The 57,047-nt window shown below is 57.2% G+C and carries 57 protein-coding genes, 1 pseudogene and 1 riboswitch (1 of these 59 running past the window's edge); of the genes and pseudogenes, 35 read left to right on the forward strand and 23 right to left on the reverse strand.

What is annotated here, in order from left to right; genetic code table 11:
- Positions 1–88: 88 nt before the first annotated feature.
- The 15 genes from AB2L51_RS10525 to AB2L51_RS10595 all read left to right on the forward strand — a co-directional run bounded on the left by AB2L51_RS10525 (position 89) and on the right by AB2L51_RS10595 (position 10,085).
- Positions 89–739 carry a hypothetical protein gene (locus AB2L51_RS10525; RefSeq protein WP_395582453.1) on the forward strand — a complete coding sequence of 217 codons (651 nt, stop codon included), beginning with the start codon at positions 89–91 and terminating at the stop codon, positions 737–739.
- Positions 739–996, forward strand: coding sequence for a hypothetical protein (locus tag AB2L51_RS10530; RefSeq protein WP_395582455.1), 258 nt, complete (start codon positions 739–741; stop codon positions 994–996). Before AB2L51_RS10525 ends, AB2L51_RS10530 begins: the two co-directional genes overlap by 1 nt.
- 78 nt (positions 997–1,074) lie before the next feature.
- On the forward strand, positions 1,075–1,395 hold the full coding sequence (locus AB2L51_RS10535) for a hypothetical protein (protein WP_395582456.1): 321 nt from the start codon (positions 1,075–1,077) through the stop codon (positions 1,393–1,395).
- Positions 1,392–1,640, forward strand: coding sequence for a hypothetical protein (locus AB2L51_RS10540; RefSeq protein WP_395582457.1), 249 nt, complete (start codon positions 1,392–1,394; stop codon positions 1,638–1,640). The genes AB2L51_RS10535 and AB2L51_RS10540 overlap by 4 nt, the downstream gene beginning before the upstream one ends.
- Positions 1,637–2,098: a hypothetical protein gene (locus AB2L51_RS10545; RefSeq protein WP_395582458.1), complete on the forward strand. Its 462-nt coding sequence runs from the start codon at positions 1,637–1,639 to the stop codon at positions 2,096–2,098. Before AB2L51_RS10540 ends, AB2L51_RS10545 begins: the two co-directional genes overlap by 4 nt.
- A gap of 2 nt (positions 2,099–2,100) precedes the next feature.
- Complete coding sequence (locus AB2L51_RS10550) at positions 2,101–2,913, forward strand: recombinase RecT (protein WP_395582459.1); 813 nt, start codon at positions 2,101–2,103, stop codon at positions 2,911–2,913.
- Complete coding sequence (locus AB2L51_RS10555; RefSeq protein ID WP_395582460.1) at positions 2,910–3,497, forward strand: 3'-5' exonuclease; 588 nt, start codon at positions 2,910–2,912, stop codon at positions 3,495–3,497. The genes AB2L51_RS10550 and AB2L51_RS10555 overlap by 4 nt, the downstream gene beginning before the upstream one ends.
- Entirely contained in the window at positions 3,494–3,850 is a 357-nt protein-coding gene (locus AB2L51_RS10560) for a hypothetical protein (protein ID WP_395582461.1), read from the forward strand. Before AB2L51_RS10555 ends, AB2L51_RS10560 begins: the two co-directional genes overlap by 4 nt.
- Positions 3,847–4,287, forward strand: coding sequence for a hypothetical protein (locus AB2L51_RS10565; protein WP_395582462.1), 441 nt, complete (start codon positions 3,847–3,849; stop codon positions 4,285–4,287). The genes AB2L51_RS10560 and AB2L51_RS10565 overlap by 4 nt, the downstream gene beginning before the upstream one ends.
- Entirely contained in the window at positions 4,284–4,760 is a 477-nt protein-coding gene (locus AB2L51_RS10570) for a hypothetical protein (RefSeq protein ID WP_395582463.1), read from the forward strand. The genes AB2L51_RS10565 and AB2L51_RS10570 overlap by 4 nt, the downstream gene beginning before the upstream one ends.
- Positions 4,753–4,980 (forward strand): helix-turn-helix transcriptional regulator, encoded by a 228-nt coding sequence (locus AB2L51_RS10575; protein WP_395582464.1) that lies wholly within the window; start codon positions 4,753–4,755, stop codon positions 4,978–4,980. The genes AB2L51_RS10570 and AB2L51_RS10575 overlap by 8 nt, the downstream gene beginning before the upstream one ends.
- Before the next feature lie 284 nt (positions 4,981–5,264).
- Complete coding sequence (locus tag AB2L51_RS10580) at positions 5,265–6,017, forward strand: site-specific integrase (RefSeq protein ID WP_395582465.1); 753 nt, start codon at positions 5,265–5,267, stop codon at positions 6,015–6,017.
- A gap of 582 nt (positions 6,018–6,599) precedes the next feature.
- Entirely contained in the window at positions 6,600–7,802 is a 1,203-nt protein-coding gene (locus AB2L51_RS10585; RefSeq protein WP_395582467.1) for a histidine-type phosphatase, read from the forward strand.
- Between the two features lie 78 nt (positions 7,803–7,880).
- Positions 7,881–8,300, forward strand: a complete 420-nt coding sequence (locus AB2L51_RS10590; RefSeq protein ID WP_395582468.1) for a hypothetical protein — start codon at positions 7,881–7,883, stop codon at positions 8,298–8,300.
- A 408-nt stretch (positions 8,301–8,708) separates the two neighbouring features.
- Entirely contained in the window at positions 8,709–10,085 is a 1,377-nt protein-coding gene (locus AB2L51_RS10595) for a GGDEF domain-containing protein (RefSeq protein WP_395582469.1), read from the forward strand.
- Here AB2L51_RS10595 and AB2L51_RS10600 read toward each other — a convergent pair whose 3' ends face one another.
- Positions 10,086–10,427: a hypothetical protein gene (locus tag AB2L51_RS10600; protein WP_395582470.1), complete on the reverse strand. Its 342-nt coding sequence runs from the start codon at positions 10,425–10,427 to the stop codon at positions 10,086–10,088.
- 58 nt (positions 10,428–10,485) lie between these two features.
- Between AB2L51_RS10600 and AB2L51_RS10605 the strand changes: the two genes are divergently transcribed.
- Positions 10,486–11,070, forward strand: a complete 585-nt coding sequence (locus AB2L51_RS10605) for an HD-GYP domain-containing protein (protein WP_395582471.1) — start codon at positions 10,486–10,488, stop codon at positions 11,068–11,070.
- A gap of 31 nt (positions 11,071–11,101) precedes the next feature.
- On the opposite strand, the gene hmuQ is transcribed toward AB2L51_RS10605, so the two are convergent.
- The 3 genes from hmuQ to AB2L51_RS10620 all read right to left on the reverse strand — a co-directional run bounded on the left by hmuQ (position 11,102) and on the right by AB2L51_RS10620 (position 13,000).
- Entirely contained in the window at positions 11,102–11,422 is a 321-nt protein-coding gene (hmuQ, locus tag AB2L51_RS10610) for a heme-degrading protein HmuQ (protein ID WP_395582519.1), read from the reverse strand.
- Positions 11,423–11,577: 155 nt separating this feature from the next.
- Positions 11,578–12,360, reverse strand: coding sequence for a siderophore-interacting protein (locus tag AB2L51_RS10615; protein WP_395582472.1), 783 nt, complete (start codon positions 12,358–12,360; stop codon positions 11,578–11,580).
- Positions 12,361–12,406: 46 nt separating this feature from the next.
- Entirely contained in the window at positions 12,407–13,000 is a 594-nt protein-coding gene (locus AB2L51_RS10620; protein WP_395582473.1) for a PadR family transcriptional regulator, read from the reverse strand.
- Between the two features lie 152 nt (positions 13,001–13,152).
- A riboswitch (Fluoride riboswitch) is annotated at positions 13,153–13,232 on the forward strand.
- A 105-nt stretch (positions 13,233–13,337) separates the two neighbouring features.
- Between AB2L51_RS10620 and AB2L51_RS10625 the strand changes: the two genes are divergently transcribed.
- Together AB2L51_RS10625 and AB2L51_RS10630 are read left to right on the forward strand one after the other, a co-directional pair.
- Positions 13,338–14,156: a universal stress protein gene (locus AB2L51_RS10625; protein ID WP_395582475.1), complete on the forward strand. Its 819-nt coding sequence runs from the start codon at positions 13,338–13,340 to the stop codon at positions 14,154–14,156.
- Between the two features lie 31 nt (positions 14,157–14,187).
- The gene (locus tag AB2L51_RS10630; protein ID WP_395582476.1) at positions 14,188–14,601 is read left to right on the forward strand and encodes a CrcB family protein; all 414 of its coding nucleotides are present in this window, start codon (positions 14,188–14,190) and stop codon (positions 14,599–14,601) included.
- Positions 14,602–14,783: 182 nt separating this feature from the next.
- Here the strand turns inward: AB2L51_RS10630 and AB2L51_RS10635 are convergent, their stop codons facing one another.
- From AB2L51_RS10635 to proP, 3 genes are all read right to left on the reverse strand, one after another.
- Positions 14,784–14,951 (reverse strand): LysR family transcriptional regulator, encoded by a 168-nt coding sequence (locus AB2L51_RS10635; protein ID WP_395582477.1) that lies wholly within the window; start codon positions 14,949–14,951, stop codon positions 14,784–14,786.
- Positions 14,952–15,121: 170 nt separating this feature from the next.
- Positions 15,122–16,561 carry a methyl-accepting chemotaxis protein gene (locus AB2L51_RS10640; protein WP_395582478.1) on the reverse strand — a complete coding sequence of 480 codons (1,440 nt, stop codon included), beginning with the start codon at positions 16,559–16,561 and terminating at the stop codon, positions 15,122–15,124.
- 383 nt (positions 16,562–16,944) lie between these two features.
- A complete protein-coding gene (gene proP, locus AB2L51_RS10645) occupies positions 16,945–18,414 on the reverse strand; it encodes a glycine betaine/L-proline transporter ProP (RefSeq protein ID WP_395582479.1) in 1,470 nt (489 codons plus the stop codon).
- Positions 18,415–19,011: 597 nt separating this feature from the next.
- On the opposite strand from proP, the gene mgtA reads away from it, so the two are divergent.
- From mgtA to AB2L51_RS10665, 4 genes are read left to right on the forward strand one after another with little or no spacing between them, the layout of a single operon-like run.
- Positions 19,012–21,789 carry a magnesium-translocating P-type ATPase gene (mgtA, locus tag AB2L51_RS10650; RefSeq protein ID WP_395582481.1) on the forward strand — a complete coding sequence of 926 codons (2,778 nt, stop codon included), beginning with the start codon at positions 19,012–19,014 and terminating at the stop codon, positions 21,787–21,789.
- 42 nt (positions 21,790–21,831) lie between these two features.
- Complete coding sequence (locus AB2L51_RS10655) at positions 21,832–22,563, forward strand: MgtC/SapB family protein (protein WP_395582482.1); 732 nt, start codon at positions 21,832–21,834, stop codon at positions 22,561–22,563.
- 20 nt (positions 22,564–22,583) lie between these two features.
- Complete coding sequence (locus AB2L51_RS10660) at positions 22,584–23,636, forward strand: sensor histidine kinase (protein ID WP_395582483.1); 1,053 nt, start codon at positions 22,584–22,586, stop codon at positions 23,634–23,636.
- Positions 23,633–24,247, forward strand: coding sequence for a response regulator transcription factor (locus AB2L51_RS10665; protein ID WP_395582484.1), 615 nt, complete (start codon positions 23,633–23,635; stop codon positions 24,245–24,247). Before AB2L51_RS10660 ends, AB2L51_RS10665 begins: the two co-directional genes overlap by 4 nt.
- Before the next feature lie 46 nt (positions 24,248–24,293).
- Here AB2L51_RS10665 and shc read toward each other — a convergent pair whose 3' ends face one another.
- The 3 genes from shc to AB2L51_RS10680 form a co-directional block, all read right to left on the reverse strand.
- Positions 24,294–26,297, reverse strand: a complete 2,004-nt coding sequence (shc, locus tag AB2L51_RS10670; RefSeq protein ID WP_395582520.1) for a squalene--hopene cyclase — start codon at positions 26,295–26,297, stop codon at positions 24,294–24,296.
- A 148-nt stretch (positions 26,298–26,445) separates the two neighbouring features.
- On the reverse strand, positions 26,446–27,009 hold the full coding sequence (locus AB2L51_RS10675; protein ID WP_395582485.1) for a TetR/AcrR family transcriptional regulator: 564 nt from the start codon (positions 27,007–27,009) through the stop codon (positions 26,446–26,448).
- A 185-nt stretch (positions 27,010–27,194) separates the two neighbouring features.
- Positions 27,195–27,374: a hypothetical protein gene (locus AB2L51_RS10680; protein ID WP_395582486.1), complete on the reverse strand. Its 180-nt coding sequence runs from the start codon at positions 27,372–27,374 to the stop codon at positions 27,195–27,197.
- A gap of 70 nt (positions 27,375–27,444) precedes the next feature.
- Here AB2L51_RS10680 and epsC point away from each other — a divergent pair, with 70 nt between their 5' ends.
- The 5 genes from epsC (at position 27,445) to AB2L51_RS10705 (ending at position 32,374) form a co-directional block, all read left to right on the forward strand.
- Positions 27,445–28,260 (forward strand): serine O-acetyltransferase EpsC, encoded by an 816-nt coding sequence (gene epsC, locus AB2L51_RS10685; RefSeq protein ID WP_395582487.1) that lies wholly within the window; start codon positions 27,445–27,447, stop codon positions 28,258–28,260.
- Positions 28,261–28,505: 245 nt separating this feature from the next.
- A complete protein-coding gene (locus AB2L51_RS10690) occupies positions 28,506–29,879 on the forward strand; it encodes a family 2B encapsulin nanocompartment shell protein (protein ID WP_395582488.1) in 1,374 nt (457 codons plus the stop codon).
- Positions 29,866–31,500: a SufS family cysteine desulfurase gene (locus AB2L51_RS10695; RefSeq protein WP_395582489.1), complete on the forward strand. Its 1,635-nt coding sequence runs from the start codon at positions 29,866–29,868 to the stop codon at positions 31,498–31,500. Before AB2L51_RS10690 ends, AB2L51_RS10695 begins: the two co-directional genes overlap by 14 nt.
- Complete coding sequence (locus AB2L51_RS10700; protein ID WP_395582490.1) at positions 31,497–31,913, forward strand: YeeE/YedE family protein; 417 nt, start codon at positions 31,497–31,499, stop codon at positions 31,911–31,913. The genes AB2L51_RS10695 and AB2L51_RS10700 overlap by 4 nt, the downstream gene beginning before the upstream one ends.
- On the forward strand, positions 31,910–32,374 hold the full coding sequence (locus tag AB2L51_RS10705; protein ID WP_395582491.1) for a DUF6691 family protein: 465 nt from the start codon (positions 31,910–31,912) through the stop codon (positions 32,372–32,374). Before AB2L51_RS10700 ends, AB2L51_RS10705 begins: the two co-directional genes overlap by 4 nt.
- 24 nt (positions 32,375–32,398) lie before the next feature.
- Here the strand turns inward: AB2L51_RS10705 and AB2L51_RS10710 are convergent, their stop codons facing one another.
- Positions 32,399–33,328, reverse strand: coding sequence for a LysR substrate-binding domain-containing protein (locus AB2L51_RS10710; protein ID WP_395582492.1), 930 nt, complete (start codon positions 33,326–33,328; stop codon positions 32,399–32,401).
- Between the two features lie 119 nt (positions 33,329–33,447).
- On the opposite strand from AB2L51_RS10710, the gene betC reads away from it, so the two are divergent.
- The 4 genes from betC to AB2L51_RS10730 all read left to right on the forward strand — a co-directional run bounded on the left by betC (position 33,448) and on the right by AB2L51_RS10730 (position 40,041).
- Positions 33,448–34,986 carry a choline-sulfatase gene (betC, locus tag AB2L51_RS10715; protein ID WP_395582493.1) on the forward strand — a complete coding sequence of 513 codons (1,539 nt, stop codon included), beginning with the start codon at positions 33,448–33,450 and terminating at the stop codon, positions 34,984–34,986.
- Positions 34,987–34,993: 7 nt separating this feature from the next.
- Positions 34,994–37,405 carry a TonB-dependent receptor gene (locus tag AB2L51_RS10720; RefSeq protein ID WP_395582494.1) on the forward strand — a complete coding sequence of 804 codons (2,412 nt, stop codon included), beginning with the start codon at positions 34,994–34,996 and terminating at the stop codon, positions 37,403–37,405.
- Positions 37,405–38,664: an MFS transporter gene (locus AB2L51_RS10725; RefSeq protein WP_395582495.1), complete on the forward strand. Its 1,260-nt coding sequence runs from the start codon at positions 37,405–37,407 to the stop codon at positions 38,662–38,664. The genes AB2L51_RS10720 and AB2L51_RS10725 overlap by 1 nt, the downstream gene beginning before the upstream one ends.
- Positions 38,665–38,763: 99 nt before the next feature.
- A complete protein-coding gene (locus tag AB2L51_RS10730; RefSeq protein ID WP_395582496.1) occupies positions 38,764–40,041 on the forward strand; it encodes an Hsp70 family protein in 1,278 nt (425 codons plus the stop codon).
- A 29-nt stretch (positions 40,042–40,070) separates the two neighbouring features.
- Here AB2L51_RS10730 and AB2L51_RS10735 read toward each other — a convergent pair whose 3' ends face one another.
- From AB2L51_RS10735 to AB2L51_RS10760, 6 genes are all read right to left on the reverse strand, one after another.
- On the reverse strand, positions 40,071–41,108 hold the full coding sequence (locus tag AB2L51_RS10735; RefSeq protein WP_395582497.1) for a threonine aldolase family protein: 1,038 nt from the start codon (positions 41,106–41,108) through the stop codon (positions 40,071–40,073).
- 120 nt (positions 41,109–41,228) lie between these two features.
- The gene (locus AB2L51_RS10740) at positions 41,229–42,584 is read right to left on the reverse strand and encodes an NCS2 family permease (protein ID WP_395582498.1); all 1,356 of its coding nucleotides are present in this window, start codon (positions 42,582–42,584) and stop codon (positions 41,229–41,231) included.
- 66 nt (positions 42,585–42,650) lie between these two features.
- The gene (locus AB2L51_RS10745) at positions 42,651–44,531 is read right to left on the reverse strand and encodes an adenine deaminase (protein ID WP_395582499.1); all 1,881 of its coding nucleotides are present in this window, start codon (positions 44,529–44,531) and stop codon (positions 42,651–42,653) included.
- Positions 44,532–44,543: 12 nt separating this feature from the next.
- Positions 44,544–45,335, reverse strand: coding sequence for a TatD family hydrolase (locus AB2L51_RS10750; protein WP_395582500.1), 792 nt, complete (start codon positions 45,333–45,335; stop codon positions 44,544–44,546).
- Positions 45,336–45,374: 39 nt separating this feature from the next.
- Entirely contained in the window at positions 45,375–46,727 is a 1,353-nt protein-coding gene (locus tag AB2L51_RS10755; RefSeq protein ID WP_395582501.1) for an allantoate amidohydrolase, read from the reverse strand.
- Between the two features lie 73 nt (positions 46,728–46,800).
- Positions 46,801–49,092 carry a TonB-dependent receptor gene (locus tag AB2L51_RS10760; RefSeq protein WP_395582502.1) on the reverse strand — a complete coding sequence of 764 codons (2,292 nt, stop codon included), beginning with the start codon at positions 49,090–49,092 and terminating at the stop codon, positions 46,801–46,803.
- A gap of 343 nt (positions 49,093–49,435) precedes the next feature.
- Here AB2L51_RS10760 and AB2L51_RS10765 point away from each other — a divergent pair, with 343 nt between their 5' ends.
- Complete coding sequence (locus AB2L51_RS10765; RefSeq protein WP_395582503.1) at positions 49,436–50,398, forward strand: LysR family transcriptional regulator; 963 nt, start codon at positions 49,436–49,438, stop codon at positions 50,396–50,398.
- A gap of 83 nt (positions 50,399–50,481) precedes the next feature.
- Here the strand turns inward: AB2L51_RS10765 and AB2L51_RS10770 are convergent, their stop codons facing one another.
- Positions 50,482–51,087 (reverse strand): DUF488 domain-containing protein, encoded by a 606-nt coding sequence (locus tag AB2L51_RS10770; RefSeq protein WP_395582504.1) that lies wholly within the window; start codon positions 51,085–51,087, stop codon positions 50,482–50,484.
- On the opposite strand from AB2L51_RS10770, the gene AB2L51_RS10775 reads away from it, so the two are divergent.
- Entirely contained in the window at positions 51,086–51,301 is a 216-nt protein-coding gene (locus AB2L51_RS10775; protein ID WP_395582505.1) for a hypervirulence associated TUDOR domain-containing protein, read from the forward strand. The genes AB2L51_RS10770 and AB2L51_RS10775 overlap by 2 nt on opposite strands.
- A 200-nt stretch (positions 51,302–51,501) precedes the next feature.
- On the opposite strand, the gene AB2L51_RS10780 is transcribed toward AB2L51_RS10775, so the two are convergent.
- Positions 51,502–52,419, reverse strand: a complete 918-nt coding sequence (locus tag AB2L51_RS10780) for a LysR family transcriptional regulator (protein WP_395582506.1) — start codon at positions 52,417–52,419, stop codon at positions 51,502–51,504.
- A 102-nt stretch (positions 52,420–52,521) separates the two neighbouring features.
- On the opposite strand from AB2L51_RS10780, the gene AB2L51_RS10785 reads away from it, so the two are divergent.
- Together AB2L51_RS10785 and AB2L51_RS10790 are read left to right on the forward strand one after the other, a co-directional pair.
- Complete coding sequence (locus tag AB2L51_RS10785) at positions 52,522–53,316, forward strand: NAD(P)H-dependent oxidoreductase (RefSeq protein ID WP_395582507.1); 795 nt, start codon at positions 52,522–52,524, stop codon at positions 53,314–53,316.
- 45 nt (positions 53,317–53,361) lie between these two features.
- Positions 53,362–53,599, forward strand: a pseudogene (locus AB2L51_RS10790) (IS3 family transposase); the annotation flags it as partial.
- 43 nt (positions 53,600–53,642) lie between these two features.
- On the opposite strand, the gene AB2L51_RS10795 reads toward AB2L51_RS10790, so the two are convergent.
- The 4 genes from AB2L51_RS10795 to AB2L51_RS10810 form a co-directional block, all read right to left on the reverse strand.
- A complete protein-coding gene (locus AB2L51_RS10795) occupies positions 53,643–54,164 on the reverse strand; it encodes a RidA family protein (RefSeq protein WP_395582508.1) in 522 nt (173 codons plus the stop codon).
- A gap of 4 nt (positions 54,165–54,168) precedes the next feature.
- A complete protein-coding gene (locus AB2L51_RS10800) occupies positions 54,169–54,585 on the reverse strand; it encodes a c-type cytochrome (protein WP_395582509.1) in 417 nt (138 codons plus the stop codon).
- Positions 54,585–56,186 (reverse strand): flavin monoamine oxidase family protein, encoded by a 1,602-nt coding sequence (locus tag AB2L51_RS10805; protein ID WP_395582510.1) that lies wholly within the window; start codon positions 56,184–56,186, stop codon positions 54,585–54,587. Before AB2L51_RS10805 ends, AB2L51_RS10800 begins: the two co-directional genes overlap by 1 nt.
- 98 nt (positions 56,187–56,284) lie before the next feature.
- A protein-coding gene (locus AB2L51_RS10810; protein ID WP_395582511.1) for a TonB-dependent receptor plug domain-containing protein crosses the window boundary here: on the reverse strand, positions 56,285–57,047 show its end. It continues 1,877 nt past the right edge of the window; 763 of the gene's 2,640 nt are visible here — the last part of the coding sequence; its start codon lies off the right edge, out of view; it ends in the stop codon at positions 56,285–56,287.

The raw sequence follows: 57,047 nt of genomic DNA on the forward strand, positions 1-57,047 counted from the left end.
ACTGTGCCTGAAATAGCATCTGGCTGGGTCAATTCCTGATGAAAAACCCGGGTCAGTTCTCAGTGAAAATCAACATCACTCCTTAAAAGTGGGTGTTTCAAACAATGCAGAGAGACGAATTGCGCAACATGCGCGGGATGTTGGCAAGCATGGCCTCAATAGCTCCGTTCTGAAAAAATGGGTTAGTCCTCGCATTTATAACGCGCGCGCTGTGGAGGCGGCCTGCGTGCAAAAGTTCGGCGGCCCAACCGGAGAATGGCTGCGCGCTGACTTCGACCAGGTTCATGGCTTCATTATTTCACATAAAATGAAGGAGACCCTCTCTAAAGAAGAAGAGGAAGAAAAAACCGTAGCGACCCAAGGTTTGCAAAATATTCTTAAGAACCTCATTACAGGCGAGAAACTTCCATACAAAGACGCCATTAACGCAGCCTTTACTGTCGGGAAAACTTTTACCGATATCATGAAGGAGGCATTTTCTCTTTTGCACGCCAATTATGTGCGTATGGGCGAATTGCCACCCGTTGGTGAATACGAAAAATTTATTGATCTCTTTTGTGACGAACTTGAGCGCTTAAATCTAACTCATGACTTTCTTCAAAGTGCCCTCATCAACATGCGTAATTATGGGCATACATGCGAAAATATTCTTTCATTATTCCTCATTGATGCACTTGAGAAAATGGGAATGCATCCTTTCTCACCATTTTTAGAATTCCCTTATCAGGAGGCAGCATAATGCCCCTCCACACTCCACAAAAACCAATCACTCAGCAATGGGACTACATCGCCACAAGCTGGGCTCTGGCGGCTCTGTATAACCCGTTAGTGCAGCTTGCTCTTGGTGCGGCGTTCTGGACCGCGATGATTGTGTACGTCTGCTTCGCTCAGAGTGCGCCAGCCGTGACGGCAGACCTGCTGAACGTCCTGTTCACGCCGTGGAACATCCTGGCCGATCTGACCGGGCTGCCTCGCGCGCCTCACCTTTCCCCCTGATGCCCCCGCACTTCCCGGCTCGCGGGCCGGGTCTTGTGGCCGCATTGGCCGGATGTTTCCCACGAGGGAGTTTGGAAAATGGCAGAGAAAATCTTGAGCGCATATGAACGCGCTGTGGATGATGGGCTGTTCAACACCGATGGCGCTCCGGCATGGGCCGCGCGTGACGTTGGTGATCTGGAAGCCCGTTGCGCAGAACTGGAGCGCATGCGGAAGGGCTTTGAGACAAAGGCATTCCCTGATGACGCAATCCGCGAAGAGCAAGTGAAGTGGCTCAATGAGAGTGTGGAAACACTTGTCTCTTACGTCAACGACATTTGGGAGAAGGTCCAGCAGGACCACGACCTTTTGCCCTTCACGCTGGCGGATAACCAACGCGATGTGATGGAGGCTGCGTGATGGATATTGAAACCAACACTCCAGAAGACATCGAGGCCGAAAACGTACTCATGGCCAGCATCGCAGCAAGCTGGGGCGAATATACCCATCTGCACCCGCGCAGGGGTTCTCCTGATGCCCGACTCCGCACGATTGAGCGTATGGAGCGGGCCGTCAGGTCGTTAGCTGACAGTGAGCGCCAGCAGGCCGCTTTCCGTGGGCGGGTTGCTCGGGGCGAAGTGCATTTGTTGGAGGGGGTAGCGTGAGTGATCCCCTCGTCACTGTTGCCAACCGTGTCCACGCAGACGTTCTGCGCCCGGCTATAGCAGCATGGAGCCAGTTCATCACGGCCATACGTGAACAGGGCGCAAATGTTGACGCCTGCTATCTGGAACTTATCGGTGCGGCAGAGGAATTGGAGCGGAAAGGCAAGCAGGCGGCGCAACTCCTGCGGCCCGAACTGGCAACGCGTATGCAGGAAGACGGTGTGACTGGGTTCCAGTCAGAAAACTGGAAGGCCAGCCTCCGCGATAAACCGCCGGAACCGTTCATGACGGATGAAGCGGCATTGAAGGCGGCACACCCGGAACTCTGGCTACCTCAACCTGACAAGTTTCAGACTAACGAAATGAAGAAACTCGCCCGGAAGAAGAGTCTTCCCGGCGTTTCCCTAACCAATGGTGGCGCACCCGTTCTGGTTGTTAGCGCCCGTAAGGATGTTTGATTATGAGTAATGCACTTACAACCCATTCATCTGTTTTGCAGCCGACAACCTTTCAAGAATTGATGAGCTTTGCCAATATGGCGGCCGCGTCCGACCTGATGCCCAAGGATTACCGCGGCAAGCCTGAAAACATCATGATTGCTGTTCAGATGGGTTCAGAACTTGGCCTGGCTCCTATGCAGGCCATCCAGAACATTGCCGTCATTAACGGACGCCCGAGCATTTGGGGGGACGCCATGCTTGCGCTGGTGCGCGGGTCTGGGCTTTGCGGGTCTGTCAAAGAGTTTTTCGAAGGTGAAGGTGAAGGTGATAACTTCCAGGCCGTCTGCATGGTCCGGCGCAAAGATGGTGATGAAGTGCGAGGCGAGTTCAGCATAGCAGACGCCAAGAAAGCCTCGCTTTGGTCCAAACAAGGCCCATGGCAGCAATACCCGCGCCGGATGCTCCAGATGCGCGCCAGAGGATTTGCCCTGCGCGATGCGTTCCCGGACGTGCTGCGTGGCCTTATCAGCGCAGATGAGGCCGCAGACATTCCAACTGAAACCATCGACATAACACCACCCCAAGGACGCATTGCCGAGCCAAAGCCCATAGACCACCGCGCCATATTCCAAGAGCGCCTTGCTGGCTGCACTGATGCAACCTGCACAGATACACTTTGGCAGACATGGCAGCGCACTCTGGCCCGCGCAGAAGATGCAGGGAAGCCGATTTCCGAAGATGTGCAATCTGACGTGAAGGATATGATTGCCGCCAAACGCGCAGAGTTTGCGCAGGAACATGCAGCAGCTCCAGTTGATGAGGTGCCAGCATGATCCTCTTCTACGACACAGAAACAACAGGCCTCCCCGACCGGTTTGCGCCCCTTAACTCTGCACGCCAGCCCCACTGCGTGCAGCTTGCAGCGCTGCTGACTGATAATGCGGGAAACGAACAATCCTGCATCAATCTGATTGTGCATCCTGACGGTTGGACCATTCCTGCAGAAGCGGCTGCCGTTCATGGCATCGCCACTGAAAAGGCCCTGGCTATGGGAATCAGGGAGGCTGTTGTTGCCGCTGCTTTCTATGACCTGAGCCGTAAGGCTGATTTAGTGGTTGCTCACAATGAGAAGTTTGACCGCCAGATCGTCAACATCATGTTTGAGCGCCTGGGGTGTGGATGGAAGCTGGACGGCCCGGCCTTCGACACGATGGAGGAAGCCGCGCCAATCGTAAACCTTCCGCCTACGCCTCGCATGATCGCCGCAGGTATCAACAAGCCCAAAGCGCCGAAGTTGGAGGAGTGCATCCAGCACTTCTTTGGCGAGAAGCTTGAGGGCGCACACGATGCCCTTGTGGATGTAAGGGCCTGTGCACGTCTGTTTTTTCACCTTCGCGCAGAAGGAGCCGCAGCATGACCCAGAAAACGAAACTAGAAATCATCGGCCCGTACACGCCGGAGCATGAGGGGCCGTGGGTTCTGGAAACTCCAGAATTTGAAAGTGAGTGCGTTGTTCACGCAGTCGTCGAGGGAGTTGGGTTTATCACCATTTGCGGTCGATCAGGTCCGGGATTATGTGCCGGTGATGAACTTATGAACGCCCGCGAAGTTCCTATGGCGCGGGAGTTTTGGGTGAATGAGTATCAGGGAGGGTTTGAACATCCGTCTACTGCGCACCACTGTATAGAGAATGCGCAGAGGTTTTCGTCTGACCCATCCTACATCCGCACAATCCACGTCCGCGAAGTCCTGCCGGGAGAAGGCGCATGACCCAACCCACCGGCGTGTTCGTGCGGTTGCCGTTGAATGAGGAACAGGTTGAGTCCGTTCTCAACAGCTACGTAGGCGACAAGGAGAGCACAAACATCTGTATGCAGAAAACCATTCTGGAACTTGGAACGCCTGTGACGGGTGGTAAGTTGAAAATTGTTGGTTATGCCCCGTCTCATTTGGAAGGCGGCTGGTGCGCGATATTCAGAAAAAAATCGGATGCCCTTAAATCTTCTATTCCTCTCGTCCGCCAGTCCGATGCCCAAGCCCAGATCGCGGCGCTTGAAGCTGAGGTTGTGCGGTTGCGGGAGGCGCTTGAAGGTATCGAAAATGGCCTGCCGGAAGATGAATATTACTGGATCGTGGCAGAGGGTCTTTTGCGCTCCATTGATTCTGGTGAGGTCGTTCCGCTTCCTAACGTTGGAGGCCAATCATGACTGACCCAAGGATTGAGGCGGCTGCCCGGGCCATCTGCAATGAGCTCATGAAAGACGGGAAAGTTTTTGGCGTAGCAAGGCTTTGCACGCAGGATGCCTTTGTCGACTTAGCGCATGTTGCCCTCGCAGCAGCAGACGCGGCGGCTTGGAGGCCAATAAGTGAAGCGCCGAAGGATCGAACAGATATCCTTGCCAAAACGCGGCCAGATGTTTTCCCAGAAAGCGACCATCGTTCAGGGTGGAATGGACGGAATGTCGTTATTCGGCATGGCGGTATCGTTAACGATGACTTTGACATGGGATGGTCTGTCTCCGCGCCAGTTGGTTATGGCGGGATGCCGGATGAGTGGTTTTTGGGATGGCAGCCTATTTCCAATCTGCCGGCAATGCCGCAGACCGACCCCGACACCATCTCCATACCAGAGCTACGCAATGACCGGCCTATTCCGGGAAAGGATGGGGAGGATGGGTGATATAACGCCACGGCTGCTATCAGTTGAGGAGGCCGCCCGGTATGTCGGGCTTTCCCGACCAGTCTTCCAGGCCACGATTGGAAAGAAAATACCGCCTATCAAGACTGGGGTGCGTCGCCTGATATGGGACAAGCTGGCCCTTGACCGCTGGATAGATGAGCAGTCAGGCATACACACCCCCGAACAAAAAACAATTAACCCACTAGATGCATTGATGTGATCGCAGTCCGCATAAAATATGTCCAGAAACACAGGGGCAGAGATGGTAGGGTCCGATATTATTTCCGGCACCCACGCCTGCCTCGTGTTTCCCTTCCAGACCTTCATAGCAATGAGTTCTGGCCCGCATATCAGAATGCTCTAGGGCAGGATCCCGATAATAAGGCCAATTCGGAGAAATCATCTGGAACATTCTCCTCCTTATGCGATAGCTGGCTTAGGTCATCACATTTTTTAGGCTTAAGACCATCAACCCAAAGGACCTATGGAAATATCGTCCGAAGCATGCAAATGGAGGACTTCGCATCGCATCAGGTAACGCATTTTGCGTCCCCTCACATACGCGCCTTTGTCGCAAGAAAATCAAAAACCCCTGCGGCGTCTAATAGCTGGCTAAAAATGTTTGGGATGATTTTCCAGCATGGCGTGGATAGGGGAGACATTGAGAGAAACCCTGCGACCGGTATATCGCGCATGAAAGAAATGGCGATAGGCGCAAAGTCATGGGAAGATTCAGAAATAGAAAAATATGAAAGCTATTGGGCCTCGGGAACAATAGCGCGCCTTGCACTGTATTTGCTTCTGTACACCGGACAAAGGCGAAGCGATGTGGTTCGTATGGGGTGGTCAGATATTCAGAAAGACGGAACTTTATCTGTGGAGCAGATGAAGACCGGAACTCGATTGCTGATACCCATTCACCCAGTGCTAGCGCGGGAAATCGACCAGATTCCCAAATCTCAATCTACGTTTTTAGCCACAAAGAAGGGATGCCCGTTTTCGGTTCATGTATTTTCACATAGCATTACGCGGTGGGTGAAAATGTGCGGGATAAAAGAACGTCTGTCTCCGCATGGATTGCGCAAGGCCGCCGCACGAAGAATGGCCGAGGCTGGCTGCTCTCCGCATCAAATAGCATCCATCACGGGACACAAGACATTGAGCGAGATAGAGCGCTACACTAGGGCCGTTGACCAATCCCGGCTGGCGCGGGATGCGGTCCTGAAAATAGGGCGTGGAAGTTTTACAAAATCCTGAAAGTTACTGAATCTTAGAGTATATAATATTTGAGTTTTACACTCTAACCCATTGACAAATATATGCTCTAGATTCGTCCACAGATTCTGCGGATGCTCCAGTGCATAAGCCTGTGGATAATGTGTACAGTTGGTGTGAATGCCGCGCATCCACCCTACAGCCGCGCTACGCGACCGCATGCGGCCGCCTTATGCCGTGCGCGTATCTCACTTCGCAAAAGCATGCGACAATGACATATTGACCAATCAACCACACCGGCAGAACAGAGCGTTCGCGTTGTTCCCCTTTGCGGACGTAATGGTCCACCAAAACCATCTCCGCTCCCGCTTACGGGACCATGGAGCCAGATGCCACCCAGAGCCACCGGCCACAAGACATGGGCCTGCACCATGTAATACTCTCTTTATTCATCACGAACTTTCCGGAAAAATCCCGGAATGCCCCTTCCCCCGGACCAGCCGACCTTGCGCTGGGATGGCGTATCCGCAATGCTGGCGGCGTGTTCCGCGAGATTACGCCGAGTTCTAAAACTGGCAATCTGTTCCACAACCGGGCCAGCACCAACCTTGCGGTAACCATACCATGAGACATCTTGTCCTTTTCTGCACGCTGTTCATCGCAATCCCCGCCCTTGCAGCACCTGCCGCCCCCCTCCCCTCCATGCAGCATGGAGCGGTGCTGGAACGGGTGGTGCTTCTTGCCCGCCATGGCATACGCAGCCCCACCAAACCACCCCGGACCCTGCTGGCCCAGACCGGCCACGCATGGGCCCAATGGCCTGTGCCCCCCGGTGCGTTGACCGAACACGGCAAACAGGCACTGGCCCAGATGGTAGAACTGGTGCGCCAGCACTACACACAGGCAGGCCTGCTCCAGTCAGGCAGTTGCCCCACACCAGCCAGCATTGCTGTATGGGCCGATGCCAAGGACCACCGCACGCGGGAGAGTGGGGGCATATGGGCTGACAGGCTTGCCCCCGCATGCGGCTTGCGCGCCAGCGGTCTGGCCGATGGGCAGGAAGACCCCATTTTTGCAGGCTCGCCAGCACCATTCAGCACGCAGGAACAAACCGCCATCACGCAGGAATTTGACCAGCGGGCACGTACCCTGCCCCCCAGCATGGAAACCAGCATGGCCACGTTACAGGCTGCTCTGGCCCCCACCGCCTGCACAACCGATACCCCCCACTGCCTGCGCGCCCACAAAACCATTCTGGTATGGAAAAAAGGCAAGCCCCACCTTGAAGGCGGCATTGCCACTGGCGGCACAGCGGCCGAAAATCTGCTGCTGGACTATACACAGGGTATGCCCGCACAGGGCGAACCGTTTGATGGGCATGACCCCGCAACCCTGATCGGGCAGGTCTTCCCCCTCCATACGGAGGAAAGCTGGCTGACCCGCCGCCTGCCCACGCTGGCCATACACAAGGGCACGCCCATGGCCACAGCCGTGCAGAATGTACTGGCGGGTAAACCTGTGAACGGTGTGCCCGCGGTAACGGAGCAGGCAAAACTGTTCGTGCTGGCAGGGCATGACACCAATCTGGACGCACTGGCCACCCTGTATGGGCTGGACTGGTCCTTTGCCGACCAGCCCGACCCCACCGCCCCCAACACAACGCTGGCCTTTGAGCGATGGCGCACGGCACATGGCCCCTACATTGTTATCCGCCTGTTCCATCAGGGGCTGGAAGCCCTACGCACACTGGCCCCACCCACTCCGGCGCTGAACATACAGGTTATTGCCGCTGGCCCGTCCCTCCAGACCCTGCGACCTGTCCGATAGGCACCGCCGCGCATGGAATGGGCCGGGCGCGGATGGGGCATCTTTGCAAACATCCGGCCTGCACCCCATATCTGTCCCATGACCGATGCATGGACTTCTGCCGGGGCGACCCATCCCACCGAACTCCTGCGCCAGCGCCGTATGGCGCTGCTGCTTGTCCGGCTGCCGGACAAAACACGGGGCTGGCTGTTCTGGCTGCGCGAACCGGGGCAGAAATGGCTCCGCCTGCCTGCTGGCTCATTCCTTGTCGCAGGGGGGCTGCTTTCCTTCCTGCCCGTGCTGGGATTATGGATGCTCCCCTTGGGCGTAGCTTTGCTGGCGGAGGATTTTGTCCTGTGCCGCAAGGTCTGCGCGCATATGCTGGACTGGATGATCCGGCGCAAGCCCCACTGGCTGGGCATAGCACCAGACGAAACGGAGGAGGACGCTTACCTCCGCATTCTTCCACACATTCCCCCACACCACCGTATGGACAGGAGAGAACAGGCAGACACGTAAACGCCCTGCCGGTCTGGCACTCCCGGCATTCAGGGGAAGCACGGCGGACCGGCAGGCCGGGCCGGATACAGGAGCGGAGCATGTGTTTGCATATACGCCACGCCCCGCGCCCCCCCCTTGCATCCATGCGGCGAGAGTATAAAGTCCGCCTTCTCACACAGTATACCGCATGCCCCGGACCACTCAGCCCAAAAAGTATAAAACTATGTTATAGATGCCACAGCGCAACAGCCACACAGGCGGATGGGTTGTCATCTGCACCAATCCCGCAGACTGTGCCCTGGTTTTATACAGGCACTTCGTATTATGCGATGTCGTTCCTGATCTGATATGATTGTCATGCCGTGGTATGAATACTCCGCACCGAATCATATTTTATAAAGTGCAATCAAAGGGTTCCGTTAACATATGTCTCCCGCGTTCATGACCCTGTCCCCCCTCGATCAGATGAAGGAGACAATAAACGAGACCCCGATCCATATCCGCGAAATTTTGCGCGACGTTGTCACGACTTCCGGGCAGACCTGCGTCGGCCTATTTTACTCCGCACTTTTCCAGCACGAACGGGCCGCCATTTTTTTGGAAAAGGAAACTGTCGAGGTCAAAATGCGACCCCAGTTGCTGGCTTGGATCCGGAGCCTGTTTTTTACCGATGCCGACCACGTTGAGGAGCTGAGTGAACTCCAGTGTCGTATTGGTACGATCCATGCCCAGCTTGAAATTCCCACCGATATTGTGGTGTACGGACTTTACATTATCAAACAGGCACTTATTGACGGCATAAAGGCTTCCACATCAGATAAGGACGACATTATTGCCGCCATTATCTACCTGAGCACCATGATGGATTTTGCCTTCAAGTTCATGATCAAGGCTTATGACATCAACTTCCGCAAAAAAGTGGAAAGTGACGAGGCCTTTCGCCTTGTCTCTCTGGGGCATAATATTTCCTACGAAAAAGAAACACAGATCAGCACCTTTTCAGGGTGGAGCACGCAGGCTTTCTACTGTCTGTGCAAGGACCACCCTGAAGACCTGCCCACCATTGCGGAATCCGAATTTGGCCTGTGGCTGACCCATAAGGGCATGAGCCTGTTCAAAGGCACGCATGAAGCCAGTCAAATCCAGACCAAGGTGCGTGAGTTAGACACCAAAATTGCGGCCATTCGCAAAACCGGTCTTATTCCGCCCGAATTCCCCACCGAACTCCACAAGGGCATTACCAGCCTGACCTTTTTGATCGGGCGCGTATTCCGGCATCTGGAGGAAGTGGAAAACGGGCGTGACCCACTGACCAAAGTGTTCAACCGCCGCTTTCTGGATGTGGTTATCCAGAACGAAATCACCTTTGCCCTGACGCATGAAAAACCGTTCAGTCTGGTTATTCTGGACATTGATCATTTCAAAAAAATCAATGACCAGTTCGGTCATCTGGTGGGTGATGAGGTACTGTGCTTTGTGGCCGAAATTATTGCCGCCAACGTACGCGCCAATGACTTTATCTTCCGCTACGGCGGCGAAGAATTTCTGATTGTCCTGACCGAAATCCCACTGGAGGACGGGCTGATCTGTGCGGAGCGCATTCGGACCGCGCTGGCCGAGCATCCTCTTACACTCTCTTCCAGCGATCAGGTTCAGGTCACCCTTTCGGGCGGGATCACCACGTTTGCAGGCGAAACCAACGCACGCCTGCTGATCCATCAGGCGGATGAGGCCCTCTACAAAGCCAAAAGCAACGGCCGCAACTGCATCGTCGCCATGCACCACACCCCTGAAAAAGCCTGATTATATTACGAATATATCAGCATTGCCGCGCATATTTCTTTTAACCGACACAGAAAACAGAAGCAGGTAGCTGCGTCCCATCATGGTGGAATTACGCTCAACATATTGAATGGAAACGATTTTATAAATTTCGCTCCACTCTTTTCTGGCACGATGGGATGCAATTCCCTTCTGGCATTGCAACAGTTGCAGTGCAGAAGCTCCATGTTTTCTTGGTAATAATTTTTTTTCTGAGTTTACTGCGTATTTTATTGATTCTAAAATCTCCAAACGGAAATCGAATAAATTATACTTAATATCTACGAGTAAAGTATGTATGCCTGACTGTACCACCGCCTCCATGTGGGATGCTGAAACGCTTCCCCCTCCCTCACTCCCCCATAAAGACTTTATTCAGGGTGTGAGCAATATCCAGGACGGGCATGGTCGTCGCGTTGGGTTACTGGCTGCACGGATCAACGAGTTGGCAGGGCTGGGGCTGGAGCAGAAGACAATCCGGCTGGCCGGAGAACTGCATGATACCGGCAAGGTGCTGACAGGGCAGGACATCCTGCACGCGCCACGCCCGCTGACACCGGACGAAAAAGGCGTTATTCGCAAACATCCGCTTCTGGGCCTTGGCGTGCTGCAATGGTACGGGCACGACTTCCCGCGTGAAGTCATGGATGCAACCCTGCTCCACCACGAACGGTGGGATGGCACAGGCTACCCGCTCGGGCTTAAAGGTCGGCATATTCCGCTATGGGTGCAGGTCATATCCGTGGCGGACACTATTGACGCCTGTCTGTCCAAGCGCAACTACAAGCACTCATGGACTCCCGAAGCGGTCAAAAAAATTCTGCAACAGGAAGCCGGACGCGCGTTTGAACCCAAGCTCTCCCTTTTATGCGCCACACATCTGGATGACCTGCTGGAAGTCTGGAACGCCGATTATGCATGGGAAAAACTGGGGGACAGACTCCCCGACGGCCAGCATTCGAACTAACCTCCACCACCGGGCAGCGGCTGGCCCCTGCTCAGGCCGTTACGTTCTGTAGCACCGTAAAACCTTCAAAGACCGGTGGGCCTGCGGTCAGGGCACGTCCCTGCCCCGCCCCGGCATGCGCTTGCCGAAACTGCTCGGACTGGGTCCAGCCCACAAATGCATCGTATGACGCCCATACGGTATGGGAAGCATAAAGCCTGCCGCCTTCCTTTTCCGGTCCTTGCAGAAACTGGAAGCTGACAAAACCGGGAACGCTTTGCAACAGCACCTCGCGTTCCAGCCAGCGCTGGCAAAAGGCTTCCTCGTTTTCTGGCGTGACCAGAAAACGGTTCATGGCAATATAGTAAGGCATGGTCTGTCTGTTCCCTTGCATACCCGTGGCGGAGCGGCCTGCCTGTACACAGGGCTGGCGCATGCAGGAACCAGCCCCTTACCACACTACCTGACCCTGCGCCCAAACCCGCCCTCCAGCAATACAAATCTGGCCTGTCAAAAACGGCTCCAGCCTTAAAAATCCGCCATATCCCGCACCGAAGCATTCTCCTGCCCCATAATCCAGTACCCCGCGACCTTCATCCACTGGACTGGCACGCAGCGTTCTTTCAACAGGTATTGCCGTACGGTGCGGGCGACATGAGCCTCTGCCCCAACCCAGACAAAAGTGCCCGGCGGAATACTGACTTCCCCCAGTGCGGCCACAAGAGCCTGCGCCTGATCCGCCTGCGCCATAGGCCGGTGGACCCAGTGCGCATCATGCCTGGCAGCCGATGCAAAGCTCTGCTCATCTTCCAGCCCAGGCACAGCCACAAGGGTTGTTACTGTTGCTTGGGCAGGCAGTTCCTCCACCCTGCGGGCAATGGCGGGCAAAGCCGTCTCATCCCCTACAAGAAGCCACTGCGCCACAGTGCCTGCAATAATACGCGAACCTTTTGGCCCACCAATATCCAGTCGCATACCCACACGGGCCGCACGCGCCCACGTTATGGCAGGGCCTGTCTGATGGTTTACAAAATCCAGCACCAGCGTTGTCGCCTCCCGGCTGTAGCGGCGCGGCGTATAGTCCCTGCGCACCTCCATCCCATCGGCTCCGGGCAGAAAGATTTTTATATGGTCATCGGGGGACGCGCTGGTAAAATCAGCCAGATCCGGCCCGGTCAGGGTTATGCGGAGCATATGGGGGGTCAGGCGCTCCACAGCCGCCACACTCAGGCTACGCCTGCGCATGGGATGACGTACGATCTCGTGTACCGGGGCTGGCGGCCACACCTGCTCCTTTAGCGGGTTTTGCATAGCGGTCTGATCTCTGGGTTAGCTATGGATGGGGCTCCAGAGGAGCTTATGTCTGATCAATGGCGCGAGCAGCCCCGTCCAGAAGGGCCGCTATCTGCTCCGCTTCCTGCGGAGTAAGACCGCCATTACGTAGTTTCAGGCGCAGAGCGGTTTTCAGGTTTTCCATCGCGCGCACCACGGGCACCGGCGTAGAACAGCGCCCGCCCTGTTCTGGCGTATCGGCACTGGCGGCGCGGGCAAGAATTGCCTGCAGGTCAGCGCTGTTGGCCGTCAGATATGCCGCCCCTTCGGGCGTGATATGGTACGTCTTGCGCCCGCCCTGCTCTGAGGGACGGATATGACCAGCCTCCTCCAGCCATGTGAGTGTAGGATAAATCACGCCGGGGCTGGGCGTATAACTGCCTGCAAACTTGTCCTCTATGGTTTTGATAAGCTCGTACCCGTAAGTCGGATTTTGTCCGATCAGGCTCAGTACGAGCAGCCGCATCTCCCCGTAATCGAACAGCCTGTGGCGGCCACCGCGCCGCCCGCCTCCACCCGGCCCGTGGTGGCGACCATGCCCGGCCGGGCCGGACCGACCTTCGGGGGCAAAAAACTGATGGCAGTAGCGACCGCCTGCATGTCTGTTTTTGTGTTTCATGACTCCGATATACATCCCGATATATCGTATGTAAAGATATATCGGGATGTATTTTTAAAACACCCGCCAGCCCACGCAAATCCGCCAGAGACTCCCCACTGCCCCCCCACGCCAGCAGGCGGGATTGACTTGAAGGACGTGTTTTATTCATACTCCGACACGGCAATGGACTCTGCCGGATTTTGGCCCCCAAAATCGAACCGCCGTACTGGCTGATGATTCCTACCCCGCAAAACCATGCGTGAGGGAGGAGTGCGTCCAAAACCATGCCCCGCATACACAACCAGACCGGGCTTTGCCCCACCCCCACCAACCGCACAGGCAGGAACCCCTTGCAATGCGCCTGATCGCTGTTCTGGACGATGCCCGGACCGCAGCCTTGACCCTGCACACCGCAGGCCAACTGGCTGCCCGGCTGGGAGGGGCGGATATTTGCGCTTTCCACCCCATGCCTGCCACGGACCCTGATTTTCAAAGCCCGGATGAAGGGCTGCCAGACCCCGCACAACAGGCCCGCTTTGCGCAAACGGTTGCCACCCGTGCCCACGCCATCCACCAGATTTTTGAACACTGGCGCAGCACAGCGCAGGGCAGCCCCCATGCCCAATGGGTGGAACAGGCAGGCCCGCCGCGCACAACCCTGAGCCTTGCCGCCAGCAAAACCGATTTTGTTGTTCTCGGTCCGGCCAGCGCGGCCACCACACCGGTAGCCCGGCAGAGCTTTGCCGCTGCCTTGTACGATACACAGGCAACGATACTTATTGCCCCACCCACACCACAGCCGGATTTTGGCCAACACCCGGTTATAGCCTGGCAGGACACCCCCAACCTGCACCGCGCCACCGCCGCCGCCATGCCCCTGCTCCGCACGGCTGAGCACGTGAGCATTCTGTTAGGGGAACACCACCCAAACGCGGTTGCAGACCCCACATTACTGGCCACACTACGCACGCTTGGCGTGGCGGTCACGCTGGAGCGGTTTGTTCTGACAGAACAAGGCGTGGGCGAGCAGATCCGCGCACGCGCCACGCAGGCGGGGGCAGACCTGCTGGTTATGGGGGCATACGGCCGACCGCATTTTATTGAATGGCTATTTGGCGGCCCCACCGTGGACCTGTTTACCCATGCCACATGGCCAATACTGACCCACCATTGATAAACACAGAACCACAGGCACAGAGTTTTCCATGTTGACCAACTTCCTCCCCTCTCTCCTTATCGGTCTGGCCGGAGCTGCCGGTACGCTGCTGCGCTACTGGGTGGGGCTGGCAACCCTGCGATGGAGCCAGGTTCTGCCATGGGGGACCATTATCATTAATGTATCCGGTTCGTTTGCCATTGCCTTTTTTGGCACCTTGACCGCAGCAGGTGGCCGCCTGCCCGTATCTGAAACCGGAAGGCTGGTGTTTATGGTGGGGTTATGCGGGGGATACACCACGTTTTCGTCTTTCAGCCTGCAAACACTTGACCTGCTTAAAAACGGGGCACCCGGGCGGGCACTTCTCAATATTGGTCTGTCTGTGGGGTTATGCATGCTTGGCGTGAGCGCGGGCTACGTTGTGGCACAGGCCCTGAACACCACAAGTGGAAGCGAAAACTGACCGGCAGGTCAGTTTTTACGCGGCATAAATGCTGGCGTTACCGGCAGGATGGCGGATGCCAGGGATCATGGAGCAGCCATACGCACTGGCCCCGATAGACGCGGCCTGCCGCCATGGGCCTCTCACTGACACTCTGGGCTTCCCACCCCATGCGGGTGGCGCGGCAAAGCAAGGCCTGCCATTTATGTCTGGGAAGAGTGGCGGGAGTTGCTGTGGCACAACGCCACTTCCGAAGACTGCTCGGGCCTGCGGACAGCCGTGGAAACCGTAGGTTTGGAAAGTTGCATATCCTTGGCAACACGCACGAAGGAACTAAACGCCGCCACTTTGCAAAAATAGTCAAACCTCAAAATCCGGCAGCCGCATGCCTGATGTTCCGGCCCAGTTCCTTTCCACCTGCCTATACTCCGGGCCGGTGGAAAGAACCTGAAACGGCAAAAACACCCGTCCGTATTGTCGCCATGGACTGGCTCAACCCGGACAGGGCCTTGAGTGTTTTATGCCGTGCGCGGAGCGGAGGCTACGCGCTGAGCTTTTCGAGCATGCGCTTTGAATGAGATGGGGCAGTTCCATTCCATGTAAGCTGGGGTGACCTGCGTGAAGACGCATTGGAAATGACGAAACGCTGGAGCGTCTGAGACAGGGTTTTCGTCTCCCCGGTCAGATTATGGCTGGCCGCCGTCGTTTCCTCCACCATGGCCGCGTTCTGCTGGGTTACGCGATCCATATCCCCAATCGACGCTGTAATTTCCGAAAGGCTGCGCGCCTGATGCTGGGTCGCAATGGAGATTTTCTCAATTCTTTCGGCAATGCCCTGAGTGCTGCGGGCAAATTCGCTCAGATACGAACTTGTCGTCTGCACAAGCGTCACCCCTTTGGAAACCTGATCAGACGCGACGGAAACCAGTTTCTTGATCTCATTGGCCGATGTGGCAGCCTGTTCGGACAGAGAGCGGACTTCCTGCGCAACAACGGCAAAACCGCGCCCGGCATTGCCTGCTCTGGCCGCTTCGACCCCGGCATTGAGCGCCAGCACATTCGTCTGAAACGCGATATTGTCCATCACCGAGATAATTTCACCAATCGCATCGGACGATGCCTTGATACCGTCCATGGATTTCGTCGTTTCTACCATCGCCGTGGTTGCGAGGTTGACCTTTTCCAGCGTCTGGCGGGTTTCTTCCGTTGTGTCCTTGCAGGCATGCGCGGTCGTTTGCACCCCGTCAGTAATGGTCCTGACCGCTATTGCGGCCTGAGCCAGATTGGCGGCCTGCTTTTCAGTGCGCTTGGCAAGATCGTCAGAAGCGGTGGAAATCTCACTCGCGCTGCTGCCGATCAGGTCCGAGCTTTTGGCCACGGTTTTAAGCGCCTCATTCAGGCCCTGTATCGACTGGTTGAATGCCTCACGCAAAGGCGCGAATTCCCCGTCAAACGCATTGCCGGAAATCTGCTGGCTGACATCCCCCTGGGCCATGTCATTCAGTGCGACTTCCAGCATTGAAATGACTTCTCTGGTCTGCTGGTCACGCTTCTGGCTGCGTTCGAAAGAATCCCTGATCTCGTCAGACATTTTTTCCTGCTTTTCGCGCGCGGCCTTCTGCTCCTTGACGTTGCTTGCAAAGGACACCATGGTGCGTGCAAGTCTGCCGGTACAGTCCTTGTTGTCGTAATATGGAATAGTGCTGGATATAATGCCCTTACCCAGTTCCTCACCAACATTCACAAGCTGTTCTGTCGGCAGAATGACTGAACGCTCAAGAATATGCCACACAGCCAGAGCCTCCAACTGGCTGTACAGGAACAATGCCACAGTAATATACAGCATATGCATAGCGGTTGCATGCATGAAATATGCAAGAACCATCAATGCGATCTGGAGAACCGGGTAGGCTTCCTGAAACAGCATGATCGCATGGATTTTGTTGCGAACAGGCGCATCCTTATACAGATACTGTAACATTGTTATTACCATTGTGAATAAATTAAGTAACGGCTTAACTATCTACTGGAAATGGAAAAATTTGCAAGCAAATCGAATTGTGCAAATAACTCTTATTCTTATATTCGCCATATCGTATCAGCAGATACCAAGACCAAACCATCCAGATTCAGGGCGGTGCAACGTAACACGAACTAAGGCCGTTGTGCAGACTTTCTCGCCATAACCGCTGCAAAAGCCGTCTGGCGGCCTCACAGAGGGCGCGCTTGTGCGGGAGGCCCCGTTCCCGGCTCCCGCCGACCATCATGCCCCAGTTCGACCGGGGTCACCTGTCGCCTCACATCATTTCATGATGTCGGAAACCGGACTCGTGATTTTGACCTGCGATGACCCACATCTACCCGCTACGACTCCTCTATCTGGGACAGCGGCGGTAATTTTGGGTCTACCGTCAAAGGCCTGTTCCCTTTCATGAGGGCTTCAAGCTCATCTTCGGTTCCAACGGCAGGCGGGGACCCGCGCAGAGGTAAACGTGCTGTTTCCTTTACACTCAGCATGGTTAGAATCCCCACGACCGCCGCCCCCATCAGGTAGTAGGCCGGAATCATCAAATTGTCGGTTCGCCGTATAAGCCATGCTGTTATCAAAGGTGTCGTCCCGCCAAAAACTGAAACTGACAGATTAAATGCCAAAGACAATGCCGTGTATCTTACAGGTGTATAGAACAGGGCAGGTAATGTGGCAGGCATCGAACTGGTAAAACACACCAGAGATATGCCCAGAAGCATGAGCCCCAGAAAAATCAGCCAGTCATTATTGCTCTGTATCAACCACAGACTGGGTATCGCCAGAAACAGGAGAGCAAGACAGGCCCCAATAATCATGGGCCGTCGCCCCAGCCGGTCGCTGAACAGGCCGCCCACAACGTTCAGCGGCATCATGACCAGCATCACGAGGATAATGAGCAGCAGGCCCTTCGTTTCCGGGTAGCCGAGCGTCACGCTCAGGTAGCTCGGCATATATGTCAGAACCATGTAGTACGTGACATTAAAAACCAGAACCAGCCCCATGCATTTGGCGAGCTGCCTCCAATGGACGATAAACAGGTCGCGCCAGCCGGGCTTGTCATTTTCCCGCTTCTCGGCTTCCTGTGAGTAATTCTGGAATGCTGGCGTTTCTTCCAGCCTGTTGCGCATGTAAAGCCCCAGAAGCCCTAACGGACCAGCGATCATAAAGGGAATGCGCCACCCCCAAACACTCATCTGGCTATTGGTCAGTGTTAATTGCAGAACTGTTACGGCACCCGCACCGGCGACATAGCCGCCTAGCGTTCCGAACTCCATCCAGCTTCCCATAAAGCCACGTTTCTTATCGGTGGAATACTCGGCGATAAAGGTGGCTGCTCCACCATATTCTCCACCTGTTGAAAAACCCTGCACCATACGCGCAAGCAACAGGAGCACAGGCGCCCAGATGCCAATGCTGCCATAGGATGGAATAAGCCCGATACAGAACGTGCTGGACGCCATCATAATCATGGTAATGGCCAGAATTTTCTGACGTCCGTATTGATCACCCAGTGGGCCAAAAACCATACCCCCTAAGGGGCGCACCAGAAAAGCTACGGTAAATGCCGCGAAAGTTGCAATCAGTTGCACCGCGGCATCGGCAGATGGGAAAAATACCTGACCAAGTACAACAGCAATATAACCATAAACACCAAAGTCGAACCATTCCATCGCATTGCCGAGTGCGGCCGCTCCAACAGCGCGTTTGAGCATATCACCATCGACAATCGTGATCTCTTCCGCGTTGATATGTTTGCGCCGCTTGAACCAGCCAAAGTGAGCATGTTTCGAATCAGAATCCAACATAAGACTATTATCCCCTCTCAGGCATAATATCATTTATCGAAAAATTAGTATAGATCAATAATATTACGCCAAAAAATAAGGAAATGGCAACGGAATATAAGTTTACATATTTTATTCACATTCATTATATTTTTTTCTATGAATCTATATAGATAATACTGAACAGTTCATTTTCTACATCCATTTTCATGCTTTATACACACGCAAAATTCTTTCTATTCCGTAAAAATGAAAGGGGTCCGTCATGGACAGAACACAGGAGCGATAGAACCGCCGAACGCACATCAGGAAGTGCCGCGCCCTTGCAGCCCGGTCCGGGAAAGCCGCAGTACCGGAGCGGCCATTATACTTTCGTATATTTTTGATATACTCATTCCCTCCCCAAACGGGATAATAATACCTTGCGATATTGTCATTTATCAGGAAAATGACACCTGCTTCCGGATGATCCCAGTCTGGAAACTTTTTTCATATCTTCTGTGCCCAGCCCGGCGATTACGCACGGCAAGCATGGTGGTGGCCAACACCGCCCCCCTGCTTACCGCGTTTTTCTTGTCTCGCACGGCGCCCCGACACTTGCCAGGGGGAGTGTTCATCATGAACGGTTTCAAGAATTTCCTTCAGTTTTTCTTTAGCCTGTTTCTTAAACAGCGCCATACAGAGCGCTATTTTCGACGCCAGAAAATACTCGAAAGCCTGAACAGGCTGGGAACCGGCAACAGGCTGACATCGTTGCAGTACGATTCCAGAAAGATGAGCCAGATCGCAACCGACGATGTTCCGGCCGCGATCACGCGCCTGCATTCGTGTGAAGACGGGCTGACCAACGCCGAGGCGGCAAACCGCCGGGAGCGCTTTGGCCCCAACGAAGTGGAGCACGAAAAACCACTGCCAGCCTGGCGGCACCTGTGGCACTGCTACAGCAATCCGTTCAATCTGCTGCTGACAACGCTCGCTTTGATCTCCGCCCTGACGCAGGACCTGACAGCCGCCACGGTCATCGGCACGATGGTGGTGCTGAGCACCCTGCTGCGTTTTGTTCAGGAAGGACGGTCCAACCGGGCGGCCGAACGGCTGAAATCCATGGTCAGCAACACCGCGACCGTGATCCGGCGTCAGGCACTTGATACAGAAGCCCTCAACGCGCGTTATGCTGGCGAGCATCTGCACGTGGGGCGCTCGGCCGTGCCGGTTGAACTGCCGATCCGTGACCTTGTGCCGGGCGACCACGTCGTTCTGTCCGCAGGCGACATGATCCCCGCCGATTGCAGGGTGCTGACAGCCAAGGATCTATTTGTCTCCCAGAGCGCCATGACCGGCGAAGCGCTGCCGGTGGAAAAATTTGCCGAAATTGACAAGCCTTTCACATCCATTTTCGAAACGCCCAACCTCGTCTTCATGGGCACCAATGTCATTTCCGGCTCTGCGACCGCACTGGTCGTCGCAACCGGCCAGAACACCTGCTTTGGTGCGCTGTCTGCGCGTGTTTCGGAGACAGACCGTACCCCTACGGCGTTCGAGGCAGGCGTAAACGGTGTTAGCTGGCTGCTGATCCGCTTCGCCCTTGTCATGGCTCCGGTGGTCCTGTTCCTTAACGGATTGACCAAGGGGGACTGGCTCGACGCATCCCTGTTCGCGCTCTCGGTCGCGGTTGGGCTGACGCCGGAAATGTTGCCGATGATTGTCACCTCGACCCTGGCCCGGGGAGCTGTCACGCTCTCGCGCAGGAAAGTCATCGTCAAACGTCTGGACGCAATACAGAATTTTGGTGCGATGAACATTCTCTGCACCGACAAAACCGGTACAATCACACAGGACAGGATTGCACTGGCCCGGCACACCGATGCGTTTGGCACACCATCTGACGCCGTATTGCGTTACGCCTGGCTCAACAGCTTTTACCAGACCGGGCTCAAGAACCTGCTGGACCGTGCGGTACTGGAACATGTCGCACTGGGCCACGAAGCGCCTGAAGCACAGACATGGCACAAGGTTGATGAAATTCCGTTTGATTTTGAACGGCGGCGCATGTCGGTCATCGTGTCCGAAGGGGATAATCCGCCTTTGCTGATCTGCAAGGGAGCGGTTGAGGAAATACTGGCAGCCTGCACATGGATTGTGGACAATGAAAGTGCGGATGTGCGCCCCCTTGATGACAGGACGCTGGAAAGACTGCGCACCGTAACGCAGGACCTGAACCGGCAGGGACTGCGCGTGGTCGCCGTTGCAACGCGTGAAATGCCTGCTGCACAGTCTGTCTATTCGGTAAAGGATGAGACGGACCTTACACTTGTGGGCTATATCGCTTTTCTCGACCCACCGAAGGAAACAACGGCACCAGCCCTGCGGGCGCTGGCGGAGCACGGGGTAGAAGTCAAGGTTCTGACAGGCGACAGCGAACTTGTGACGGCACAGGTCTGTGCGCAGGTCGGGTTCGGGCATGCCCATTTCCTGACCGGCCCGCAGATCGACAGCATGAGCGAAACCGAACTGGCGGATGCGGCCAGCAAACATCAGATTTTTGCCCGCCTGACCCCTCAGCACAAGGAGCGGATCGTTCATGCACTGCGCAATGGCGGCCACGTTGTGGGCTTCATGGGGGACGGCATCAACGATGCGGCGGCCCTGCGCGCGGCGGATATTGGTATCTCGGTAGATACGGGTGTGGATATTGCAAAGGAAGCTGCCGACATTATCCTGCTGGAAAAAAGCCTGATGGTGCTGGAGGAAGGTGTGCTCGAAGGACGCAGGACCTTCTGCAACATGCTCAAATATATCCGCATGACGGCAAGCTCGAACTTCGGCAACGTGTTCTCGGTTCTGGTTGGAAGCGCCTTTCTGCCCTTCCTGCCGATGCTGCCGTTGCAGTTACTGGTGCAGAACCTGCTTTATGATCTCTCGCAGACCGCCATTCCATTCGATAGCGTGGACCGTGCCCTGATCGCGCAGCCACTGAAATGGAACCCGAGGGATATAGGCCGGTTCATGATTTTTTTCGGTCCTGCCAGTTCGGTTTTTGACATCGCGACATTTATCATCATGTGGCATGTCTTTGGTGCGAATAGCGATGCGCACCAGTCCCTGTTCCAGTCCGGCTGGTTTGTGGAAGGACTGCTGACACAGACACTGATCGTCCACATGATCCGCACGCCACAGCGCCCCTTCATCGACAGCCGTGCAGCATGGCCCCTGATGCTCATGACCGTAATCATCGCCGCCATTGGCATTGTTCTGCCGAACAGCCCCTTGGGCGGATACTTCGGGTTCCAGCCGCTGCCACTCAGCTATTACCCTTGGCTGGCCGCTATGATTCTGGGGTATGCATTCCTGACGTCGCTGATGAAAAAAATCTATATCCGCCAATTCGGCTGGTAAGAGGCCATATGGACGAACCCTGCCTGCATCGGGAGTCATGATGTGACCCTTGCTCTTCATTTCAGCAGCCTGCCATCGCTTGCGACCACCCTCGTCGAGCTTTTGGCAGCCTTTGCGCTCGGCGCCCTGATCGGCGTCGAGCGTCAGTTTCGCCAGCGTACCGCCGGGTTGCGGACCAATACGCTGGTTTCTGTTGGTGCGGCTATCTTTGTCATATTGGGCGCACGCCTTTTTGACATCGACCACGGATCGCAAACACCCATCACAATCGTTGCCTATGTCGTCTCGGGGATCGGTTTTCTGGGGGCCGGCGCGATCATGAAAGAAGGAGCCAGCGTTTCCGGCCTGAACACCGCCGCCACACTCTGGGGGTCGGGCGCGGTCGGAGCCTGCGCCGGTGCAGGCTTTCTGGGCGAAGCATCACTGGCCACGCTTTTCGTCCTTGCCAGCAATACGCTGCTACGTCCGCTGGTGAACCGGATCAACAGGCGTCCGTTCAGCGAGGAGAGCAGTGAGGCCCTGTATGTGGTTTATATAATCTGTGCGCGCAATCTGAATGTGGACATACGGGAAAATATTCTCGAAATCCTTGACGATACCGGCTTTCCTGTCCGCCAGATGGACACGCACCTTCTGGGTTCGGACGAAATGGAGATCGAATTGACGCTCTTCCCCACCTCGGTCAACGTCGAAGAACTCGATGCCGCGGTTGAGAAGGTGGAAAAACTGTCCGGTGTCCGGCAGGCTTTTTGGAATGCCCGCGACGAGACGTGATGCAAAAGGAGGAGGAACGCATGGCGATGCAGCTTCGTAACCGGCTCAGGCTGGTTCTTCTGGCGGGTGTCATGGCCACGCTGTTCATTGTGGACACAGTCACGAATTACGAAGTCGCAGCCGCGGTTTTCTATGCAATCATCATCCTGACTGCGGCCCCCCTCCTGACACGCCGGACACTCATCCTGCTTGCCACGCTCTGCATGGCCTTGACCACCCTGAGCTTTGTGCTGACACACAAAGGCAATCTTCCCACCGGTCTGGCCAATATGAGCGTCAGCATCATAGCCATTGTCATGACAACCTGGCTGATTCTTAAAATGGATGCGGCCCGTCAGGACGCACAGGATGCGCAGGCCAGACTGATGCGGGTGGCACGGATCAAAGGTCTTGAAGGGTTGACCACGTCCATTGCGCACGAAATCAACCAACCGCTGGCCGCAATCGTGACAAGCGGCAATGCATGCAGCCATTGGCTGGCACATGACCCTCCCAATCTTGACCGGGCCAGACAGGCACTTGAGAGGATCGTCCACGACGCAGGCCGGGCCAGCACCATTGTCGCCCGCATCCGCAGTCTGAGCAGAGGCGAAGCACCCCACAAAACCGTTTTTGCCTTCAATGACGCGGTTCAGGAGATCATTGGTGTCTCACGTGGAGAAATGGAACGGCACGGAATTACACTGGAACTGGAACTCCCACCCGACCAGCCTCCAGTCCACGCCGACCGGGTGCAGATACAGCAGGTCATCGGCAATCTTCTTCTCAACGCCATTGAAGCCATTACCTCCAGCACAAACCCTGTGCGCACGATCCATATGGCATCGGATGTGAGAGGCAACATGCTCAGGCTTTCCATCCGCGATTCCGGCGTTGGCATTCCCGCTGGGATCCGTAACCATCTTTTTGAAACATTCTGGACCACCAAGGAGGATGGCATGGGAATCGGGCTGAGCATCAGCCGTACACTTGTTGAGGCCAATGGGGGACAGATTTCGGCAGAGCCGGTGGAACCGTGGGGCGCGCTCTTCTGTTTTACGGTACCAGTGGCACAGCAGGATCAACACCAATGACCGACGACTGTGTGGTGTATGTGATTGATGATGACAGTTCCGTCCGTGCGGCGCTGGAAGACCTGCTTGCATCGGTCGGGATAAGGGTTCTGGCTTTTGATACCACCACGGCGTTCCTCACGCATGGAATGGAGGACGTACCCGGCTGTCTTGTGCTGGACGTACGTATGCCGGGTCAGAGTGGTATTGACTTCCACCGGAGTATGGCGGGGCTCGGGATCAACCTGCCGGTCATCTTCATCACCGGTCATGGTGATATTCCAATGGGCGTGGACGCGATCAAGCACGGAGCTATTGAGTTCCTGACAAAGCCGTTCAACGACCAGACCCTGCTGGATGCGATCCAGAACGGGATCAGCATGGATCAGGAGCGCCGCCGCACCAAGGCCGAGGGCCTGGCCCTGCACACTCTCTGGTCCTCACTCTCGACAGGGGAGCAGGAAGTCGCACGTCTGGTCGTGCGCGGGTTGCTGAACAAGCAGATCGCCGCTGAACTGAATGTCAGTGAAATCACCGTCAAGATCCGTCGCGCTCAGGTCATGCGCAAGATGGATGCGCAGACCCTGCCTGACCTTGTCAGGCTGACGGAAAAACTCGCACTCAGCGGCTGATTCTGCCCTGCCCGTTCCAGACGAACAGGGCAGGCCAGAACTGCCATTACTGGCCCACGGGCATAATCCGTGCCGCACGGCCGAGCGCCATAAGCGGGAAGAACTGGCGATACAGGTCATACCGCAGCATGAACGCGCGGGAGAGCTCAGCCCCCTGCTGCAGGCGTTTGGCCACTGCCGGATCATCAAGCCTGATGGTCTGCCCCACCCCGTAACCGGGGAAGCCCGTGCCGGTAAACTCTTCTTCCATCCAGCTGCCATCGGCTTCCTGCCGGTCGATCAGGTAGCGGCAGCCACGTGCAATGGCAGGGTGGTCCTGCTCACGGTTGGCGGCAATCAGCCCCATAAGCGCCCACGCGGTTTGCGACGGCGTGGTTGTGCCCCACCCGATGGAGGAAACATCCATATAGGATGCACAACTTTCGCCCCAGCCGCCATCTTCCTGCTGGTGGGCAATCAGCCAGTCACACGCACGGGTTATGTAGGGCTGGGTCATATCCTCGCCAATGGCGGCAAGCGCGGGCAGTACAGCGCCGGTGCCGTACAGGTAGTTCACACCCCAACGCCCGAACCATGCACCCGATGCTTCCTGCTCGGCACGGATATACGCAAGCCCACGCTGGAGGGCGGGGGTCTGGCGGGGTACACCCAGCAGGCCAAAGGCTTCCAGCACATGGGCGGTCACATCGACCGAAGGCGGGTCGAGAGCTTCACCAAAGTCACAGAACGGAATTTTGGAAAGCAGGCTGCGGTTATTGTCCTTGTCAAACGCACCCCAGCCGCCGCAACGGCTCTGCATGGCGATCAGCCAGTTCACGCCACGGGTTATGGCGTCTTCCACACCCTTTTTCTTCCATTCCTCCCGGTTACGGCAGGCGGAAAGGGCAATCAGAGCTACGGCGGTATCGTCCGTATCGGGGTAGCGGTCGTTGGCGTATTCAAACGCCCAGCCACCCGGTTCCACATCCGGCAGCTTGATCGACCAGTCCCCCTTGACGCGCACCTGCCGCGCAAGCAGCCAGTCCAGCGCCTTGTCCATCTGCGGGGTGTAGCGTTCCTCGGCATTGGCGTCATGCAGGGCCATAAGGGCCAGCATTGTGTCCCATACCGGGCTGTTGGTGGCCTGCACCCATGAGGCATCGCCCTGATCACGCCGCCAGCCCGGATCATCCAGTGCGGCCAGAGCCTTGGCCATGACCGGGTGGTGAAGCTGGTAGTCTTCCCCGCGCAGCGCCATCAGGCCGTAAACCCACGGGGGCTGAATCCCACCCCATCCACCATCGGCATCCTGATGGCGGATAATCCATTCCAGCATATGGCGGATAGCCGCCTCACGCACCGTATTCCGTTTGAGGAACCTGCTCTGGAGCCAGTGCAACCCCTTGTCTGTAGTGCGAAAAAAGCTTGACCACAGATCCACCCCTTCCTTTTTGGGCAGGACGTAATCAAAGTTCTCACGCCCCTGAGGGAAGAGCGCATCCAGCCGGTCCTGCGGGCGCAGGGGGCGGCTTGGCCTGCGGGCGGAAAGAATGGCCAGCGGCACCAGCGTTGCCCGCGCCCATTGCGCAAAGTTATAGATGGAAAAAACAAATTTGTTCGGGAACCAGATGACCTCGGGCGGGAGGTTGGGGGTCTGCTCCCACGGCCATTCGCCAATCAGCGCCAGCCAGTAGCGGGTAAACACACGCACGTTGCGCAAGCCCCCCATGCGCATGATCCATGCACATGCCTTGCTCAGTTCTGGTGTATCGGCTGCATAGCCGAGCGAGCGCAGGGCGGCGTAGGATTCCACCGTTGCGTTGATGTCGCCATTGCCCGCACCCCAGTATGTGCCCCATGACCCATCCTCACGCTGCATGTACAGCAGGGCTTTGCCAAGGCGGGGGCGCAGGGGGTGGTCCTCCAGCCCGAGGTACCACAGGGCCAGACACCACTCCGCCTCCATGGAGGCATTGGACGCCACAGGCCCTACCCAGTGCCCATCGGCTTTCTGTTCCCCCATCAGCCAGTCACAGGCGGCGGCCACGGTGTGGGCCAGACTGTTGCCCATGCCCGTGAACGGTGTGGAAGTGACACAGGAGGGAGTAGGAGAAACTGGAGCAGACACGGCCGCCTTCACTTTCGAGGGGTGAGAAATCGCAATCATTGGTAGTGACCCGAACACACTATACAAAGTTCAGTCATGCAAGGCCCAGCGCTTATGCGAGACTGGCTTCCACGGGTAAAGCCAGTTTTTGAATATCCGCAAAAACGCTGGTCCATTCCGTATCCTGCATATCGACAAAACCGAGACTTCTTAGAAAAAAAGCCCCTTCGGCGGCAAAAATCATTGTGCGTATCTGCCGTGCTTCCACGGTATGGCCCTCCCCCTGCCCCAGACCCAGCCAGCGCGCATACCATGCCCTGATCGGGGCCAGATGCCGGGGGGACTGGAGCAGCGTTACCAACATACCCACCATACGTGCACGGGCGGCATCATCTATACGGGCACAGGCCTGCACATAGGCGCGGGCAAGGCTGGCCGGGCCTGCGGCCGCACTGCGGCAACGCGCCACATGGGTATCAAACACCAGAATCCAGCGTTCAATCAGGGCGGCGATCAGGTCATCCTTGCTGCCGAAGCAGTATTGCAGACCGCCTTTGGTAATCCCCGCCTCGCGCGCCACGGCATCCAGCGTAAGGGCCGTTGCACCATTGCGCTGTACAAGATGCTCGGCACAGGTCAGCACTTTTTCGCGGTCTATGGTTCTGGGGCGGGCCATGCCGTGGAAATACCCTTAAATCACGCGTTTAATTCCGTCCAGATGGAATTAAACCAGAGCGCAGGCGCTTTCAACCCCCCGCCACGCAAAGCCTATGACCTCCCCGCCATATAAACTATTTTATTTCGTATATTATTGTCGCCAAAATATCTCATATGTCATCGTATTTATATTGACTCCCCATTTCATAGCGCTAAATTACCTGCACAGTCTTGGAGCACAACAACCACAGGCAAGGCGTCACCGGGGTTTTTTTCATGCTTGTTCCTCAGCACATTGACCTGACCGCCCGATGTCGGGCCACCCAACGCAGCCCTGACTGACAGGGGCTTGCCCCGCCCCATGCCCAGGCTGGCTCCCGCCACGGATACGTAGGAACCGGGATGTCTGGCCCAATAGAGTTTCCGACCCTGTTTTCGGAAAAAGGCAGGCATCATGGTTGATACGATGCTCTTTGCACAGCCCGCCAAAACCGATGGCCAAACCGAGGCGTTTGCCCACACGGTATGGCGCAAACTATGCCGTGAACTGCAAGCGGCCCCGGCCCCTTTATGGGCGGAACACAGCACGCCCCAGTCCCTTCTGGCGCGGCTTTTAGCCGAAAAACTTGCTGAACCCCTTATACCTTTTGCAAGCCTGCATCCCCTGTTCTGCCAGATTTTGCAGCAATCCCCCGCCATCATGGCGGCCGCAGCACAGGACCTGCACGCCTACGCCACCATAGACCCGGCCCATGAGGGATATGTTTCGCCGTTTTTGCACCTCAAGGGTTTTCAGGCCGTGCAGGCATACCGGATAGCGCATGTTTTGTGGCGGAACGGGCAACGCCTTTCCGCGTTACACCTGCAAAGCCGCGTTTCTGAAGTCATGGGCATAGATATTCACCCGGCCGCTGTTCTGGGGCACCGGCTTGTGCTGGCACCCGGATACGGCCTTGTAATTGGTGAAACCGCATTGGTGGAAAACGATGTTGTTCTTATGTCAGACATAACGTTGGGCGGCACGGGCAAACAGGCTGGCAGGCGGCATCCTACGCTCCGCCGTGGTGTGCTGGTTGGACCGGGCACGCAAATTCTGGGGGCAATAGAAATTGGTGAAGGGGCAAAAATTGGGGCGGGGGCTGTGGTTGTCAAACCGGTCAGCCCGTTTACCGCTGTAGCAGGAAACCCAGCGCGGTATGTAAACAGCCATACCCATTGGCCTGTTTCGACAATGGACCTTTCGCTCCCGGCCATTGACTATCTATTGTAACGTATTTTTTAGTGAATAATAATAATTAACATTTTTCTTCTGTTTAATATTGACCTTCTTTTTGTGGGTGCTAGGCTGAACGGACAAACCGAATCAGGCCATCTGATTGGTTATAAAAAAGGAGCATGACCATGTATCCTACTTTACTTTTCATCAATCGATGTTGACCGGGCCATAACGCTCGGAAACCCATTTCCAGCACAGCACATCTTCAAATAATACCTCTTTATGAAAGACTATTTGCCGTGACTGAAGCACAGTCCACCCGTGTCGTCAGTGCCTCTGCACTGGACCGCAACCTGTCTGCCCGCCAGCTTTCCACCGCCCATGTAACCCGTGTGCAAAATCTGGAGCGCAGCCCGCGCTGGCTGCACCTTCTGCTCCCCTGGGTTAATGTTGGCGGGGGCGTATTCCGCGTTAACCGCCGGCGTCTTGTTTCCTCCCCTTTTGGAGGTGTGCTCTTTACGGGTGAAGGAGACGCGGCACGCCCCGTACCTGAAAGCCTACGGGCACTTCCTGAGTTTTCGCGGATAACGGATGCACAGATCCATGAACTTGTAAGCAAGCTCCAGCACCACACTCACCCCGATGGGGCCGATTTTACCTTGCCCGAAGGCACTCTGGCCCTTGTTGCCAGCGGTGCCGTGCAGCACCATACAAACAATGGAGCAGCCCGCGCCGTACGGCACCTGTTTGCGGCGCCGGGGCAGCATTTCGTTGCGCCCGCCGGCCTGGGCAGCAAAGACCTGCGCGCCGTTGGCAAAACAACCCTGCTCACCCTCCCTCCCGAGCAGATCGCCAGCACTCCGTGGCTGAAAACCGCCCTGACCCCGCAGGACGTGACCAGCCGCTCCGACGTAAACCAGTATGGAGAGGCCGCCATTCAGGTCCTTTCCAGTGTGGACGGAGAGCCAAAACTCCCCACCACTTTTGTCGATTATCAGGACCACCCGCGCGAATACTATATCCATTCCATTCAAACCGTTCTGCGCACGCATACCCGTATTACCGACCTGTACAGCAACGAATTTGACCAGTTGCGTGAACAGGTGCGTGTGGTGATTGACGTTATCCGCGAGCGTGAGGAATGGGAACTGCTCAACAACCCCGAATTCGGGTTGCTGAACGAAACAGCCATTGCCCAGCGCGTGCCCACACGCGGCGGCCCGCCCACCCCGGATGATCTGGATGAACTGCTGACAAAGGTCTGGAAAAAACCGGGATTTTTCCTTGCCCACCCCAAAGCCATAGCGGCCTTTGGGCGCGAGGCCACGCGCCGTGGCGTACCACCGCCGACCATTAACCTGTTTGGTTCGCCTTTTATTACCTGGCGCGGTATTCCCCTTGTGCCCTCAGACAAGATCCCCGTCACACCCGATGGCCGGACCAGCATCCTGCTCCTGCGCGTGGGTGAGGAGGAACAGGGCGTTGTGGGCCTGCACAATACAGGCATTACGGGGGAAGTGGAGCCTGGCCTTTCCGTGCGGTATAGCGGCACGGACCAGCACTCCGTGGCATCGCACCTGATCACGCGCTATTTCTCCGCCGCTGTTCTGGTGGAAGACGCCATTGCCCGGCTCGATAACGTGCAGATCGGGAGCTATTATGACTACACCTGACACATTTGCAGACCCGCAGGCGCTGGCACAGCAGCATGCGGTGGAGCAGGCATTCCGCGATGTGCTGGGGCATGGGGCGGTACCTGCCGCTCCACGCACGCCCCTGCCCCCCACACAGGGGGGCAGCACTTCCCACCCGTTTGCCTCGGGGGCAGATGCCTCCATTTACGAACCTGTCTGGTCCAGACACCCGGTTTCACAAAATAAGTCGGAAGCTCGCCTCCCGTTGTGGGAGGAACCCGCAACATCGCCTTTTTTTAGCGGCACATTCGCGCTCCCACGCACCACAACACCTCCAGCCCCCGCCATAGCAGAGGCACCACACCATTCCGTGCCGTATTTTTTACGCCACGCAAAAGGTGCCGCCAACGCCGCCCCCCAGCATGCGCCCCAACCCGCACCGGGTTGGTACGATGTCGCGCGTATTCAGGCGGATTTTCCCATCCTGCACCAGCGGGTTAATGGCCATAAGCTGATATGGCTGGACAACGCCGCCACAACCCAGAAACCGCGCGCGGTGATTGACGCCACCTCCGCTTTTTATGAGCAAGACAACTCCAACATCCACCGCGCAGCCCATACGCTGGCCGCGCGTGCGACCGATGCGTTTGAAGGGGCACGCACAAAACTCCAGCACTTTATTGGCGCGCGTGAGGCAGCGGAAATTGTATTTGTGCGCGGCACAACCGAGGCCATAAATCTTGTAGCCCAGAGCTATGGCCGGGCCAACATTGGCCCGGGTGATGAAATACTGATCACCACCATAGAGCACCATGCCAATATTGTGCCCTGGCAGCTCCTTGCACGCCAGACGGGGGCCGTGCTCAAGGTTGCTCCGGTAAATGACCGGGGGGAACTGCTACTGGAACATTTTGCGGCGCTTCTTTCTGGCCGCACAAAGCTGGTTTCGGTCACGCATGTTGCCAATGCGCTGGGCACCATCAACCCGGTTGAACAGATCATAGCCCTTTCACACGCAGCCGGGGTGCCTGTGCTGGTTGATGCGGCGCAGTCCTCCCCGCATCTACCGCTCAATGTGACGGCACTGGATGCGGATTTTCTGGTTCTTTCGGGCCATAAAATATACGGGCCAACAGGCATTGGCATTCTGTATGGCAAACGCCACCTGCTGGAAGCCATGCCCCCTTGGCAGGGAGGTGGGCATATGATCCGCGACGTAACCTTTGCCCATACCGAGTTCCAGGGACTACCAGAAAAGTTTGAGGCCGGAACACCTGATATAGCCGGCGCAGTCGGGCTTGGGGCTGCGGTGGACTACCTGCAGGGCATTGGCCTGCCCGCCATTGCCGCGCACGAGCACGCTCTGCTCGAATACGCCACGCAGCAGTTTGAGCACCTGCCGGGTGTGCATATTATTGGAACGGCACAGGCCAAGGCCAGCGTGCTGTCCTTTATTGTGGATGGGCACAGCGTGGGGGATGTTGCCAGACATCTTGACCGACACGGCATTGCCGCGCGTTCAGGCCATCATTGTGCGCAACCAGCCTTGCGCAGGTTTGGTATAGAGGCCACAGTGCGGGCTTCCTTTGGCCTGTATAACAGCTTTGAAGATGTGGACGCCTTGATAACATCCCTTAGACAACTGGTGCGAGCGGCATGAGCGCAGCGTGGCTGGCAGCACTGGGCGGCGGCGTGCTGATTGGCACTGCCGCCGTCTTGCTTATGGCCTTTGAAGGCCATATTCTGGGAGTGAGTGGCATACTGGGCAATGCCCTGCGCCACCCCACCAGCCACTGGCGCTGGGCCGTACTGGCCGGGCTGGTTGCAACCGGCATACTGGCCCGCATGGCAGGAGCGGCCGTACCTGAACAGTTTGCCCAGACTGGCTGGTTACGCCTTGCTGTTTCCGGTCTGCTGATTGGTCTGGGCACCGCACTGGCCAATGGCTGCACCAGCGGACACGGTGTTTGCGGGTTGGGGAACAGGTCTGGCCGATCGCTTGTGGCAGTCACCATTTTTATGGGGGTTGCCATCGTCACGGTCTTTATATCCCGGCTGGAAGGGTGGGTATGATGCACGTGGCTATCGCATTGTTCTGCGGCCTGATGTTTGGCTGTGGCCTGTGGATTTCCGGCATGGCCAACCCGGCCAATGTTCTGGGTTTTCTGGATGTGACGGGGCATTGGAACCCCATTCTGGCAGGTGTTCTGGGGGGCGCGGTTGGCGTAACCCTGCCCGGCTTCTGGCTGTTGCGCCGCAAAGGGCGGGATGCCAGTGGGCAGGCACTCCACTGGCCATCGCGCTGGCCACCCGATAAAGGGCTGGTCATAGGTTCGGCGCTGTTTGGTGCAGGCTGGGGGCTGAGCGGGGTCTGTCCCGGCCCGGCTCTGGTCCTGCTCGGGTTGGACGGCGCTAAGGCCGTGCTCCTGATCACCTGCATTGCACTCGGCTGGCTTGTGGGAAAGCTGGGGTGGGAACGCCTTTACAGCCCGGCAGCACCCGCAGGCACGCACAGTCAAGGCACACCCTCTTAACCCCACAGCCCATTTGGCCTGCACTTATGCGGGAGCAAACGGACTGGTTTGCGCCTGCTCCAGCAGCCAGAGCTTAAAGGCAGCGGCACGATTCTGCTTATCGGGGTTGATGGTTAAAAAATATCCTCTCTCGCTACAGATCGGCACAGGCCATGCCAGCACAATCTGCCCGCTTTGCAGATAGTCATCTATTAACGGCCGCCAGCCAAGGCCAATACCCTGCCCTTGCAAAATAGCCTGTAAAAGCAGGGGGTAATTCCCAAACAGCATCGAATTTTTGGTACGGATCGCGGGCCGGGCAGACTGCCCCACAAGCCTGAACCAGTCCTCCCACGTAAACCAGTTCTGGGCTGGACTATCCAGGTCCAGCAGGCGGCCACGCGCCAGATCGGCAGTGGTGGACAACGCACCCATTTGCGCCAGATAGCGGGGGCTGCATATGGGATAGGCTTCCTCGGCAAACAAACGGAGGCTCTCCCCCCCTGCGGCCTCGGGTTTTTTACCAAACAGGATGGAAATATCCGCCTGATCAGCCCCGCCTCCCATCTGGCGGGCCTGTGTGGTTAACAGGCACAGGTCCAGTTCGGGGTGTCGGCTTTCAAAATCCGCCAGACGGGGGAGCAGCCAGTTGGCGGCAAACCCGTAATCGGTCAGCACGGTCAGGCTTTTGGGCGTATTGCGGGCATCTATGGTCTGCATGGCCGCCTGTAACCGGCTGAGCACATCTGCCGCCACAGCGTGCAGAACCTGCCCCGCATCACTGGGGGTAACCCCCCTATGAATCCGGCGGAACAGGGTCAGGCCCAGAACCCCCTCCAACTGGGCAATCTGCTGGCTTATGGCGGGCTGTGTCATGCCCAGCTCAGTTGCCGCGGCACTAAAGCTGCCGCGCCTGCCTATGGTTTCCAGAATCCGCAGGGAGCGGAGCAGATACTCGGTCTGGTTGGGGGTCATAACGTCAGCTTATACCACGGATAAGTATGAACATACATCACAAATAACATATTATATGTGCTTATATAAAAACTAACGATCGTCATAGTGTTGTTTTGTGGTTTGGGATAATTCACGTTATGAGCAAGCAGCCCGCAGCGCCTCTGAACTTTCTTGTGGTTGTGGCCGACCAGCTTACGGCCTGCGTTTTGCCTGCGCTGCTGGGTGGGCAGGGCCCCAGCGTTGTTAAGGTGCCCACGCTTAGCAAGCTGGCAAAAAACGGCACGGTTTTTGCCAATGCCTATACGGCCAGCCCCCTGTGCGGGCCTTCACGCAGCGCGTTCATGACCGGGCTGCTGCCCTCTGCCAGTGGTGTGTATGACAATGGCTGCGAATGGCATTCCGACATTCCAACCTTTGGCCACCGCCTGCGCCTTGGCGGCTACCAGACCATTCTGGCGGGCAAGATGCACTTTGTCGGGGCGGACCAGCTCCACGGGTTTGAAGAGCGCCTGACAACGGATATTTACCCCGCCGACTTTACGTGGGTACCCGACTGGAGCGACCACGATACCCGCCCGGACTGGTACCATTCCATGGATTCCGTGCTCAATGCCGGGCCTGTCCTGCGCAGCAACCAGCTCGATTTTGACGAAGAAGTTGCCTTTGCCACCCGGCGTAAACTGTACGATCTGGCCCGCACAAAAAACCAGCAGCGTCCCTTTTGCCTTGTGGCCTCCTTTACTCACCCGCACGACCCGTTCAACATTACCCCCAGATGGTGGGACCTTTACGAGAACACCCCCATCCCCCTCCCACGTGTGGCGGCCCCTGATCCTACGCACCCGGCCGAGCTGCGCATTCGCGAAGCCTGCGGCATTAACGCAGCCCCACCAACGGAGGCAGAGATCCTGCGCGCCCGCCGCGCATATTTTGGGGCGATTTCCTACATAGATCACCAGCTTAAACAGTTGCTGGACACATTGGCCGAAACCGGGCTGGACAAGACAACCGCCATTGTTTTCACCAGTGATCATGGTGAAATGCTGGGCGAACACGGTCAGTGGTACAAAATGTCCTTCCGCGAGGGGGCAGGCCGCGTGCCGCTTATTATTGCCCTGCCAGAGCAGGCGCAGGCCCACCGCATTACGCAGGCTGTCAGCCTGGCCGATGTGGGGGAAACCCTGTGCGCGCTGGCCAATGCCCCAGCGGCTCCCGCCACTCATGGCCGCGACCTGAGCCCCTGCCTTGAAGGCAAACCTCTGGAAAAAGACGAGATTTTTGGGGAATATCTGGGCGAAGGCACCTTTGCGCCAACAGTCATGATCCGCCGTGGCCCGTGGAAGTTTGTCCACACCCCCGAAGACCCGGACCAGTTGTACAACATCCACCATGATGCGGACGAAACCCGTAATCTGGCCGCCCACCCCGAGCACGCCCAGACCGCCGCCGCATTTTTGCACGAAGCCTACCAACGCTGGGACTTTGCCACCCTGCACCGCAACGTGCTGGCCAGCCAGCAGCGGCGTGCCCTGATCAAGCAGGCACTGGCCACGGGGCACTGTACGCCATGGGACTATCAGCCCCCCGCAAACGCACACCGCCAATACATCAGAAATCACAAACCTCTGGAACAGCTCGAAGCCGAATCACGGCTCCCTTACCAGAGGAACGGATAAAACAGCCATGGTTCACACTCCTTTTACGCACCGGCTCACCTTTGCTCTGGTGCTCTCCACCGGCACGGTTTACGCGGCCAGTGCGGCCCAGCAGAGCCTGCCCAGCGCACAGCAGCAGGCCAAGGCCCATGCGCCCAAAACCGCCCCACGGCCTACAGCCGCCAAACCCGCTGTGGCACAGGCTCCCGCGCAGCAGAACACAGGCAAGCTGGAGGAAATAACGGTCCGCTCCAACAAGCGCACGCAGCAGGCTAATACAACGCCCGCATCCATTGTGGCGCTCAGTGGCAAAACCCTGCAAACAACCGGGGTGCGTGACGCACTCAGCCTTGCACGGGATGTGCCCGGCCTTATGGCGGAAACCACATCCGGCTCAGCCAACCCGCGCTACCGCCTGCGCGGTATTGGCACCAACGATTTTTCGGCCAACATGACAACCGCCGTAGGTGTTTCCGAGGATGATGTGTTCCTCGATAGTGGGGCATCGCAGGGTGTGCCGATTTATGACCTGGACCACGTAGAGGTTTTCAGGGGTCCACAGGGCACCTTGCAGGGCAAGAACACCACGGCAGGCATGGTTTCTTACTATACCAAAAAACCCACCAATACACTGGATGGTTACGTACGCGGCACAGCAGGCAATTACGGCCTGTGGGGGGAAGAAGGCGCTCTGGGCGGGCCTATTGTAAAAGACAAGCTGATGGCCCGCTTTGCCATAGTCAACCGGGATTACGACGGACAGTACTATAATGGCAGCCACAAGAACCCCACGGGAGGCTACCAGTATTACGATATGCGCGGGCAGATTCTGGCCAAGCCTGTCGATAATTTGTCCATTTTGGTTAAAATGCACCTTGGCCGCAACAAGACCAAGGTGCCCATAGACCATGTAGGCCTGCTGCCCGGTGGGGAGGATGCACAGGGTTATACCCAGACCTCCACCCGTGATATCCAGAACAACGGGCGCACGGATGCCACCACCCGGCGCGCGGGTCTTTCGGTCAATACCAAATATGATTTTGAAAACGGCTGGAGCCTTGCCAATATTTTTGCGCTGGAGTGGAACCACTTCAACGTTTTCTCAGATGATGATGCAAGCCCCGCCCCTGTGGATTATCAGGAAAACATAGGCGGCGTTGCACGGGTGCTGAGCAACGAGATCCGGGTTGTTTCTCCCCAGAACAAAAAAATACGTTATGTGGGCGGCGTCTATTACATGCGCAACCTTACGCAGTCCTATAGCCAGCAGCCCCTGTACAGCCCCATAGACAGCAGCTTTGGCACGGGGGGCAATGCCTCCAGCTTTAACATCAGCACACAGGATGCTGCCGTGTTCTCGGCTCTGTCCTTTGACCTGACCTCCCGCCTGACACTGGATATTGGCGGGCGCTTTACCTCGGAAACACGCAGCGCCAATGGGGAGGCATGGGCCTATAACACGGACCCTTCCAACCCCTACAATGCCAGCAACCGTGCGCTCACCTACATCAACACAAACACCAACACCTATCTCAACCCCAATACGGGGCAGGCCATGGTTGGCCCACCCCTGAGCAAGACGTTTAACAAGGACAGCGAGGACGCCAGCCTTAAATACCGCATAGCACCGGGTCTTATTGCCTACCTGCGCTATGCCCGTGGCTTCAGGACCGGCAACTACAACACCTATGTTGCCACCACATCCGACTTCAGCCTGTATAACCCTGAAGAGCTGACGGATTACGAAGGCGGGGTAAAGGCACGGATCTGGGGAGGCAAGGCGCAGCTCAACCTTTCGGGCTTTCATTACGACTACAACAACATGCAGGTAACCATCCTGCAAAATACGGGAACCCATACCACCAACGCCGCACAGGCCATATCGAACGGTTTTGAATTTGAAGGGCAGGTACGCCCCCTGCAAAACCTGTTTGGCTCCTTTGGCGTAACCTATCAGGACGCACATTACACCAATTTCAAAAACGCCAGTGCACCAACGCCGTTTAATGGTGGCAACCCGGTGGACCTGTCCGGACAGCCGCTTGAACGCGCACCGCACGTAACCGCCAACTTTTTACTCAGCTATAAAATTCCTGTCTCCTTTGGAGATTTTACGGTGCAGACAGACTGGCGTTACACAAGCCGCTACCGTTTTCAGGCTTGGTCGGACAGCCACGCCACAACCCCTGCCGCCTTTTTGGCATCCCCCCAGATGCAGGCTCTGGTGCGGCATGCTTTTTCACAAAACCAGGTTATTACGGGCAATGTACGCGTGGCATGGCACTCCGTGGATGAAAAAACGGAAGTGGCCTTCTGGCTCCATAACGTCACCAACCAGATGACCTACACCAACGCGTTTGGCGAATTTTTCAATCGCAATATCAGCCGCTATCCGGGCGACCTGCGCGCCTTCGGGTTTGAAGTCATGCGGGCCCTGTAATGGTCGGGGAGCTACGCAACCGGGCCGGGCTGCTGGTGCTGGCCGCAATCAGTGCGGCAGACTGCGCAGCCCATAGCATGAACTCGCTTGGCCCGTTTGCCGTGGGCGAGCTTGTCCGTGGCGGGCGGTTCAGCATCATGCAGGCCGGGTTCTGGAGCTGTGTGGAAATGCTGGCCTATGCCGTGACCATGACCGGCTTAGCCCCCCTGTCTACCCGGATAAGGCTGCGTCTGGTAGCCCTGCTGGCAGCCATTGGGCTGGTTGTCGCACAGGCGGGCTCTGCCTTTGCTGTGGGAATGTGGTCCCTGCTGGCCCTGCGCGTGCTCTCCGGCGGCTGCCTTGGCGGGTTGAATGCGGTTGTCAATATCGGGGCCAGCCGGCTGGGCAAACCTGTGTTTGTGCTGGCATTTGTTATGGTGGTGCAGACCGTTGTTTTCAGTCTGGCAAGCCTGCTGCTCCCCCATGCCAGCGCACTGGCCGGGCAGAAAGGTATTTTTCTGGCACTGGCAGGGCTTGTTGTTGTGCTGCTACCACTCCTGTTTTTTCTGCCCGATACGGTTCTGCCTGCCACCAGCCCCAACCCGCAGGCCGGTTATGCCGCCCCGGCCCATGCGGCCCCTGTGTGGGCTTTGCTGGCCGTGCTGTTTTACACCGGGGGCAGTCTGGCCGTATGGCCCTTTACCCAGCGGATTGGCCTTTCTGTTGGGCTGGCCCCCTCCTCTTTTGGGGTTTTGTCGGCTGTTGCCAATATTGCGGGGCTTGTGGTCTGCCTTGCGACAGTGCTGCAAAGCCGCAGACACATAACCAGTCCCCTGCTTGTGCCCGCCCTTGTGCTGGCAGGCGGAGTTTGCGTGGTGCAGGCCTGCCCGCCCACGCCATGGCTGTTCTGCACCGCCTTTGTGCTGAATTATGCAGCGTGGTTCTTTGTGTACCCCAGCCTTGTCGGCCTGACCTGCCTTGTAGACCCCACAGGCAGGCTGGCCTCCCGCGCTGGAGGCGCGTGGATGTTCTCTCAGGCGGCAACAACGCTCTTTGCCAGCGCCACCCAAACACACGGGCTCTACCTGTGGACGGGCCTGTTCAGCCTTGCCCTATGCCTTTGCGCGGCTCTGGCCACCCTGCGCGTAACCCGCCCCATGCGGGCAGGCCCGGCATGCAGCAGGCCACCCAACCAGCCTATTCCGCCTGCGCTCCCGGCCCGAACGCTGGCGCAGGCCCGGACTAAAACTGCGATCTGCCCCAGACGGCACACCACGTAAGGCGCCGCATGCAGGCAGCACAAAAGGCGGCATAGCCTGCCCGCCTGCGCATATAAGGCATGGACAAGCAGGGGGAGCGGGTTCTATTTTCCGCCGGTTATGACCTCCTTACCCGCTCCCACCCGCATCGGCATTGATTTTGGCACAACCAACAGTGTTATTGTCATTGCGCGCCCCGACCGCACGATCCAGACCATCCGCTTTGCCACGCCCGATGGTGAGCCTTCGGAAACCTGCCGTACACTGCTGGCCTTATGGCAGGACATGGAGGCCGGGCGGCGCGTGCAGCACCGCGCAGTTGGCGCGTATGCCATTGAAGCGCATCTGGATGACCCGGCCGAGACACGGCTGATCATGTCCATGAAATCCTATCTCGCACAGGCCAGCTTTCGCGAGACACAGGTTTTTGGCCAGCGCCTGTCGCTTGAAAGCCTGATTGCCACCTTTTTGCACGAACTCATGGCCCTTGGTGGGCTTTCCCCCGCCCAGTGCCATGTAACGGTGGGCCGCCCCGTGCATTTTGTGGGTGACAATGCCGATGATGCTCTGGGGGAAACCCGGCTGCGCGCCGCCTTTGCCCAGGCAGGCTTTGCCGATGTTACGGTCATGATGGAGCCAGAGGCCGCGGGCTGGCGCTTCATGCAGCGGCTGGACCGGCCTGCAACGGTTCTGGTCGGGGATTTTGGAGGGGGCACAAGCGATTTTTCCGTCGTGCGATTTGACCCCAGAGGCCAGACCGCAACGCAACCACTGGGCCATGCAGGGGTTGGGCTTGCAGGGGACCAGTTTGATTTTCGGATCATAGACAACGTGGTGGCCCCCTACCTTGGGCGGGACTGCACCTTCCGCATCATGGGAGGGGAACCATTACCCGTACCGGTCGAATGGTACCACGCACTGGCGCGCTGGCACCGGCTCTCGCTCATGCGTACACCGCGTATCCTGAACGAAATCGAGGATGTGGCGCGCACGGCCACCGAGCCAAAGAAGCTGAAGAACCTGATCGAACTCGTGCGCGAACAGCGCGGGCAGGAACTCTACAACGCCGTATCGGCCACCAAGCGCGCGCTTTCCACCCACACATCGGCAGAACTGCACTTTACGCAGCCGGGGCTGGAGATTCACACCACCATCCAGCGTGAGGATTTTGACCGCTGGATCGCGCCCGACATTGCAAGACTGGGCGCAGGCATTGATGCCGCCCTGAAGGAAGCAGCCCTCCCCGCCGGGCAGATCGACCGCGTATTCCTGACCGGCGGCACATCGTTTGTGCCTGCGGTGCGCGCCCTGTTTACCTCCCGCTTTGGGGCCGAAAAGGTGGAACTGGGCGGGGAGTTTGTCTCGGTCGCTGAAGGGCTGGCTCTGGCGGCAGCGTAAAAGCTGCCTGCCCTCCTGACCTTTGGGGGTTAGGCCGCACTGGCGCAGGCTTTTATATCTGCTGCCAGCCGGTCCACCTCCGCCATGTCCGCATCCCATGCGAACATAAAGCGCGCCCCTCCGCCGATAAAAGTGTAAAAGCGCCAGCCACAGGCCCGGAGCCGCTCCAGCACGGCAGGCTGTGCATGAATGAAAACACCATTGGCCTGCACCGGAAACATGAGCGAAACACCGGGCAGGACCACCACCTGCTCGGCCAGCCTGCGTGCGCAGGTATTGGCATGCCGGGCGTTACGCAGCCATGCCCCGCTCTCGAGCATCCCCACCCATGGGGCGGATAAAAACCGCATTTTGGAGGCCAGTTGCCCGGCCTGCTTGCAGCGGTAATCAAAACCATCGGCCAGGGCACGGTCAAAGAACAGAACGGCCTCGCTGACGGCCATACCATTTTTGGTACCGCCAAAGCACAGCACATCCACCCCGGCCCGCCATGTCATGTCTGCCGGTGTGCAGCCTAGGGCTGCGCACGCATTGGCAAAACGCGAGCCATCCATATGCAGATAAAGCCCGAGTTCACGGCATGTTTGCGCCAGTGTGCGAATTTCGGACAGGGAATACAGCTCCCCCGTCTCGGTCGGTTGCGTAATGGTTACCGCCCGTGGCTTGGGGTAATGAATATCGCTCCGGCAGGTGGATAACAGCCTGACATCCTGCTCGGTCAGCTTTGCACTTTCCGTCCGGGCGACAAGCAGTTTGGAGCCGTTGGAAAAAAACTCGGGCGCTCCGCACTCATCCGTTTCCACATGCGCGTAGGAGGAACAGATCACGCTGTTATAGGACTGGCAGAGAGCCGCCAGCGCCAGTGAATTTGCCGCCGTGCCGTTAAAGACAAAAAAGACCTCGCACTCCTTTTCAAACAGGGCGCGAAAGGCGTCTGCCGCCCGGCTGGTCCATTCATCCTCCCCATAGGGGATCAACGAGCCAACATTGGCCTGCATCATGGCCTGCCATGCCTCGGGGCACATGCCGGCGTAGTTATCGCTTGTAAATTGCTGGCGCGTGTTCATCGCTCATCGTCTTTACCGCATTGTGGCCGGCACGCAGCCTTAACCACTGTGGACAACAGGGGGCCACGCGCAGGCTGCGCGCATGGCCTTTTACATCAATACGTCTGGCGCAGGGGCGGGTTAGTTGACCGTGTAGGTCACCAGCACAAGATAGATCACCAGCAAGACATTGGTCAGCAGGAAAACCGGCGTCAGCCGCGCCCAGCTCCGGGTGGCGACCGCCATGACCGTATAGGCAAAGCACCCCGCGCAAATCCCGATCATGAGGTTGGCGGTTGTGACCGTCAGCAGCACGATCATACCAGCAGAAACACTCTGGAGCGGGTCGGATATATCCAGCTCCGTCAGGCCTTCCATCATCAGAATCCCCACCATCACCAGCGCTGCCGTGGTGGCCTGTGGGGGAATACAGGCAATAAGGGGCCAGAAAAACGCACTCAGGCCAAACAGTATGGCTACGGTCAGGGTTGTCAGGCCCGTGCGCCCACCTGCCTCCACCCCGGTTGCGGATTCAACATACGCCCCCACGGTCGGGCTCCCCAGACACGCCCCCACAATGGAGGCCAGCCCATCGGCCAGAAATGCACGCCGGGAATTCACAAAATTGCCTTGCGCATCCATCATGCCCGCCCGCCGCGTAACCGCGATCATGGTCGCTGTAGCGGAGAAAAAGTCGGACAGGAAAAAATAAAGGGTCAGAGGCAGGACCAGAAAGAAGTTGTGGAAAAACTCGGTCGTATCAAACGCGAACAGATACGCGCTTGGCACATGGGGCAGGGCCACCGCCTGCGCGGGCAGAACGGTCATGACATGGCTCGGAGAGGTCTGGATAAACAGCCCCGCCACCGTAACCGCCAGAATGGACAGCAGCATGGCCCCCCGCACACGGGCAGCCACCAGTGCTGCGATTAACAAAAGCGAGAGAAAAACCACCATGACCGAGGGGGAGCGCAAATCCGCAAAAGCAACGCCCCCGCCGGGGTCCGTTACAATCAGCCCCCCGCTGCGCAGGCCCAGATAGGCAATAAACAGACCAATACCGGCCTGTAACCCAATCCGGATGGATGAGGGGAAGCCCCGCACAATATGCTGGCGCACATTGCTGAGCGACAGGCAGGTAAACAGAATCCCCCCCACCAGCACCATGGTGAGCGCCGTGCCATAGGACAGGCCCATTTTAACCACGACAACCTGAGCAAAAACCGCGTTGGACCCCATGCCCGGCGCCAGCGCAATGGGCAGGCGTGACAAAAACGCCATAAGCAGGGAGCCGCACATGGCGGCCAGCGCGGTTACGGTAATCATATCCGCCCGGTTGGCGCCCGTCGCCGCCAGAATGGCCGGATTGACCGCGATAATATACCCCATGGCGCCAAAGGTTGTGAGCCCGGCCAGCACCTCCGTACCCACGCTGGACTGGTGGCCCGCCACATTAAACCGGAAGAGCTTTTGCAGGGATAAAACGGCTCTCATCATCAACAGCACTCCAGTTTCATGCGACCAGTGGTCTGCACCACCACACCGGCGCGTTGCCCGTTGCCCCTACCAGACAATGGGGTGTGTCTGCCCGGTCTGAACATTGACAAACCCTTCGGGTACGCCGGGGTTGGGGGCCACTAGCACCCACCGCCACGGCGAGCAGGTAAGCGTTGCAAAGCACAGCCGCTCGGGAAAACCCTCCGGCCAGTTTTTGGAGTAGGTGGGCTCATGCATCCACTCAATTGTCCGGGCCTGTGCGTAAAGTTCCTGCATGTCCGCGTCCAGTGCTTCGGCCGGGCGGGCGGTCATCAGCCCGCCAACCTCGTAGCGGACCGTGGCCAGCACGGTGTTGTCCCGCACCAGTGCCCAGCCGCCCTGCTGCCTGCGGATCTGGTTGACCACCTGCGCCATGGCGGCATCTGACGACCCGACGACCCATATATTATGCTGGTCATGCGCGACCGAGCAGCCCACTGCCGTATCAGGCGTGCTGGGGCCGCAGCCACGCCAGAACATGCGCCCGACCCGGCCCTGCCCGGAATAGCGGTCCACAACCGCAAACTTGGTAATACACTGGCTGGTGTCACGCTGCACCTGCCCGTCCTGCACGGGCAGGGTTTCCACCAGAAAATCATCCGCCCAGTGGAACGGGCGCAGCACGGCGGCCTGCATGCTCTGCCGCCCCGGATCAGCCGGAATGGCAAAATCCTCCGCACCAAGCTCACGCGCGATGTTGATAGTCTGGCTGGCCCATGCGGGCCATGCAATATCGGGCACGGATGCAAGATAACGCCCGTTCTGCGCCACGCACTGGCCATCTGCCCAGACCTCCGCAATGTCCAGCGCCGCCACATCGGACAGCAGCACAACATCCGCAAAGCGGCCGGGGGCCAGACTGCCTACCCACGGGGTCAGGCGCATATGCCGCGCGGGGTTGATGGTCACACACTGAATGGCAATTTCTGGCGGCAGGCCAGCCTCCATGGCTCTACGCACATTATAGTCTGTGGCTCCCATGCGCAATGTGTCGCTTGCGGAACGATCATCGGTGGTCAGCGCGATCTGGGAAAAATCCTCAAAACCTGCATCCAGCATGCCCCGCACCAGTTCGGGAATGGCCCCATGCCGCAACGCCACAAAAATACCGGCCTGCAACTTGGCCTGTAGTTCGGCCATGTTCAGCACCTCATGGTCAGAAGCCAGACCAGCCGCGGCAAAGGCGTTAATGGAGCGTGTGTCATGCAGGCCCGCCCCGTGCCCTTCCACCACGCCACGGTGTTCATACGTTGCCTGAATCATGCCCCATAACCGCGCGTAGGAGGGGGATTCAGGGTTCCAGACGCTGGGCCAGTCCATAACCTCGTCCAGCCCGGGCACCATCAGATTCCCGCCCATAAAGGCGTTCTGTTCGTCATACCCATAATACCCACCCCCGCCCTCATACGCAGTGGGGGGTACGGCCGAACCGGGAAGCGGGAATATTTTAAGCGGCACACCATGGCTGCGCGCCGTCATCCAGAACGACAGGTTATGCGCACCATCCACGTTGGAAAACTCGTGGCTGGCCTCGCACGTCCATGTATTGCCACGTGGCAGCACCAGAGCGGCCTCGTATTCGGGGGTCAGGTGCGAGCTTTCGATATGTTTGTGCACCTCGCCAAAGCCGGGTACGGCGGAAAGTTCCAGCCGCTCGACATGCGCTCGGGCTATGCCGGTATAGGTGCCCGCAGGGCCGGTCCAGGCAATGCGGCGGCGGTACATAACAATATCCTGCTGCTCTACCCAGCGGCGCGTATGCACATCCAGCAGGCGGCCCACACGCAGCACAAGATCGGCCGGGATCAGCCCCATGGCCACACGGGTCAGTTCCTGACGGATGCGCACTTCCTGGGCAGCACTGATAAACAGGTCATTCCCGGGTATCATCTCGGGTGCGGACTTCATCACCATGATCCATTATACCAAAGAAAAATCTGGAACTTTGCGAAAGATACGGAAAAAGTTTTCCGTTGTCTGCCGGGCCAGCTCCTCGGGGGTCACCTTGCGCAACCCGGCCAGAACCCTGAGCGTATGCACAAGGTAGGCGGGCTCGTTCCGCTGGTCCGCATAGGGTTCAGGGGCCAGAGATGGCGCGTCTGTCTCGATCAGGATACGGTCTGCGGGCAGGCTGGCGGCAATAGCGCGCATACCGTCATTCCCCGCATGGGTGAGCAGGCCGGAGAAAGAGAGGTAATGCCCCATCTCCACATTGGCCCGCGCCAGAGCCGGTCCGCCTGAAAAACAGTGCATGACCACCGGAAAACGCCCTTTGGCGTCCTCCTCACGCAAGACCTGCTCCATGGCCGCATCCTGTTTGACGGAATGGATGATCAGGGGCAGCTGCGTCTGCCGGGCGGCCTCTATATGGACCAGAAAATTGCGCATCTGCGCATCCCACGAGGCCGTGGTAAAAAACGTGTCCAGCCCCACCTCACCTATACCCACCACCTTGGGGTGGGCGGCATGGGCGACAAGGTCCTGCACCTGTACGTCGGTTTCCCCATCCGCCCAGTGGGGGTGGGTGCCTACAGAGCAGAAGACATCATCCATCTCCTCCGCTTTTTGCAGTACCTTTGCAAAATCATGCACACTGGTACCAATGCTGACAAACCGGCGGATGCCCACCATGCGCGCCCGCTGCATGACCGCGTCCAGATCCTCCGCAAGCTCGGAAAACTCAAGGTGGCAATGACTGTCAACCAGATGCATGCTGCGTCCTCCCGTTATGGGGTCTGTTGCAGGGCCGGGTCATACTACCGTGCCCTGTCTGGCCGAAATATCAAGCACTTCCGGCAGGCGCGTAATAAAATTGACCATAACGGCAAAGGCTGCCTGCACATCCGCCACGATCACGCTCTCATCAGGATGGTGGCTTATCCCGCCGGGACTGCGCAGGAACAGCATGGCCGTGGGCACCCAGTCCGTCATCATCATGGCGTCATGGCCAGCACCGCTGACCAGAACGTGCTCGGGCATGCCCTCCGCCTTTATGCCCGAACGCAGCAGGTCAACCAGTCGGCCATCGCAGGGGGCGGGGGCAAAGGTCTGGTGGTCCCGCACCTCCCACCCCACGCGGCGGCGCCCGGCAATGCTGGCCACCAGCGCCTTGACCTGCAAAAACGCGCGCTCAAGGCATTGCGCATCCGCCGAGCGGATTTCCACCGAAAGACTGGCGCTGCCGGGAATAACATTCACCGCCCCCGGATGCGCCTCGATCCTGCCCACTGTGGCCACAAAATCGTCCCCATGCGCGCAGGCCAGCGCCTCTATGCCCAGAACCATCTCGCACGCAGCGGCCAGCGCATCGTGGCGCATGGAGAGCGGCACCGTGCCAGCATGCCCCGCCTGCCCCTGCACGCGGATATAAAACCGCTGGATCCCCGCAATGGCAGACACGGCCGCCAGAGGTGCATCCGCATGTTCCAGCACGGGGCCCTGCTCAATATGCGCTTCCAGATAGGCCAGTATGTCCTGCCGGTTGCGCCGGGCCTCGCCCATTCTGCCAACGTCCAGCCCTGCGCCACGCATGGCCTCGTGCAATGTTGCTCCGGTGCGGTCACGCATCTGGCTGACATCCCCCACGGCCTTGCCCGCCATGGCCCGGGAGCCCAGCATGGACAGCGGAAAACGTGACCCCTCCTCATCCCCAAAAGCCACAACTTCCAAGGCAAAAGGCAGGCGTATGCCTCGGCTGGCAAAGGCGGCTACACATTCCACCCCCAGCATGACCCCCAGCACGCCATCGTAAAAACCGCCGTTCCACACGCTGTCTATATGCGAGCCGATCAATAGCGCGGGGGCGTTGGCTTCCATCCCTTCGTACCGGCCAATAACCGTGCCTGCGGGGTCCGTGCGCACACTCATGCCTGCATCGTGCATCCACCCCCGCAACGTGGCCATGGCGGCTTTGTGTGCAGCCCCAAGGTAAGGGCGGAACAGGCCGCCACGCATGTCGCTATAAGGTTCGCACCCGAGTTCTTCACACCGTCTGACCGCACGCGCCCCTGCATCGTGCTCGACAATCCGCTCCAGCTTGTTCATCTCAACCACCAACGTAAACCCGCACTCAATCCCGGTGACCTTCTGCACGCCATGCCACAAAGGCCGCCCCTGCCCTGCTCCACCTACCGGTGTGTGGAAAGGGTCTGTGCAGGACGGCCTTTTTATTATTGCTTCAGAAATCCGTGGAAATTGTTCCCGTCATGCTAAAGCGTGGCAGAACATAAAACTGCGCCCCACTCCCCGCAGCCAGAGTTGCGCCATCCAGCAGTTGCCCCTGTGTGGCGTTTGTTGCAATACCCACCGGCCCCGTGCGCACAACGGCCCCGGTCAGGTTCTGAAAGTTCATTTTAAAAGTGGGTGATTTGAGGAAAGAGAACGGCGTGAAGCGATACCCGATACTCAGGCTGTCCGTTACGTAGCCGGGCATACGCTGGTCCCCCGTCAGGGTTACGGACTGGGAACTGGCATAATGCAGGGCGAAGTTTCCAAAAAAATGCGTGTCATCATACGACAGGCCAAAATTGGCCATGACCTTGGGTGCCATAGGGGCTTCATGCCCTTTGGTCCGCAGGTAGCTCCCCCCGTATGGCACGTTGGAATCCAGCGTTGCATGCAGGTACTCAAACGATGCATAAGGGCTGAAGTGGTGGATCGGCCGGGCCGCCACCATAAGGTCAAAGCCACGTACGGTCTGGTTGCCCGCATTGGCGGTGCCAAACACGCCACCGCCCAGATAGGTGCTCATCAACCTGTTGGTAATGTTGTAGTTGAACAGGGACAGATCGAGCATCACATACCTGTCGTAGTAGCGATAGCCCAGTTCCTCCTTGATCGAATACTGGTTTTTGGGCAGGCCGGTCACGGCCTGAATGGCCGAGGGGTCGGGCTGGCGAAAGTCCCCCTCCCCATGCACATAAACCTGATTATGGTCGTCAATATCATACGAAATGGAAAGCTGCGGCAAAGGCACCGTGGAGTTCGCCCCCAGATGCGCGTTTGACGTGGAGGACGATGCAAGCAGGTTCTTCATCCAGTAATTTGTCATCATGAACTTGAAGCCCGCGTTAATCCGCAGCCTGTTACGCAGGTACCGTGCTTCGTCCTGCACAAAAATCGAGTGGATTTCGTAGCCGGTATTGGTCAGCCCAGCCAGCGCGCGTCTGCCGTCTGCCGTATAGAGCGCAGTATTGGGGTTGCCCGGCGTCGTGGCCCCGCTATAGGACACGTTGACCGGGAAACCGATTTTGGAAAAGTTGTTGGCATACCAGTACCCGACCGAAAAATGGTTATGGCTGTCAATGTCATAACCCAGCTTGGCGGTAACACCCACATCGGGCTGGCTGTAGGCGTTCCATGCCTGCACAAGCTGCTGCCCACCGGGCAGAGCACTCCCGTTGCCCAGACTATACTGCCCGGCGGAGGACTGCCCGATCCCCCAGCTATCCCACCCAAGAGCATCGTAAAAATAGGGGGTCACATCCAGCGTGAGCTTTCTGCTCAGCACCACATGCACCGGCATGACCAGAAAAACCGTGTTGAAGTGCGAGATATTGTTTTTCCAGTAGTTATCGTTCCCGCCTGTTGTGCTGTAATCGCTGTGGTTATACCCCGCTCCGGTATGCTTGTAGGCTTTGAACTGTTCTTCCGTTGCGTAATTATCAACCATGATCTGGTTGTTATTCCACGAAAAATACAGTTTGACGCTTGATGCGTTCTGAAAATCCTTTTGCAGCCCGAAGTCAATGTGCTGGCGGTCATTTGTGCCAGCCCCCATCCACTGCCGGGCATGCGTATGCGAACCCGATACGTAAAAACGCACACCCGTGTTGCCAATATCCCCCGACTGCAAGCGCAGGAACTCGCGGGAGAGGTTGTTTGTGCCATAGGAAAAATCCATCGTCCCACCCATTCTGTGGGAGGGGGTCAGGGTTTCCTCACGCATGACGCCCCCTGCACTTGTGGTCACCGGGGCTTCCAGCGCGGAAGCACCGGGGCTGACGGAAATACGTTCCAGATTTTCGGAATCCACGTTCTGGTCAATATAGCCCGCGCTGCTTGCGGGCACACCATCGAGCAGAATGGCCATGTCGGCATCTGTCAGGCCGCGGCTTTCTATGCCCCCACCATGCATGCCCGATGTATCCGCTGAGGATACGTTAAGACTTGGCATAGTCTTGACCAGATCCAGCACACTACTTGTAGGGCTTTTCTGGTCAATAAACTGCTTTGTAACCGTTTGTACAGAATAAGCGGCTGTTTCACGCCGCATCATCCCGCCCCCGCCATCCACGGACAGGCTGACGGACTGCCTGTTGGATGTGACGTCAATATTTTCCTTATTCCGCGCCTGCAGGGCAGATTTTGCATGGGGTTTATGCCCACTCGCCACCACCCGGTCTGGTGTTTGCACGTTACCCGCTGCTGCCGCACCAGCACTGCATGCTGTGTCAGAGAGTGCTGCCAAAACCAGAATGCCCGACGCCGATACGAAAAGCCTGTGCCTTAACGAAAAAATTTGCATTGCTTGTGCCCGCCCCTACAGCCTTCCACCTAAAAGACTGTTTTCAAGTTCTTTTTTGTCCAGCCCGTCCGCAGTTTGCTCAGACTCATTGTTCTGTTTATGTAACGTATCGTTTCTGTACGCTCTTTTGGAAGCGCTAAATTCTGCACGTTGTGTAGCCTTTTTCTGCACGTACGGACTCTTTTTTGATGCGGTATAGAAATGATTATGTTTATTCTTGATTTTCCATTAACTGTTCTCTCCAACAGGTTCCAAAAGACGCACACCCAGCAAAAGGACTATGGCCATGGTGCTCCTGACCAAGTTTTCCCGTTATTTTCAGGAGGTCATCCACCATGGCTCCATCCGCAAGGCGGCCGAGCACCTGCATATTGCTGCTTCAGCCGTGGACCGGCAGATCCTGAATGTGGAAGAAACACTGGGAGTGCGGCTGTTTGACCGGGTTTCCGGTGGTGTGCGGCTGACTGCTGCGGGCGAGGCCGTTTTTCACCAGCTCACCCGTTGGGGCAAGGAGGAAGCCGCCCTGCACCGCCATCTGGCCGAACTTAAAAACGCACGCGGGGGAGAAGTCCGCATTGCCGTGGCCGATGGTCTGGCCGTCAGCTTTATTCCCTCCGTGATCATGCTTTTGCATGATGACAGCCCGGGTTTGCGCTTTAAGGTTACTGTTGCCACCGCAGCAACCGCCGCCATCCTGCTCCGGGCGGGGGACTGCGATCTGGGGGTTACATTTGACCCCCCATCCTTTGCCGGGCTGAGTGTGGAGGCCGAGGCCCTGTCCCGCCTTGGTGTGCTGGTACCGCGTGGCCACCCGCTCACCCGCATGGAAGATGTGCGGGTCACGGACTGCACCGGCTACCCCATTGTGGCACCGGATTCATCCACCACATTGTGGCGGCTGGTCAAGGAACTGCTGGAAGAAACAGACATGCCTTACGACATTGTCTTCAATTCCAACAATATTGCGCTTGTCTGCGATATGGTGAAAAAAAATCTGGGCATTGCGATCATGCGTGATCTGGATGCCTTTGGCCATTACAATGAGGATGAAGCCCGGTTTATTGAACTGAACGAAACCAAACTGGCAACGCAAAAACTCTCGCTCATTATCCCCAAAACACGCATCCTATCCCCCAGCGCGCACTTCATTATTGAGAAATTCAAAAAAATATTCCAAGGGTTTGACAATAACCCACAGCAGTTTCTTGGAAAACCCAAACACATGGGGGACAGCAGCAAGCCGGGGTAAATACCCGGCTGCCCTGAACACGCTCTCCCTCCCGCACACAGGTGGGGAAGGGAAAACTCCACATTATACAAAACGAAAACCCATTACGTGGGGTTTTGAACACTCTCATCCAGCGGATAGGTAATACAGTGGTTATCCGCAACCACCGCCGCCTCTGTCAAACCTGCCGGGACGACATGCGACATGGACAGAATATGAAAAACCTTTATTCCATTGGCCAGAAGATAATCCGTGATAATGCGCCTGTGGCAGCGCCACCAGAGCACTTCCGCACACATGATCGCAACAACAGCGTGTTTCCCTGCTTCGATAAGCCGGGTCAGACCATGGTGAAAATCCTCTCCCAGAGCGTAATCCGCATAATTATGAAAACTCTGCACACGCCAGAATGCATTCGTGTCGGCTGGCACCGTCTTTGACCGTGGACGACGGCCGCCAAGGGCTGGAAAATGGCTATACCCTATGCCACAGGCCGCCAGTTCGGGTTGAAGAGTCGTCCCGTCATAATCACGGTTACGACGGGAGTAAGGAAAAGCCCGCACATCCGCGACCAGCGTCACCCCATAATGGCGAAGGAGCGCCACAAAATCATCCAGAGAAAGTGTTGAATGTCCAATGGTGTAAAAAGGGTTGGAAACGGATATACTCGGCTCACAGTCATGGTTCACGCTGGATTTGGAGTTTGTCATGCCATCACAGTCCTTCGCAATCGGAGATATCGTATCCTGGAACTCAGAGGCCGGGCACGTCAGCGGACAGATCAGGGCCGTCCATTTTACCCCGTTCATGGTCAACGGCTATCAACATCACGCGACGCCGACAGAACCACAATACGAAATTGAAAACCTTAAAACCGGCCATATCGCATTCCATAAAAGCACCGCCCTGAGCCTGAAGGACTGAAGGACGCAGCAGACCTGCCGGAACTGCATCCATGACCGCTGAACGCATGTGACAGCACGCCATGACCTGCACGGCAAGCCATGAAACCGATTGCAGCGCAGGCTTTAACAAAGTGCCCATAAAGCCATGTCCCGGTGGCAGGGCATACTCCATGGCCGGATGGCAGGTTTTGCGGGGCATAAGGTTGCACCACAGCACGCTCAGCGGCTGATACCCGGAATTTCTCGGGCCCTTGCGGCGAGAAACTCCGTGCAGAGCCGTACCCGCGTCAGGTTTGTCCGCTCCGGTGCGATCAGCATGCTCAGCGGCACCGCCGGAAGCGTGAAGTCCGGCAAGACCTGTTCAAGGCGGCCATCCCGCAGGCAATCCTCCACCAGCCAGCGATGGGCCGGGCCAAAACCGCGACCAGCCAGAAACGCATCACGCGCCGCCAGACCATGGTCAACAGTCAGACGACCATGAAACGGCACAACATGGTCCCGACCTTCTGCGTCCTGCAAAAGCAGCCGCTCCGATCCATGCACGCGCGACATCCGCACGCCCTCAAGGTCACGCAGATCCTCCAGCCGTCGCACCGGGCCATGGCGCGCCAGCCATTCGGGCGAGGCAACCAGCACGCGCTGGCTTTCCCCCAGAGAGCGCAGCTTCATCGTGCAATCACTCAGGGGACCAAGACGAATGGCAATGTCAACGCCATCGCGCACCAGATCAATGCGCTCGTCCGTTAACCCGAATTCAACCCTGATACCGGGATTCTGGTCCTGAAATTCATAGATGAGGCGACTGATATACAGCACACCAAGTGCGCCGGTGCAGGAAATCCGCACGGTTCCGGCTGTCGCCTGCCGTGTATCGCGCATTTCCTGACCTGCCTGTTCGACAAGGGAGAGAATTTGCACACAGTGCGCGTAATAGCGCGCTCCCTCATCCGTCAGTGCCGCGCGGCGTGTTGTCCGCGTCAGCAGCGAGACGCCCAGAGCCTCTTCAAGCTCACGCAGATGCCGCGTAATCGTCGATTGCCCCGCGCCACTTTCACGCGCGACAGCCGCCAGATTACCCCGTTCAGCGATGCGCACAAAAGTCCGCATCCGCTCCAATGAAACCAGAGACTGTTCCATTTTCTGGCATTATACCTTCCGCTCACCCCATATGGGAGGAGAATAGCTTATCGCCTACTCTGAGTGGAATACGAATTCCTCTGACAACAGCAAGGTCCGCTCATGAATATCCTGATCGTCTTCGCCCACCCCGAACGGCACTCCCTCAACGGCGCCCTGCTCGACGTTGCGGTGACCACATTGCAGGCACAGGGTCACGCGGTTCAGGTTTCCGACCTCTACGCCATGCACTGGAAAGCAAGCATTGACCGGGCCGATTTTCCGGATATCCCTGCAAACGAACGCCTGAGAGTGTCCTCCGCTTCCTCGCGCGAGTTCGCCGAAGGCGGCCTGACAGACGATGTCACGGCCGAACAGGACAAACTGCGCTGGGCCGACACCGTTATTTTCCAGTTCCCGCTCTGGTGGTTCGCCATGCCCGCGATCCTCAAGGGCTGGGTAGATCGTGTTTATGCCTGCGGGTTCGCCTACGGCGTTGGCGAGCATAATGACCGCCGCTGGGGCGACCGCTATGGCGAGGGAACGATGACAGGCAAGCGCGCCATGCTGATCGTCACGGCCGGGGGCTGGCCCGAGCATTATTCTGCTCGCGGGATCAACGGCCCGATAGATGATCTGCTGTTTCCCATCAATCACGGCATCCTGTTCTATCCGGGTTTCACTGTTCTGCCACCCTTCGTGGCCTACAGGGTGGACCGGCTGGACAACGCGGGTTTTGACGTTCTGGCAGAACAGCTCCGCGAACGGATGCGTACACTGGCAACAACAGCCCCCATCCCGTACCGGCAGCAGAATGGCGGTGACTACCAGATTCCCACAATGGAACTCAAAGCCGGGCTGGAAGCGCCTGGCACCGTCGGTTTTGACCTGCATGTGGCGCCACCACCGCCGAAATGACCACTTGGCAGCCATATGACAGCAACAGGTTCAGGGTATTGCACAGTCAGGGTGTTGCGCCGCGCCAACGTGGTCCAGCACAGGGTCGCAGGCTCATTCTGCTCTGGCAAAATGCGACCGTTGCGGGAAATGACGATGGCGTTCATTCACGCACATCGCAAGAACCTGGGTATCGGGCCGATCTGCCATGAACTGGCGATCGCCCCGTCCCTCTATCATGAACATGCCGCGCGTAAAGGCAGCCCTTGCCAGACGGGCTGCCCATGCGCGGCATGACGTGGAAACATCAGGACAGGATCACGCACGTGTACGCCTGTCCCGGATTTTTAGTGGTGAGAGGGCCTGACTGCCACAACCTCAATTTCCACCAGCCATCCCGGGTTGGCGAGTTGCGCCACACCAAAAGCAGACCGAACCGGCAGATTGGGCTGCGACTTGGTGCCAAAAAACTTCGTGTACCCTTTCATCATACCTTCAAAATCAAGTTTTTTGGTTTTCGTATCCGCCACCATAAAAACATGCATCTGCACCACGTCTCCCATGGTCAGCCCCATGCCAGCAAGCGTATCCTCTATCCGTTTGAGAGCACCTTCCGTCTGTGTCGCCATATCGCCATAAGCTGCCAGACTTTTCTGGGGTGCTTTCGGGTCGATAACAGGAGCACCCATACCACTCAGATAAATGGTGGAAGAGCCTGGAGGCACTTCAATAGCTGAAGCAATGGGAAAAGTTGCTTCGTTATGTCTGACCAGATCACTCTGGGCATATGCTGGCGCAAAAGACACTGATGCCGCCAGAACTGATGTTGTACAAAGGGCCAATCCCCATACGGCCTTGAATACACGCATGATCTTATTGCTCCTCGGCTGTCAGATGGGGGCGCATAAGAGCGACCTCTGACGGGTTCAGTTTATCTGTATAATGATTACCAAAATGCGTACGGACATAATCCACCACATCTGCAATCTGCTGGTCATTCAACAAACCGGAAAACCACGGCATGGCTCCGTAACCGTTAAGGATAACGGTCGCAGGGTAACTGGCAACCTGCAAACGCGGATTATGCGCCAGAGCAGGAATTTGCGCCCCGGCACCCACAGCCCCCTGCCCTTCAGCCATATGGCAGCTCTGGCAGACATGGCGGTAAATCGCCTCGCCCGAAGGCAGGGCTTCCATTTTACCAGAAATTGCACTTGCACTGTCCGCCCGTGCAAAACCAGCCGGTGCGGCAGCAGCCACTAGCGCCGACAAAAGGAGAAATTTACGCATCAGGCTGCTCCCAGGGCTCGTTTATGCAAACGTGTAACCGCGTCCAGCGCGGAGAGAATGGCGCCTTCCTGCCAGCATCCGACGTAAGACGCATGCTCGCCAGCCAGAACCAGTCTCTGGTCAATGGAACACAGCGTCTTATAGTGCGTCTTGCGTGCCTCTTCGCTCCACATCGAACAGCATCCCAAAGTCCATGGCACCCTGCTCCATGCAAAACTCACACCATTCAGAAATTCCTTCCGGTATTGAGGATGAAAAGCCAGACCCTGCTTGATGCCCTGCTCCAGTCGTTCCTGAGGGGTCATGCCTGCAAAGTCATATGCCGCAGGGCCAAACATATAGCCCCCAAGCAGTACGGCCGGGCCTTTGGAAAAAATACCATGGCTTGGGTAGGAAATCTGGCTGATGGGCTGATCCGTAAAGCTGATGCCGCCGTAAATCTGATCATCTTCCTCCCAGAAGCGGCGTTTGAATTCCAGACCAAGCTTAACGGAGGACGCATAGGGCACGGCACCGATGGCAGCTTTCATGCCATCACTCACCTGCACATCCAGCTGTGACAGAATGGAAAGGGGAATTGTGCACACACAGTAGTCAGCCTTTGCCTGACGGACCACACCCCCATGCTGCATGTCATTATAGGTAACACTTACACCATGATCATCCTGATGAATGGCCGTAACCTTGCAGTTGAGCTGCAAAAGGTCTTTAACCTGCCGGGTAAAGGCCTTACCAATATTGTCCATTCCCCCAACAGGCTGGAACATGGTTGTCTGCATATCCAACCGCTCATGGAACGCCATCCAGTTCCACATGCCGGATTTCCAGATTTCACCTCTCTTCATCAGGTCGGACGGGATCGGGGCACCATTCAGTCCGCCACCCTGTGACTTCTCAAACCCGCGTCGTAACGAGCTGATGTTACCCTTTGTATAAGCCAGTTCCGGCGTAAGCGCACCCCAGCCCTGCATGGCGTTTTTCAGATGCGCCACTTCATCTGGGGTCACCAGATCATCCAGTTTATGCTGGTCCACAGCTTTAGCCAGAAGCTCGGCCGTAAAGCCGGTAAAATCAGCAGCCAGTTCCCGATAGCGTACGGCTTTGCCACCAAAAGAGCCTGTCGAATGGAGCCAGCTGTTATGGTTCAGCTCAATAAAGGGTTCCAGTTCAACACCAAACTCGCGGCAATAGTACAAAAGCCCCTGATGGTGGTAGGGGATACGCCACGGACCGGGATTGATGTAGTTCCCCGGTGCAAAGCCGACTTTCTGTGTTGCTCCGCCCAGTTCCGTTACTGTGTCCCCTCCGCGCAGGCTGATGTTACGCCCACCGCTACGCGTCTGGAATTCAATGATTTTAACATCATAACCCGCTTTGCGCAGTTCGTAGGCACTGAGCATCCCCGCAAGCCCAGCCCCCAGAACCAGAACGGAAGTCCCTTTTTTAGCGCCAGACAGCCTGGGAGGACCGGAAAAATCCGTTCCCATGGCATGGCCCATACTGGTCATGGCCTGATACAGCGCCACACTCCCCGCTAACGTGCCAATACGGCCCAGCAGTTGCCGCCGTGTTTGTGACTGGGTGTTTGATGGACTTGCCATTGAGTATCCCTGCTTTTTCTTTTACCCACGGTTCCGGTAAGACCGAACCGGCAAAAAAATACATGACGCATGAAAACATACGTCATGTATGTCCTGTTTTAGAAGTCTGCGTTCAGGCGACCATAGTAGTAGGCACCGGTGATCGGCACCTGAAGAGAGAACTGGTCATACGGCTGTGCGCCACGGGAGTTATTGATCTGCGCAACCATACGGGGTTTGACATCGGCAATGTTGTTCACGCCAACAGCCATGTGCCAGTTTTTGTTAAAGCGGTAGCCAATTTCAATATCGGTCATCCAGCGTGGTGTGTTCTTGAACTGGTTGAAGCAGGTATTGGAGTAAGCCAGCTTTCCACCACCCGCGCAGAGTGTGTTCTGGTTCTGCCAGTCATAGTAGGTCAGCATGGACGTTGTTTCGCCATACCGCGTTTCACGCACGTTAAAGTCCCAGTTCTTGTAACGGTAGAATGCGTTCAGGATAATCTTGCTGCGTGGATAGGCCGTTGTGATGTAAGAAATGTTCTGTGCGTTCAGCAAAGGATTACCACTTGCATCCAGTGAATTATGGTGCAGGCGCGTCCGGTTGAGGTCAAGCGCCATGGTCAGCGCCAGGGTACCCGCCTTGCGGAAGCGGAAGGTATAATCAGCCTTGATATCCAGACCCTGCGTACGGGTGCTGGCTCCGTTGGTCATGAAATATGCTGACACGTTGTCAGCAATCAGACCATTGGAAGGCAGCAGATAACCAAGCTGCTCAATGGCCGAAATCGCGCTAGCACCCTTGACCGTACCGCCACCGACAATACGGTCACGCAGGTTGATCTGGTAAACATCCGCTTCGATATGAAAGCCGTTGATAGGC

Source organism: Acetobacter fabarum (assembly GCF_040702925.2).
Lineage (GTDB): Bacteria > Pseudomonadota > Alphaproteobacteria > Acetobacterales > Acetobacteraceae > Acetobacter > Acetobacter fabarum_B.

Bases quoted from the DNA above. Each gene is read 5' to 3' on its own strand.
- AB2L51_RS10530 (WP_395582455.1), top strand. From the start codon at position 739: ATGCCCCTCCACACTCCACAAAAACCAATCACTCAGCAATGGGACTAC.
- AB2L51_RS10535 (WP_395582456.1), top strand. From the start codon at position 1,075: ATGGCAGAGAAAATCTTGAGCGCATATGAACGCGCTGTGGATGATGGG.
- AB2L51_RS10550 (WP_395582459.1), top strand. From the start codon at position 2,101: ATGAGTAATGCACTTACAACCCATTCATCTGTTTTGCAGCCGACAACC.
- AB2L51_RS10555 (WP_395582460.1), top strand. From the start codon at position 2,910: ATGATCCTCTTCTACGACACAGAAACAACAGGCCTCCCCGACCGGTTT.
- AB2L51_RS10560 (WP_395582461.1), top strand. From the start codon at position 3,494: ATGACCCAGAAAACGAAACTAGAAATCATCGGCCCGTACACGCCGGAG.
- AB2L51_RS10565 (WP_395582462.1), top strand. From the start codon at position 3,847: ATGACCCAACCCACCGGCGTGTTCGTGCGGTTGCCGTTGAATGAGGAA.
- AB2L51_RS10570 (WP_395582463.1), top strand. From the start codon at position 4,284: ATGACTGACCCAAGGATTGAGGCGGCTGCCCGGGCCATCTGCAATGAG.
- AB2L51_RS10575 (WP_395582464.1), top strand. From the start codon at position 4,753: ATGGGTGATATAACGCCACGGCTGCTATCAGTTGAGGAGGCCGCCCGG.
- AB2L51_RS10580 (WP_395582465.1), top strand. From the start codon at position 5,265: ATGCAAATGGAGGACTTCGCATCGCATCAGGTAACGCATTTTGCGTCC.
- AB2L51_RS10585 (WP_395582467.1), top strand. From the start codon at position 6,600: ATGAGACATCTTGTCCTTTTCTGCACGCTGTTCATCGCAATCCCCGCC.
- AB2L51_RS10590 (WP_395582468.1), top strand. From the start codon at position 7,881: ATGACCGATGCATGGACTTCTGCCGGGGCGACCCATCCCACCGAACTC.
- AB2L51_RS10595 (WP_395582469.1), top strand. From the start codon at position 8,709: ATGTCTCCCGCGTTCATGACCCTGTCCCCCCTCGATCAGATGAAGGAG.
- AB2L51_RS10600 (WP_395582470.1), bottom strand. From the start codon at position 10,427: ATGGAGGCGGTGGTACAGTCAGGCATACATACTTTACTCGTAGATATT.
- hmuQ (WP_395582519.1), bottom strand. From the start codon at position 11,422: ATGCCTTACTATATTGCCATGAACCGTTTTCTGGTCACGCCAGAAAAC.
- AB2L51_RS10615 (WP_395582472.1), bottom strand. From the start codon at position 12,360: ATGCAAAACCCGCTAAAGGAGCAGGTGTGGCCGCCAGCCCCGGTACAC.
- AB2L51_RS10620 (WP_395582473.1), bottom strand. From the start codon at position 13,000: ATGAAACACAAAAACAGACATGCAGGCGGTCGCTACTGCCATCAGTTT.
- AB2L51_RS10625 (WP_395582475.1), top strand. From the start codon at position 13,338: ATGCGCCTGATCGCTGTTCTGGACGATGCCCGGACCGCAGCCTTGACC.
- AB2L51_RS10630 (WP_395582476.1), top strand. From the start codon at position 14,188: ATGTTGACCAACTTCCTCCCCTCTCTCCTTATCGGTCTGGCCGGAGCT.
- AB2L51_RS10640 (WP_395582478.1), bottom strand. From the start codon at position 16,561: ATGTTACAGTATCTGTATAAGGATGCGCCTGTTCGCAACAAAATCCAT.
- proP (WP_395582479.1), bottom strand. From the start codon at position 18,414: ATGTTGGATTCTGATTCGAAACATGCTCACTTTGGCTGGTTCAAGCGG.
- mgtA (WP_395582481.1), top strand. From the start codon at position 19,012: ATGAACGGTTTCAAGAATTTCCTTCAGTTTTTCTTTAGCCTGTTTCTT.
- AB2L51_RS10660 (WP_395582483.1), top strand. From the start codon at position 22,584: ATGGCGATGCAGCTTCGTAACCGGCTCAGGCTGGTTCTTCTGGCGGGT.
- AB2L51_RS10665 (WP_395582484.1), top strand. From the start codon at position 23,633: ATGACCGACGACTGTGTGGTGTATGTGATTGATGATGACAGTTCCGTC.
- shc (WP_395582520.1), bottom strand. From the start codon at position 26,297: ATGGGCAACAGTCTGGCCCACACCGTGGCCGCCGCCTGTGACTGGCTG.
- AB2L51_RS10675 (WP_395582485.1), bottom strand. From the start codon at position 27,009: ATGGCCCGCCCCAGAACCATAGACCGCGAAAAAGTGCTGACCTGTGCC.
- epsC (WP_395582487.1), top strand. From the start codon at position 27,445: ATGGTTGATACGATGCTCTTTGCACAGCCCGCCAAAACCGATGGCCAA.
- AB2L51_RS10695 (WP_395582489.1), top strand. From the start codon at position 29,866: ATGACTACACCTGACACATTTGCAGACCCGCAGGCGCTGGCACAGCAG.
- AB2L51_RS10700 (WP_395582490.1), top strand. From the start codon at position 31,497: ATGAGCGCAGCGTGGCTGGCAGCACTGGGCGGCGGCGTGCTGATTGGC.
- AB2L51_RS10705 (WP_395582491.1), top strand. From the start codon at position 31,910: ATGATGCACGTGGCTATCGCATTGTTCTGCGGCCTGATGTTTGGCTGT.
- AB2L51_RS10710 (WP_395582492.1), bottom strand. From the start codon at position 33,328: ATGACCCCCAACCAGACCGAGTATCTGCTCCGCTCCCTGCGGATTCTG.
- betC (WP_395582493.1), top strand. From the start codon at position 33,448: ATGAGCAAGCAGCCCGCAGCGCCTCTGAACTTTCTTGTGGTTGTGGCC.
- AB2L51_RS10720 (WP_395582494.1), top strand. From the start codon at position 34,994: ATGGTTCACACTCCTTTTACGCACCGGCTCACCTTTGCTCTGGTGCTC.
- AB2L51_RS10725 (WP_395582495.1), top strand. From the start codon at position 37,405: ATGGTCGGGGAGCTACGCAACCGGGCCGGGCTGCTGGTGCTGGCCGCA.
- AB2L51_RS10730 (WP_395582496.1), top strand. From the start codon at position 38,764: ATGACCTCCTTACCCGCTCCCACCCGCATCGGCATTGATTTTGGCACA.
- AB2L51_RS10735 (WP_395582497.1), bottom strand. From the start codon at position 41,108: ATGAACACGCGCCAGCAATTTACAAGCGATAACTACGCCGGCATGTGC.
- AB2L51_RS10740 (WP_395582498.1), bottom strand. From the start codon at position 42,584: ATGATGAGAGCCGTTTTATCCCTGCAAAAGCTCTTCCGGTTTAATGTG.
- AB2L51_RS10745 (WP_395582499.1), bottom strand. From the start codon at position 44,531: ATGAAGTCCGCACCCGAGATGATACCCGGGAATGACCTGTTTATCAGT.
- AB2L51_RS10750 (WP_395582500.1), bottom strand. From the start codon at position 45,335: ATGCATCTGGTTGACAGTCATTGCCACCTTGAGTTTTCCGAGCTTGCG.
- AB2L51_RS10765 (WP_395582503.1), top strand. From the start codon at position 49,436: ATGGTGCTCCTGACCAAGTTTTCCCGTTATTTTCAGGAGGTCATCCAC.
- AB2L51_RS10775 (WP_395582505.1), top strand. From the start codon at position 51,086: ATGCCATCACAGTCCTTCGCAATCGGAGATATCGTATCCTGGAACTCA.
- AB2L51_RS10770 (WP_395582504.1), bottom strand. From the start codon at position 51,087: ATGACAAACTCCAAATCCAGCGTGAACCATGACTGTGAGCCGAGTATA.
- AB2L51_RS10780 (WP_395582506.1), bottom strand. From the start codon at position 52,419: ATGGAACAGTCTCTGGTTTCATTGGAGCGGATGCGGACTTTTGTGCGC.
- AB2L51_RS10785 (WP_395582507.1), top strand. From the start codon at position 52,522: ATGAATATCCTGATCGTCTTCGCCCACCCCGAACGGCACTCCCTCAAC.
- AB2L51_RS10795 (WP_395582508.1), bottom strand. From the start codon at position 54,164: ATGCGTGTATTCAAGGCCGTATGGGGATTGGCCCTTTGTACAACATCA.
- AB2L51_RS10800 (WP_395582509.1), bottom strand. From the start codon at position 54,585: ATGCGTAAATTTCTCCTTTTGTCGGCGCTAGTGGCTGCTGCCGCACCG.
- AB2L51_RS10805 (WP_395582510.1), bottom strand. From the start codon at position 56,186: ATGGCAAGTCCATCAAACACCCAGTCACAAACACGGCGGCAACTGCTG.